The sequence below is a fragment of the Roseateles sp. GW821-FHT09H10 genome (genome assembly GCF_059415865.1).
On sequence record NZ_JBWKOB010000006.1, the window covers coordinates 273,761 to 329,409 of the forward strand.

General features: G+C 69.2%; 50 protein-coding genes and 1 riboswitch (2 of these 51 running past the window's edge). Of the genes, 26 read left to right on the forward strand and 24 right to left on the reverse strand.

Going from position 1 to position 55,649, the window contains the following annotated elements:
- On the forward strand, nucleotides 1–333 hold the 3' portion of the coding sequence (locus tag AC07OY_RS25105; protein ID WP_495045318.1) for a Smg family protein. 120 nt of this gene lie to the left of the window's left edge; the window shows 333 of its 453 coding nt (coding positions 121–453); its start codon lies off the left edge, out of view; it ends in the stop codon at nucleotides 331–333.
- 64 nt (nucleotides 334–397) lie between these two features.
- Here AC07OY_RS25105 and AC07OY_RS25110 read toward each other — a convergent pair whose 3' ends face one another.
- The 4 genes from AC07OY_RS25110 to yajC form a co-directional block, all read right to left on the reverse strand.
- Nucleotides 398–2,860, reverse strand: coding sequence for a DUF1631 family protein (locus tag AC07OY_RS25110; RefSeq protein WP_495045319.1), 2,463 nt, complete (start codon nucleotides 2,858–2,860; stop codon nucleotides 398–400).
- A 45-nt stretch (nucleotides 2,861–2,905) separates the two neighbouring features.
- Complete coding sequence (secF, locus tag AC07OY_RS25115) at nucleotides 2,906–3,940, reverse strand: protein translocase subunit SecF (RefSeq protein ID WP_495045320.1); 1,035 nt, start codon at nucleotides 3,938–3,940, stop codon at nucleotides 2,906–2,908.
- A gap of 12 nt (nucleotides 3,941–3,952) precedes the next feature.
- The gene (gene secD / locus AC07OY_RS25120) at nucleotides 3,953–5,848 is read right to left on the reverse strand and encodes a protein translocase subunit SecD (protein ID WP_495045321.1); all 1,896 of its coding nucleotides are present in this window, start codon (nucleotides 5,846–5,848) and stop codon (nucleotides 3,953–3,955) included.
- 79 nt (nucleotides 5,849–5,927) lie between these two features.
- Nucleotides 5,928–6,251, reverse strand: coding sequence for a preprotein translocase subunit YajC (gene yajC / locus AC07OY_RS25125; RefSeq protein WP_495045322.1), 324 nt, complete (start codon nucleotides 6,249–6,251; stop codon nucleotides 5,928–5,930).
- A 155-nt stretch (nucleotides 6,252–6,406) separates the two neighbouring features.
- On the opposite strand from yajC, the gene AC07OY_RS25130 reads away from it, so the two are divergent.
- The 5 genes from AC07OY_RS25130 (at nucleotide 6,407) to AC07OY_RS25150 (ending at nucleotide 12,450) form a co-directional block, all read left to right on the forward strand.
- The gene (locus tag AC07OY_RS25130; RefSeq protein WP_495045323.1) at nucleotides 6,407–8,167 is read left to right on the forward strand and encodes a diguanylate cyclase domain-containing protein; all 1,761 of its coding nucleotides are present in this window, start codon (nucleotides 6,407–6,409) and stop codon (nucleotides 8,165–8,167) included.
- Nucleotides 8,151–9,251 (forward strand): DNA glycosylase AlkZ-like family protein, encoded by a 1,101-nt coding sequence (locus AC07OY_RS25135; RefSeq protein WP_495045324.1) that lies wholly within the window; start codon nucleotides 8,151–8,153, stop codon nucleotides 9,249–9,251. The genes AC07OY_RS25130 and AC07OY_RS25135 overlap by 17 nt, the downstream gene beginning before the upstream one ends.
- Nucleotides 9,248–9,640: an Imm1 family immunity protein gene (locus AC07OY_RS25140; protein WP_495045325.1), complete on the forward strand. Its 393-nt coding sequence runs from the start codon at nucleotides 9,248–9,250 to the stop codon at nucleotides 9,638–9,640. Before AC07OY_RS25135 ends, AC07OY_RS25140 begins: the two co-directional genes overlap by 4 nt.
- Nucleotides 9,641–9,716: 76 nt before the next feature.
- Nucleotides 9,717–11,219 carry a hypothetical protein gene (locus AC07OY_RS25145; protein ID WP_495045326.1) on the forward strand — a complete coding sequence of 501 codons (1,503 nt, stop codon included), beginning with the start codon at nucleotides 9,717–9,719 and terminating at the stop codon, nucleotides 11,217–11,219.
- Nucleotides 11,220–11,223: 4 nt separating this feature from the next.
- Nucleotides 11,224–12,450 (forward strand): MFS transporter, encoded by a 1,227-nt coding sequence (locus tag AC07OY_RS25150; protein WP_495045327.1) that lies wholly within the window; start codon nucleotides 11,224–11,226, stop codon nucleotides 12,448–12,450.
- 7 nt (nucleotides 12,451–12,457) lie between these two features.
- Here AC07OY_RS25150 and AC07OY_RS25155 read toward each other — a convergent pair whose 3' ends face one another.
- Nucleotides 12,458–14,002: a winged helix-turn-helix domain-containing tetratricopeptide repeat protein gene (locus AC07OY_RS25155; protein ID WP_495045328.1), complete on the reverse strand. Its 1,545-nt coding sequence runs from the start codon at nucleotides 14,000–14,002 to the stop codon at nucleotides 12,458–12,460.
- A 154-nt stretch (nucleotides 14,003–14,156) separates the two neighbouring features.
- Between AC07OY_RS25155 and AC07OY_RS25160 the strand changes: the two genes are divergently transcribed.
- A complete protein-coding gene (locus tag AC07OY_RS25160) occupies nucleotides 14,157–14,519 on the forward strand; it encodes a group I truncated hemoglobin (protein ID WP_495045329.1) in 363 nt (120 codons plus the stop codon).
- On the opposite strand, the gene AC07OY_RS25165 is transcribed toward AC07OY_RS25160, so the two are convergent.
- On the reverse strand, nucleotides 14,516–15,526 hold the full coding sequence (locus tag AC07OY_RS25165; protein ID WP_495045330.1) for an aldo/keto reductase: 1,011 nt from the start codon (nucleotides 15,524–15,526) through the stop codon (nucleotides 14,516–14,518). The genes AC07OY_RS25160 and AC07OY_RS25165 overlap by 4 nt on opposite strands.
- A 68-nt stretch (nucleotides 15,527–15,594) precedes the next feature.
- Nucleotides 15,595–15,671: riboswitch (S-adenosyl-L-homocysteine riboswitch) on the forward strand.
- A 73-nt stretch (nucleotides 15,672–15,744) separates the two neighbouring features.
- Between AC07OY_RS25165 and ahcY the strand changes: the two genes are divergently transcribed.
- From ahcY to AC07OY_RS25190, 5 genes are all read left to right on the forward strand, one after another.
- Complete coding sequence (ahcY, locus tag AC07OY_RS25170) at nucleotides 15,745–17,157, forward strand: adenosylhomocysteinase (RefSeq protein ID WP_495045331.1); 1,413 nt, start codon at nucleotides 15,745–15,747, stop codon at nucleotides 17,155–17,157.
- A gap of 177 nt (nucleotides 17,158–17,334) precedes the next feature.
- On the forward strand, nucleotides 17,335–18,081 hold the full coding sequence (locus AC07OY_RS25175; protein ID WP_495045332.1) for a TlyA family RNA methyltransferase: 747 nt from the start codon (nucleotides 17,335–17,337) through the stop codon (nucleotides 18,079–18,081).
- Nucleotides 18,078–18,911, forward strand: coding sequence for a methylenetetrahydrofolate reductase [NAD(P)H] (metF, locus tag AC07OY_RS25180; protein WP_495045333.1), 834 nt, complete (start codon nucleotides 18,078–18,080; stop codon nucleotides 18,909–18,911). Before AC07OY_RS25175 ends, metF begins: the two co-directional genes overlap by 4 nt.
- A gap of 76 nt (nucleotides 18,912–18,987) precedes the next feature.
- Nucleotides 18,988–21,255 carry a TonB-dependent receptor plug domain-containing protein gene (locus tag AC07OY_RS25185; protein WP_495045334.1) on the forward strand — a complete coding sequence of 756 codons (2,268 nt, stop codon included), beginning with the start codon at nucleotides 18,988–18,990 and terminating at the stop codon, nucleotides 21,253–21,255.
- Between the two features lie 11 nt (nucleotides 21,256–21,266).
- Nucleotides 21,267–21,731 carry a low molecular weight protein-tyrosine-phosphatase gene (locus AC07OY_RS25190; RefSeq protein WP_495045335.1) on the forward strand — a complete coding sequence of 155 codons (465 nt, stop codon included), beginning with the start codon at nucleotides 21,267–21,269 and terminating at the stop codon, nucleotides 21,729–21,731.
- A 1-nt stretch (nucleotide 21,732) separates the two neighbouring features.
- Here the strand turns inward: AC07OY_RS25190 and AC07OY_RS25195 are convergent, their stop codons facing one another.
- Nucleotides 21,733–22,197, reverse strand: coding sequence for an ExbD/TolR family protein (locus tag AC07OY_RS25195; protein WP_495045336.1), 465 nt, complete (start codon nucleotides 22,195–22,197; stop codon nucleotides 21,733–21,735).
- Between the two features lie 150 nt (nucleotides 22,198–22,347).
- Here AC07OY_RS25195 and AC07OY_RS25200 point away from each other — a divergent pair, with 150 nt between their 5' ends.
- Nucleotides 22,348–24,597, forward strand: a complete 2,250-nt coding sequence (locus AC07OY_RS25200; protein ID WP_495045337.1) for a WD40/YVTN/BNR-like repeat-containing protein — start codon at nucleotides 22,348–22,350, stop codon at nucleotides 24,595–24,597.
- Here AC07OY_RS25200 and AC07OY_RS25205 read toward each other — a convergent pair.
- The 5 genes from AC07OY_RS25205 to AC07OY_RS25225 all read right to left on the reverse strand — a co-directional run bounded on the left by AC07OY_RS25205 (nucleotide 24,594) and on the right by AC07OY_RS25225 (nucleotide 28,900).
- On the reverse strand, nucleotides 24,594–25,640 hold the full coding sequence (locus AC07OY_RS25205; protein WP_495045338.1) for a hypothetical protein: 1,047 nt from the start codon (nucleotides 25,638–25,640) through the stop codon (nucleotides 24,594–24,596). The two genes, AC07OY_RS25200 and AC07OY_RS25205, sit on opposite strands and share 4 nt — an antisense overlap.
- Nucleotides 25,637–26,959 carry a Xaa-Pro dipeptidase gene (pepQ, locus tag AC07OY_RS25210; protein ID WP_495045339.1) on the reverse strand — a complete coding sequence of 441 codons (1,323 nt, stop codon included), beginning with the start codon at nucleotides 26,957–26,959 and terminating at the stop codon, nucleotides 25,637–25,639. Before pepQ ends, AC07OY_RS25205 begins: the two co-directional genes overlap by 4 nt.
- 10 nt (nucleotides 26,960–26,969) lie before the next feature.
- Nucleotides 26,970–27,203 carry a DUF1161 domain-containing protein gene (locus AC07OY_RS25215; protein WP_495045340.1) on the reverse strand — a complete coding sequence of 78 codons (234 nt, stop codon included), beginning with the start codon at nucleotides 27,201–27,203 and terminating at the stop codon, nucleotides 26,970–26,972.
- 627 nt (nucleotides 27,204–27,830) lie between these two features.
- Nucleotides 27,831–28,310, reverse strand: coding sequence for a hypothetical protein (locus AC07OY_RS25220; RefSeq protein WP_495045341.1), 480 nt, complete (start codon nucleotides 28,308–28,310; stop codon nucleotides 27,831–27,833).
- Nucleotides 28,311–28,330: 20 nt separating this feature from the next.
- Nucleotides 28,331–28,900 (reverse strand): 5-formyltetrahydrofolate cyclo-ligase, encoded by a 570-nt coding sequence (locus AC07OY_RS25225; RefSeq protein ID WP_495045342.1) that lies wholly within the window; start codon nucleotides 28,898–28,900, stop codon nucleotides 28,331–28,333.
- A 102-nt stretch (nucleotides 28,901–29,002) separates the two neighbouring features.
- Here AC07OY_RS25225 and AC07OY_RS25230 point away from each other — a divergent pair, with 102 nt between their 5' ends.
- Both AC07OY_RS25230 and AC07OY_RS25235 read left to right on the forward strand, forming a co-directional pair.
- Nucleotides 29,003–30,130, forward strand: a complete 1,128-nt coding sequence (locus AC07OY_RS25230) for a sterol desaturase family protein (RefSeq protein WP_495045343.1) — start codon at nucleotides 29,003–29,005, stop codon at nucleotides 30,128–30,130.
- A gap of 5 nt (nucleotides 30,131–30,135) precedes the next feature.
- Nucleotides 30,136–30,558, forward strand: a complete 423-nt coding sequence (locus AC07OY_RS25235) for a TfoX/Sxy family protein (protein ID WP_495045344.1) — start codon at nucleotides 30,136–30,138, stop codon at nucleotides 30,556–30,558.
- On the opposite strand, the gene AC07OY_RS25240 is transcribed toward AC07OY_RS25235, so the two are convergent.
- Nucleotides 30,508–30,804 (reverse strand): DUF2917 domain-containing protein, encoded by a 297-nt coding sequence (locus AC07OY_RS25240; protein WP_495045345.1) that lies wholly within the window; start codon nucleotides 30,802–30,804, stop codon nucleotides 30,508–30,510. The two genes, AC07OY_RS25235 and AC07OY_RS25240, sit on opposite strands and share 51 nt — an antisense overlap.
- Nucleotides 30,805–31,148: 344 nt before the next feature.
- On the opposite strand from AC07OY_RS25240, the gene AC07OY_RS25245 reads away from it, so the two are divergent.
- From AC07OY_RS25245 to AC07OY_RS25255, 3 genes are all read left to right on the forward strand, one after another.
- Nucleotides 31,149–32,099, forward strand: coding sequence for a LysR substrate-binding domain-containing protein (locus tag AC07OY_RS25245; RefSeq protein ID WP_495045346.1), 951 nt, complete (start codon nucleotides 31,149–31,151; stop codon nucleotides 32,097–32,099).
- 2 nt (nucleotides 32,100–32,101) lie between these two features.
- A complete protein-coding gene (locus AC07OY_RS25250; protein WP_495045347.1) occupies nucleotides 32,102–32,521 on the forward strand; it encodes a response regulator transcription factor in 420 nt (139 codons plus the stop codon).
- Between the two features lie 108 nt (nucleotides 32,522–32,629).
- Nucleotides 32,630–33,163, forward strand: a complete 534-nt coding sequence (locus tag AC07OY_RS25255) for a DUF4199 domain-containing protein (protein ID WP_495045348.1) — start codon at nucleotides 32,630–32,632, stop codon at nucleotides 33,161–33,163.
- Here the strand turns inward: AC07OY_RS25255 and AC07OY_RS25260 are convergent.
- Together AC07OY_RS25260 and AC07OY_RS25265 are read right to left on the reverse strand one after the other, a co-directional pair.
- Nucleotides 33,160–34,818 (reverse strand): cation:proton antiporter, encoded by a 1,659-nt coding sequence (locus AC07OY_RS25260; protein WP_495045349.1) that lies wholly within the window; start codon nucleotides 34,816–34,818, stop codon nucleotides 33,160–33,162. The two genes, AC07OY_RS25255 and AC07OY_RS25260, sit on opposite strands and share 4 nt — an antisense overlap.
- Nucleotides 34,819–34,834: 16 nt before the next feature.
- Nucleotides 34,835–35,377: a 5-formyltetrahydrofolate cyclo-ligase gene (locus AC07OY_RS25265; RefSeq protein WP_495045350.1), complete on the reverse strand. Its 543-nt coding sequence runs from the start codon at nucleotides 35,375–35,377 to the stop codon at nucleotides 34,835–34,837.
- 122 nt (nucleotides 35,378–35,499) lie between these two features.
- Here AC07OY_RS25265 and AC07OY_RS25270 point away from each other — a divergent pair, with 122 nt between their 5' ends.
- Nucleotides 35,500–37,137, forward strand: coding sequence for an esterase/lipase family protein (locus AC07OY_RS25270; RefSeq protein ID WP_495045351.1), 1,638 nt, complete (start codon nucleotides 35,500–35,502; stop codon nucleotides 37,135–37,137).
- Here AC07OY_RS25270 and AC07OY_RS25275 read toward each other — a convergent pair.
- Nucleotides 37,134–37,709 (reverse strand): DUF4114 domain-containing protein, encoded by a 576-nt coding sequence (locus AC07OY_RS25275; protein ID WP_495045353.1) that lies wholly within the window; start codon nucleotides 37,707–37,709, stop codon nucleotides 37,134–37,136. The two genes, AC07OY_RS25270 and AC07OY_RS25275, sit on opposite strands and share 4 nt — an antisense overlap.
- Nucleotides 37,710–37,948: 239 nt before the next feature.
- Between AC07OY_RS25275 and AC07OY_RS25280 the strand changes: the two genes are divergently transcribed.
- Nucleotides 37,949–39,928 carry a lytic transglycosylase domain-containing protein gene (locus tag AC07OY_RS25280; protein ID WP_495045354.1) on the forward strand — a complete coding sequence of 660 codons (1,980 nt, stop codon included), beginning with the start codon at nucleotides 37,949–37,951 and terminating at the stop codon, nucleotides 39,926–39,928.
- A 49-nt stretch (nucleotides 39,929–39,977) separates the two neighbouring features.
- Nucleotides 39,978–40,931 (forward strand): complex I NDUFA9 subunit family protein, encoded by a 954-nt coding sequence (locus tag AC07OY_RS25285; RefSeq protein WP_495045355.1) that lies wholly within the window; start codon nucleotides 39,978–39,980, stop codon nucleotides 40,929–40,931.
- A 13-nt stretch (nucleotides 40,932–40,944) separates the two neighbouring features.
- Here AC07OY_RS25285 and AC07OY_RS25290 read toward each other — a convergent pair whose 3' ends face one another.
- Nucleotides 40,945–41,577, reverse strand: coding sequence for a hypothetical protein (locus AC07OY_RS25290; protein WP_495045356.1), 633 nt, complete (start codon nucleotides 41,575–41,577; stop codon nucleotides 40,945–40,947).
- A gap of 150 nt (nucleotides 41,578–41,727) precedes the next feature.
- Here AC07OY_RS25290 and AC07OY_RS25295 point away from each other — a divergent pair, with 150 nt between their 5' ends.
- Together AC07OY_RS25295 and AC07OY_RS25300 are read left to right on the forward strand one after the other, a co-directional pair.
- Entirely contained in the window at nucleotides 41,728–42,408 is a 681-nt protein-coding gene (locus tag AC07OY_RS25295) for a glutathione S-transferase family protein (RefSeq protein ID WP_495045357.1), read from the forward strand.
- 2 nt (nucleotides 42,409–42,410) lie between these two features.
- The gene (locus AC07OY_RS25300; protein ID WP_495045358.1) at nucleotides 42,411–42,719 is read left to right on the forward strand and encodes a DUF1272 domain-containing protein; all 309 of its coding nucleotides are present in this window, start codon (nucleotides 42,411–42,413) and stop codon (nucleotides 42,717–42,719) included.
- Between the two features lie 91 nt (nucleotides 42,720–42,810).
- Here AC07OY_RS25300 and AC07OY_RS25305 read toward each other — a convergent pair whose 3' ends face one another.
- The 5 genes from AC07OY_RS25305 to AC07OY_RS25325 are packed head-to-tail and all read right to left on the reverse strand — an operon-like array spanning nucleotide 42,811 to nucleotide 49,979.
- Complete coding sequence (locus AC07OY_RS25305; RefSeq protein WP_495045511.1) at nucleotides 42,811–43,911, reverse strand: S-(hydroxymethyl)glutathione dehydrogenase/class III alcohol dehydrogenase; 1,101 nt, start codon at nucleotides 43,909–43,911, stop codon at nucleotides 42,811–42,813.
- A gap of 2 nt (nucleotides 43,912–43,913) precedes the next feature.
- On the reverse strand, nucleotides 43,914–46,040 hold the full coding sequence (locus AC07OY_RS25310; protein WP_495045359.1) for an FUSC family protein: 2,127 nt from the start codon (nucleotides 46,038–46,040) through the stop codon (nucleotides 43,914–43,916).
- A complete protein-coding gene (locus AC07OY_RS25315; RefSeq protein WP_495045360.1) occupies nucleotides 46,037–48,457 on the reverse strand; it encodes a tetratricopeptide repeat protein in 2,421 nt (806 codons plus the stop codon). The genes AC07OY_RS25310 and AC07OY_RS25315 overlap by 4 nt, the downstream gene beginning before the upstream one ends.
- A 29-nt stretch (nucleotides 48,458–48,486) precedes the next feature.
- Nucleotides 48,487–49,449: a Bug family tripartite tricarboxylate transporter substrate binding protein gene (locus AC07OY_RS25320; protein WP_495045361.1), complete on the reverse strand. Its 963-nt coding sequence runs from the start codon at nucleotides 49,447–49,449 to the stop codon at nucleotides 48,487–48,489.
- The gene (locus AC07OY_RS25325) at nucleotides 49,446–49,979 is read right to left on the reverse strand and encodes a MarR family winged helix-turn-helix transcriptional regulator (RefSeq protein ID WP_495045362.1); all 534 of its coding nucleotides are present in this window, start codon (nucleotides 49,977–49,979) and stop codon (nucleotides 49,446–49,448) included. Before AC07OY_RS25325 ends, AC07OY_RS25320 begins: the two co-directional genes overlap by 4 nt.
- A 54-nt stretch (nucleotides 49,980–50,033) precedes the next feature.
- On the opposite strand from AC07OY_RS25325, the gene AC07OY_RS25330 reads away from it, so the two are divergent.
- On the forward strand, nucleotides 50,034–51,254 hold the full coding sequence (locus AC07OY_RS25330) for a flavin-dependent oxidoreductase (protein ID WP_495045363.1): 1,221 nt from the start codon (nucleotides 50,034–50,036) through the stop codon (nucleotides 51,252–51,254).
- 9 nt (nucleotides 51,255–51,263) lie between these two features.
- Here AC07OY_RS25330 and AC07OY_RS25335 read toward each other — a convergent pair whose 3' ends face one another.
- On the reverse strand, nucleotides 51,264–51,557 hold the full coding sequence (locus tag AC07OY_RS25335) for a hypothetical protein (protein WP_495045364.1): 294 nt from the start codon (nucleotides 51,555–51,557) through the stop codon (nucleotides 51,264–51,266).
- A 105-nt stretch (nucleotides 51,558–51,662) separates the two neighbouring features.
- Between AC07OY_RS25335 and AC07OY_RS25340 the strand changes: the two genes are divergently transcribed.
- Nucleotides 51,663–53,588, forward strand: a complete 1,926-nt coding sequence (locus AC07OY_RS25340) for a hypothetical protein (protein ID WP_495045365.1) — start codon at nucleotides 51,663–51,665, stop codon at nucleotides 53,586–53,588.
- A gap of 59 nt (nucleotides 53,589–53,647) precedes the next feature.
- Complete coding sequence (locus tag AC07OY_RS25345; protein ID WP_495045366.1) at nucleotides 53,648–54,247, forward strand: hypothetical protein; 600 nt, start codon at nucleotides 53,648–53,650, stop codon at nucleotides 54,245–54,247.
- A gap of 10 nt (nucleotides 54,248–54,257) precedes the next feature.
- Here AC07OY_RS25345 and AC07OY_RS25350 read toward each other — a convergent pair whose 3' ends face one another.
- On the reverse strand, nucleotides 54,258–55,649 hold the 3' portion of the coding sequence (locus AC07OY_RS25350) for a DUF885 domain-containing protein (protein WP_495045367.1). 306 nt of this gene lie beyond the right edge of the window; 1,392 of the gene's 1,698 nt are visible here — the last part of the coding sequence; its start codon lies off the right edge, out of view; the stop codon is at nucleotides 54,258–54,260.

Here is a 55,649-nt window from a genome sequence, read left to right on the forward strand (position 1 = left end):
GCCCTCTCCTGGCTGGACGGTCTGGCCGCTTCCGGCGAGTCCTACCAGGGCGAGCAGAGCGCGCTCGCCATGCGCGTCTATTCACCGGCCGAGATGGAGCATCTGGGTGAGGCGTCCATCAGCTTCATCAGCTTCCTGGAATCCGCCGGCGTGCTGCCCGGCCCCATGCGCGAGATGGTCATCGACCGCGCCATGGCCATCTCCGGCAATCCCATGGACCTGGAAGACCTGAAGATCATCGTGCTGATGGTGTTCTGGAGCCTGGGCGAGGAGCCCGACGCGCTGATCCTGGACGAACTCTTCGTCGCGCCGGAAGAGCGCTTGATCCACTAGACCGCCAAGGTCTGCAATGAGAAACGGCGCCCTGGGCGCCGTTTTCATTTCTGGGTCTGCTCACTCACTTGAGCAGTTGCCCCGGGTCGGCATCCAGCTTGGCCAGCGCCTTGCGCGTCGCCTGCACGGTCAGGGCCTCGTCCTGGGCCGGCAGCAAGAGGCCAGCCTGCAGGAAGGCGGCCATGCGGTTCAGCGAGAACAGCACGCCGCGGCCCTTGGGCGTGACGAACAGGGCCAGTTGCTTGCGCAGGCCGCGCCAGGCCAGTTGCACCTGCTCGTTGCGGCCGCGGTAGTCCAGCATGAACCAGCCGCCCACCTGCAGCTCGCGGGCCCAGGCGACCATGGCCGGCGTCGGCGCCGAGCCGCCCTCGGCGACGACTTCCATGCCCTCGGATTCGTGGCCGGACAGGTCGCGCACCAGCATCTCGTCGACATGAGTGTCGCCGTCGACGTCCTCGGGCAGCATGGCCTCCAGCGTCTCGAGCTGGTCCATCAGCTCGTCCAGGCGCTCGCGCGGGATGGCCGCCGTCTTGGCCGTGAAGGCCGCGGCCAGCGCGTTGTTCAGGGAGCGCACATGCTCGTCCTGCTTGTCGGTGGGCAGGCCGGCATGGCTCATGCCGTCACGCAGGGTCTTGAGCAGCGGCGGCAGGCGGCGGATGACCTCGGCGCGCTCCTCGCGCGAGGCCTTGGCGCTGGCGCTCCAGATCAGGTCGGCCGCGGCGCGCTTCATGGCCTTGGTCACGTCGGACTGGGCGCCGGCGCGCACCGCCGTGACGGCCAGCACGTCGGCCCAGACGTGGAAGAGGAAGTCGCGCACGCCGTCCTGCACCGGCACCTCGGACAGCATCTTGCGCAGCTCGATGGTGTACTGGATGGCCAGGGTCTCGCGCTGCTCGACCTGCTGGGCCAGCGACACGCCGCGCTTGGAGGCCTGGTTCTCGTTCTCGAAATAGTGGTCGAGGAACTTCTCGAACTCGGTCAGCACGGTGGCGAAGACGCGCCGGCCGGTGTCCGGATAGGCCTCGACGACCTGCACGACGCGCTTGATCTCGCGCTCCAGCGCGTCGTTGCTGGCGCGCTCCGAACCGGGGCCGCTGACATGGGCGGTGTTGAAGCCCATCACGCAGGCGCCCATGCGGTCAATGAGACGACGCGCCGGGTGGTCGGCGGCGGCGAAGAAGTCGGGTTCGCTGACGGCGACGCGCAGCACCGGCATCTGCAGGCGGGCGAACCAGACCCGCACCGTGGCCGGGATGCGCTCCTCGGTCAGGATGTTCTGGAACATCATCGCGACGATCTCGATGGTCGCGCGCTCGGCCGGGTTGCTGGCCGCCTGCTTCAGGACTTGCTTGAAGGCCTGGTTGCGGGCGCCGATCTCCTCCAGCGCGCGCGGGGCGCTCGGGGTTGCGCCGGGCGCCGTGTCGGCGGCACCTGGCCGGCGCTGCAGGGATTCCTGGGCATGCTTGATCGCCCCCATCAGCCGCGGCGAGGCGGCCGCGACGGGCGGGGCATCGGCCAGCGAAGGCCTTGACCCCGCTGCCGGCGCATCAGCGGCCGACGCGCCGACCGCGCCGGTCAGGCTGCCGGGATGGCTGGGCGCGGCATCGGCCAGGCTGGGCTTGCCGCCACCCGGGCGGGCCGGCACCTGGCTCTTGGTGACGGGAAAGCCCGGCACATGGCGGGCCAGCACGCGCTGCAGCTGGGCCATGACCTCGTCGGCCTGGGTGCTGGCCTTGCTGCGCGCCGCCGGGCTGCCAGGCGCCATGGGCACCGGGCCGGAGGTGGAGCCGAGGCCGGCGCCGGGCGACGCCGGGGGCGGCGGCGGGGCCGGCACGCCGGAGGCGGCGGCCGTCGCTTCCCTGGCGGCCTGGGCGGTGCGGCGGATGAAGGGCCGCAAGTCGACCTCGGGCAGCACCTTCTGGGCAATCAGCCAGCGATTGGTCTCGTGATAGGCCTCGCTGATGAGCTGGGCGAATTCCTCGTGCAGCTCATGGTGCAGCAATTGCCAGATGTTGGCGTCCAGGCCGACCCGGCTCCAGGCGTCCAGCGCGACGCGGGCGACGACATGGGCGCGCAGCAGGTCCAGCGGCTCCAAGTCGTCGTGCGCCTCCAGGGCCTGCATGCGGGTGCGCAGGTCGGTGAACTCCCAGGTGGCGCGATCCATCATGACCAGGGCCAGGCGGGAGCTGGTGATCTCGCGCTCGATGGTCGAGTCGTCGACCAGGCTCATCTTCAGCGACTGCGCCGGCACGGTGGAATCGTGCTCGCGGGAGTTGTCGGACACGCCGTGAACGGCCGCATGGCGCAGGGCCGCGACGATGGCCATCTGCCAGTTGGGGCCCAGCTTCTGCCAGGCCTGCACCGCGTCGCGCCGCGCCATCATGATGGCGTGGGGAGCTGCCTGGAGCAGCAACTGGCTGGCTCCTTGGCCGACGGCCGCGACCAGCGGTGTCATGCCGCGCACCAGGGCTTCCAGATAGACGCGCCGCGCCTGGGTCGCCAGGGCCTGGTTACGAGCGGCGGTCATGGACGGGTGATGGCTGCGCGGCTGGAGTGAATGGTTGCGGTCACTCTACACGACGGCCCCGGAGTTCGGGTCGTTGGGGTCGTCACGATTCACGGCGGCCTTCACCAGGTCCTCCCGCTTGACGCCCAGCCACATCGCGATGGCAGCCGCCACGAAAACCGAGGAATAGATGCCGAACAGGATGCCGATGGTCAGGGCGACGGCGAAGTAGTGCAGCGTCGGGCCGCCGAACAGCAGCATGGACACCACCATCAGCTGGGTGCAGCCGTGGGTGATGATGGTGCGGCTCATCGTCGAGGTGATCGCGTGGTCGATGACCTCGTGGGTGTTCATCTTGCGGAACTTGCGGAAGGCCTCCCGCACCCGGTCGAAGATGACGACGGACTCGTTCACCGAGTAGCCCAGCACCGCCAGGATGGCCGCCAGCACCGCCAGCGAGAACTCCCACTGGAAGAAGGCGAAGAAGCCCAGGATGATGACCACGTCGTGCAGGTTGGCGATGATGCCGGCCAGCGCGAACTTCCATTCGAAGCGGATGGCCAGGTAGATCATGATGCCGATGACGGTCACGGTCAGCGCCTTGGCGGCGTCCAGAGCCAGCTCGGCACCGACGGCAGGGCCGACGACCTCGGAGCGCGACAGCTTGATGGGCTCGGCGCCATCGGGCTTCTTGCAGATCTGCTTGCTGACCTGCTCGCCCTGGGCCGTCACCTCCTGGTGCTCGCTGATCACGCCGGCCTCGGCCTTGCAGAGCTCGCTGAAGACCTTGCCGACGACCTCGGTCTGCTTCTCGCCGGGGCGCACCGGCAGGCGGATCATGACGTCACGCGAAGAACCGAAGTTCTGCACCTGGACTTCGCCATAGCCCATCTTCTCGATGGTGTGGCGGGTCTTCTCGATCTCGGCCACCTGCGGATAGGCCACTTCGACGACGGTGCCGCCGGTGAATTCAATCGAGAAATGCAGGCCGCGGGTGACCAGGAAGAACACGGCGGCCGCGAAGGTGAGGAAGGAGATGACGTTGAAGATCAACGCATGCTTCATCAGCGGCAGGTCGCGCTTGATGCGAAAGAGTTCCATGTTCCAGCTTCCTCAGACTTTCGCGGCGGCGTCGGTGGTCTCGGCCACGGCATCGGGCTCGGGCTTCCACACCTGGCCGATGGACACGCTCTTGAGCTTCTTCTTGCGGCCGTACCAGAGGTTCACGAGGCCGCGCGAGAACACGACGGACGAGAACATCGAGGTCAGGATGCCCAGGCAGTGCACGACGGCAAAGCCCTTGATGGGGCCGGAGCCGAACACCAGCAGCGCGATGCCCGCGATCAGCGTCGTCACGTTGGAGTCCAGGATGGTGGCCCAGGCGCGCTCGTAGCCGAGGTGGATGGCCTGCTGGGGCGAGGCGCCGCCGCGCAGTTCCTCGCGCACGCGCTCATTGATCAGCACGTTGGAGTCGATGGCCATGCCCAGCACCAGCGCGATGGCCGCGATGCCCGGCAGGCTCAGCGTGGCCTGCATCAGCGACAGCGCCGCCACCAGCAGCAGCAGGTTGAAGCCCAGGGCCAGCGACGAGAACATGCCGAACAGCAGGTAGTAGACGCACATGAAGGCGGCCACGGCGGCAAAGCCCCACTGAACGCTGGCGATGCCCTTCTCGATGTTTTCCTTGCCCAGGCTCGGGCCGATGGTGCGCGATTCGATGATTTCCATCGGCGCGGCCAGCGAGCCGGCGCGCAGCAGCAGGGCCGTGTCGTTGGCCTCGACCGTGGTCATGGCGCCCGAGATCTTGATGCGGCCGCCGCTCAGTTCGCTGCGGATGACCGGCGCCGTGACGACCTCGCCCTTGCCCTTCTCGAACAGGATGATGGCCATGCGCTTGCCGATGTTCTCGCGCGACAGGTCCTTCATGATGCGGGCGCCCTTGGCGTCCAGCGTCAGGTCGACCGAAGGCTGCTGGTTCTCGTCGAAGCCGGTCTGGGCGTCGACCAGGGCATCACCGGTCAGCACCACCTGGCGCTTGACGATGATGGGGCCGAAGCCGCGGTCGATGAAGCGCTCGGTGCCGAAGGGCACGGGGCCGTTGCCCTTCAGCGCTTCCAGCGCCTCGCTGCCGTCGTCCACCATGCGCAGCTCCAGCGTGGCGGTGCGGCCGATGATCTTCTCGGCGCGGGCGGAATCCTGCACGCCGGGCAGCTGCACGACGACACGGTCCAGGCCCTGCTGCTGGATGACGGGCTCGGACACGCCCAGCTCGTTGACGCGGTTGTGCAGCGTCGTGATGTTCTGCTTGACGGCCGCTTCCTGCACGGCGACCTGGGCCTTCGGCGCCAGCGCGCCGGTCAACTGCAGTTCACTGCCTTCGCCGCGGGCCGTCCAGGTGACGTCGGGCAGCTTGTCCTTCAGCACCTCGGTCGCCGCGGTGCGCTGTTCGGCGTCACGGAAGGCGATGACGACGGTATTGGCGTCGCGGGTGATGCCGGCATGGCGGATGTTCTTGTCGCGCAGCATGGTGCGCGCGTCGCCCGTCAGCGCCTCGGCCTTCTTGGTCAGGGCCGCCTTCATGTCGACCTGCATCAGGAAGTGCACGCCGCCGCGCAGGTCCAGGCCCAGGTACATGGGGTTGGCATGCAGGCTGGTCAGCCATTGCGGGGAGCGCGACAGCAGGTTCAGCGCGACGATGTAGTTCGGCTCGGCCGCATCCGGATTGAGCGCCTTGCTGATGACGTCCTTGGCCTTCAGCTGGGTGTCGGTGTCGCCGAAGCGGGCCTTGATCGACGTGCCGTCGAACTGGACGAAGTCCGCCTTGATGCCGGCCTGCTGCAGCGCCGCCTCGATGCGGGTACCCAGCCCGGCGTCGACCTTGACGGTGACCTTGGCACTGGACACCTGCACGGCCGGCGACTCGCCGAAGAGATTGGGCAGCGTGTAGAGCGTGCCGATCAGCAGCGCGACGAGCAGGATCGCGTACTTCCAGAGCGGATAGCGGTTCATGGGGGACTTCCTTGTCTTCGCCTGGGCGGCGTAGCCATCGCCCGGACGGGGCTGGCCCGGGAGATGGGCGCGGGGCCAGTTACTTCAAGCTGCCCTTAGGGAGAACCTGGGTGACGGCGCCACGCTGGATCTGGATTTCCACGCCATTGGCGACTTCCAGGTGGACGAAGTTGTCGCCCAGCTTGGCGATCTTGCCGATGACGCCGCCGGCGGTGACGACCTCGTCGCCCTTGGCCAGCGCCTCGATCATGGCCTTCGCCTCCTTCTGGCGCTTCATCTGCGGCCGGATCATGACGAAATAGAGCACGACGAACATCAGCACCAGGGGCAGCATGCCGAGCAGGCCGGATTCAGGGCTGGCGGCGGCCGGGGCGGCCTGGGCGTAGGCGTTGGAGATGAACACGTTGAATTCCTTGGATGGGCGGCTACGAGAAACCGCAGGGCAACCTTGAATTCTAGTGCGGCCCGCCGGACACCCCCGTGACGGGGCGCGAGGGGCTACGCCGCGACGCTCACCCCTGATAACCTGCCGCCGCCCACCCAACCGGAGTTCCCGCCTTGCCGATCAGGACGCTGACCGACCGACTGAGCCTGCGCAGCCTGCTGACGCTGCCCTATGTCGTGCTGGTGCTGGCTCTGGTGCTGCTGGTGGGCGCCCTGTCCTGGCGGGCCGGCCGCGACACGGTGGACGCCCTGTCCGGCCAGCTCCTCGTCGAGGCCGTGAGCCGCATCTCGGTGGCGCTGGAGCGCCACGTCGGCGGCGCCGACGCCGTGCTGGAGGCCGCCTTCCCCACCGGCCTGCCCGCCCCCGAGAACCTGCCCAAGGAGCTGGACACCCTGCGCACCCGCTTCTGGCTGGCCACCTCGGTGCACCGCGACCCCAACAACTACGTCTATTACGGCGACCGCCACGGCCATTTCCTCGGCCTGTGGCGCTTCTCCGAGCTGGAAGCCGAGCTCCGCACCCGCACCCAGAGCGAGGGCCCGCGCACCATCTACCGCTTGAGCGGCATCATGGGCGACCTGCGCTCGCCCGTCGTCGAGGACAAGGTCTTCGAGCCGCGCGAGCGCCCCTGGTACCAGGCCGCCCTGGCCAACCCGGCCTCGCTGAGCTGGACGCCGGTCTATATCGACTTCAAGACCCTGGACCTCGTCACGACCCGCACCAAGCGCGTCGGCAACGACGTCGGCGAGCCCGAGGGCGTCGCCGCGACCGACCTGCCGCTGAAACAGGTCAATGCCCTGCTGCAGCGGCTGGCCCTGACGCAGAACGCCGTCGCCATGGTCGTGGAGGCCGATGGCCAGCTCGTCGGCGTCTCGCGCGGCGCCCACATGAAGACGGTGTCCGTTGGCCAGCACGAGCGCCTGAACGCCGCCCAGAGCAGCGACGCCCTCGTGACGGCCGCCTTCGAAGCCGTGCGCCAGCGCACCGCGCCCGGCCCCGACGCCCTCGGCACGGCCGCGCGCACCACCAGCTTCACCGATGCCGACAGCCGCGTCGTGCAGCTCGGCTATGCCCGCGTCGAGCCAGCCCTGGGGCTGAACTGGCTCATCATCGTCGCCGTGCCGCGGGCCGACTTCCTGGCCGGCGTGCAGCGCAACTTCGTGCAGGCCGCCGCCCTGGCCGGCCTGGGCGTCGTCATCGCCCTGGGCCTGGGCTGGGCCGTGCTGGGCATCGTCACCCGCGAGCTGCGCGAACTGGCCGAGGCGGCCCGGCGCGTCGGCGACGGCGTGCTGGACGAGCCGCCCGAGGTGCACCGCACCGACGAACTCGGCGAGCTGGCGCGCAGCTTCGCCGACATGCAAAGGCGGCTGCTGACCGACCAGCTCACGGGGCTGTCCAACCGCAGCGCCATCCTGCGCCGCATCGAGGACCGCATCCTGCAGCAGCGCCGCCGCGGCGACCGCTGGCCCTTCGCCGTCATGTTCGTCGACCTCGAGCGCGTCAAGGACATCAACAAGCGCTTCGGCCATGGCGTCGGCGACGCCGTGCTGAAGGAAGTCGGCCAGCGCCTGCGCGCCGGCGTGCGCATCGGCGACATCGTGGCCCGCTATGCCGGCGACGAGTTCGTGCTGTTGCTGGACTCGGTCGAGAACCGCGCCGACGCCGAGGCGGCGCGCAACCACCTGGAAGCCGCCATGCAGGCGCCGCTGGAAGCCCTGGCTGGCCTGGCGCCGGCCGACTTCCAGATCGGTGCCAGCTTCGGCATCGCCCTCTATCCCGACGACGGCCAGGACACCGAGAGCCTGCTCAGGCATGCCGACGCCGACATGTTCTCCCGCAAGCCGCCGCCGCCCGCCGATGTCTCCAGGTTCTGAACTCGATCTCGCGGCCCTGCGCCGCCATGCCGTCGCCCGCAGCCTGTTCACGCCCACCACGCTGCCCAAAGCCGTCGAGAAGCTCGGCGGCTTCGTGCAGGCCGACCCGCTGCGCGCCCCCGCCCGCGCCCAGGACCTGACGCTGCGCCACCGCGTCAAGGGCTACCAGGCCGGCGACCTGGAGCGCCGCTATCCGCGCCTGAACCTGCAGGAAGACTTCTTCATCAACTACGGCTTCGTCACGCCCGAGCTGCGCGCGCTGATGCACCCACGCACCGCGCGCCGCGTCTGGGACGAGCCGCGCTGGAAGCTGGCCAACGCCGTGCTGGCCGAGGTCGAGCGCCTGGGCGAGGCTCACCCGGCCGAGGTCGACGCGGCCCTGGGCCATGGCCCGGTGAAGAACTGGTTCGGCGGCAACAGCCGCCTGTCCACGGAGCTGCTGGACGGCCTGCACTACCGCGGCCACCTCGACGTCGTGCGGCGCGACAGCGGCACGCGCGTCTACCGCCTGGCGCCGACCTGGGAAGCCCACCCCGACCCGCAGACCGCCATGGACGCGATGGCCGACGTGCTGGTGCAGAAGTACGCGCCGCTGCCGGCCGGCAGCCTGTCCACCTTGATCAGCATGCTGTTCAACGCCTCCCACCAATGGACCGAGCTGCGCAGGCCAACGTTTGCCCGCGCCAAGGAGAGGCTGGCGCATGCCAGGGTCGACGGCGTGGACTGGTACTGGCCGGCCGACGAGGATCCGAGGCGGGGCTGGCGCATTCCCTCGCAGGTGCGGCTGCTGGCACCCTTCGACCCCGTTGTCTGGGACCGCCGCCGCTTCGAGCTGCTGTGGGGCTGGGCCTACCGCTTCGAGGCCTACACGCCGGCGGCCAAGCGGGTGCGCGGGCATTACGCACTGCCGCTGCTGTGGCGCGACCAGGTCATTGGCTGGGCCAATGCCAGCGTCAAGGGCGGTGCGTTGAAGGTCGAGTGCGGCTATGTGGCCGGTAAGGCGCCACGGGATGCTGAGTTCAAGGCGGCGCTGGAGGAGGAGAAGGCGCGGCTCGCGGCCTTCCTGGGCGTGGAAGGGCCATGAACGCAGACACCATCATTCCGAACCACAGGCTGCAGATTCGCACCGAAGAGGAGCTTGAATCAGCCTTTGCCGAGTGGAGGCAAGACGTCTATGCCGCGTTCCATTTCTCCCACGACCTGCCTCACCCTTGGTTGTCCGTGCTGCTGAACGGTTCGGTGGCCTACATCCATTACTTCCCCGCGCCGGACCACCCGGGCTTCCAGTCCCTGAACCCGAATCCTGCGGCGGGCGATCACTGCACGCGCTTTCTCCAGGCAGGCGGCTGCGAAGCAGATGGCTTTGATCTGCCTGCGTACTCACTCATACCGGCCGAAACTGGCCTGGCTGCAGCGAGAGAGTTCCTGCAGTCGTCAGCTCGCCCGTCCTGCCTTGCCTGGTCAGAGCTGTAAGCCAGTTGCTGCCCGGCAAAACGCGCAGGCGCGCTCTAGGATCGCCAACGCCACAACCACCGCCTGAATCGCCGCCATGCGTTGTCTCGCCCTCCTGCTGCTCGCCCTGACCCTGAGCCCGCTCGCCCACGCCGACGAAGCCAGCACCGCCAAGGCCTTCCAGAAGCTGCGCACCAGTCCCTGGCTGCTGCGCCAGTTCATGGCCGAATTCCCCAAGGGCGGCGACCTGCACAACCACCTGGACGGCAGCATCTATGCCGAGAACATCATCCAGTGGGCGGCCGAGGACGGCAAATGCGTGGCTCTGGGCAACGGACAGATCAGCTATCCGCCCTGTGACGCTCAACGCCCGCCGATGAAGGACTACGCGGCCGACTCGGTCAACTACCGCCAGCTCGTCGACGCCTATTCGGTGCGCAACTACGAGCGCGGACCGAAGTCCGGCCATGACCAGGTCTTCGACACCTTCGGCCGCTTCATTCCCGGCACCCTGGGCCGCGAAGGCGACATGCTGCGCGAGGCCTTGAACCGCCGCGGCGCCGAGAACACCGTCTACCTGGAGCTGCTGCAGTCCTGGGGCATGGACAAGGCCCGCGCCATCGCCGCGGCCGAGGCCGGTGCCTTTCGCGCCGACCGGCCGGCGCGCGATTGGGCCAGTCACCCGGCCCTGCACAAGATCGTCGCCGACACGCGCATCGAGCTGGACCGCATCGAGAAGCGCTGGCGCGAGCTGTCGCATTGCGGCCAGGCCCAGGCCGAGCCGGGCTGCGGCGTCACGCTGCGCTATCTGGCGCAAGTCATCCGCACCTTCCCGCCCGAGCAGGTCAATGCCCAGATCGCACTGGCCTTTCTCCTCGTCAAGGCCGACCCTCGCTATGTCGGGCTCAACCTCGTCGCGCCGGAGGACGATCCCAGCACGCTGCGCCATTACAAGGAGCAGATGACGGTCATCGGGCACTTGAGCAAGCTCTACCCCGAGGTGCAGGTCAGCCTGCATGCCGGCGAGTTCGGCTTCGGCCTGGTGCCGCCCGAGGACTTCAAGGACCACATCCGCCAGGCCCTGGACATCGCCGGCGCCCGCCGCATCGGCCATGGCGAGGCCATCGGCCTGGAGGTCGGCGCCTTCGACACGCTGCGCGACATGGCCAAGCGCGGCATCGCCGTCGAGATCAACCTGACCAGCAATGCGATCGTCCACGACCTCAAGGGCGAGCAGCACCCGTGGCTGCTCTACCGCCAGTTCGGCGTACCGACCGCCCTGTCGGCCGACGACGAAGGCGTGTTCCGCATCGACCTGACGAACGAATACCAGCGCGCGGCAGCGACCTACCCCAAGCTGACCTACCGTGACTTCAAGCAACTGTCGCGCAATGCGCTCCACTACGGCTTTGTCGAGGGCCAGGCCCTGCTGGCCGACACCGCCAGCGGCCGCTTCGTGGCTGCCTGCACCGGCGAACGCCCCGGCCGCGGCGAAGCCAGGAGTGCCCGCTGCCGCGACTTCCTCGCCGCCCACACCAAGGCCCGCCTGCAATGGGACCTGGAAGCCCGCTTCAGCCGCTTCGAGGGCCAATCACGCTGATTGAATGTTTCTTGATATCGGGCCGCTGCGCCGCAACACCGCCTTTCGCCGCCTCTTCGCCAGCCAGTTCATCTCGGGCCTCGGCACCATGGTCAGCTATGTGGCCGTGCCCTGGCAGCTCTACGAACTGACGCACTCCAACGCCCAGGTCGGCCTGCTCGGCCTGGTGCAGCTGATCCCCGTCGTCGCCTGCGGCCTGCTCGGCGGCGCGGTGGCGGACCGCGTGGACCGCAAGCGATTGCTGATCGGCTCGGAAGCGCTGATGGCCCTGTGCCTGGCCGGCCTGCTGGCGAACGCACTGAGCGCCGCGCCCAGCGTGCTCGCCATCTATGCGCTGGTGGCCGTGCTGCAGGGCGCCAGCGGCTTCCATCGCCCGGCGCTGGAGGCCTTGACGCAGAAGTTCGCCCGCCCCGAGGAGTACGCGGCCGTGGCGGCCCTGTCGTCGGTGCGGGGCACCATCGGCATGGTGGCCGGTCCGGCGCTGGCCGGGCTGCTGCTGGCGAAATGGGGCGCCGTCGGCGCCTATATCTTCGACTTCGCGAGCTTCATCGTCGCGCTGTTCTTCATCGTCCGCATCCCGCGCGAGGCCATCGGCCAGGTCGACGCCCCCGAAGAGCGCCCGCATCTGCTGGCCGACCTGGCCGAGGGCCTGCGCTTCGCCTGGGCACGGCCGGCGTTGATGGGCACCTATATCGTCGACATCGTCGCCATGGCCTTTGCCTTCCCGGTCGCCCTGTTCCCGGCCATGGCGGCGGCCGACGGGCGCACCGAGTCGGTGGGCTGGCTGCTGTCGGCCATGTCGGTGGGCGCTTTGATCATCGGCCTGGTCAGCGGCTGGACCGGCAAGGTCAGCCGCCACGGCCGCGCCGTCGTCATCGCGGCGGCGGTGTGGGCGCTGGGCATCGTGGCGCTGGGCTTTGCGCCCAGCCTGATGCTGGGGCTGGTCTGCCTGGCCATCGCCGGCGCCGCCGACATGGTCAGCGGCGTCTTCCGCGGCACGATCTGGAACGAAACCATCCCCAACACGCTGCGCGGCCGCCTGGCCGGCATCGAGATGATCAGCTATTTGACGGGCCCGCTGATCGGCAACGCGCGGGCCGGCTTCATGGCCGATGCCTGGGGCGTGTCGGCCGCGATCTGGATGGGCGGCGCGATCTGCCTCGCCGGCGTCATCGCCACCGGCTTCCTGCTGCCGCGCTTCTGGGCCTATCGCAGCAGCAGCCGCCGCTGAGCCGGCCTCAATCCAGGCCGGCGCGGCGCAGGCCGTCGCGCATCAGCCGCGTCGCGGACGCCTCGAAGCGGAAAGCTGCCAGCAGGTCCGCCACGCCATAGCCCGGCCGCCGCTGGCGGACCTGCGCGATCTGCGCCCGGGCTTCCGGCAGCCGCCCCGCCAGGGCAAGGCCGCAGGCGGCGATGCCATGGATGTGCACATGCGCATTCGGCCGCGCGGCGGCCTGCAGGAACCAGTCGGCGGCCGCCTCGAAGTCGCCGAGGCGAAGCATCGCCAGGGCACGCGCGCCCATCATGCCGAACAGCAGCGGGTCGTGCGGGCTCAGGCGCCGCGACAGGTCGGCGGCGCCGATGGCGGCCCTGGGGTCGCCGGACTGCGCCTGCACAAAGGCGAGCGAGTAATGCGCCAGCGCAAAGCTCGGGCTCAGTGCTATGGCCTGCTGCAGGGACTGCACCGCCTCGTCCGAGCGCTCCAGCAGCCAGCAGGCACGCCCCAGGGCCAGGTGGGCGGCCGGCTGGCGCTCATCGGCCAGCAGCGCGGCCTCGGCGGCCTGCAGGGCCAGCCGCGACTGGCTGGCGGCATCGCCCCAGCCCTGGAAGGCGTCCTGGAAATGGGTGAAGGACAGGCCGGCATGGGCCGCCGAGAAGCCGGCATCCTGGCGCAGGGCCGCGCTGAAGAAGTCGCGGGCGCGCTGGTTGTCGTCGCGATCGAAGCGGTACATATGCCAGAGGCCGCGGTGGTAGGCCAGCCAGGCGTCCAGCGAATCGGCGGGCCGCCGCAAGGCGCGGGCGCGCTCTGCCGCCTCCACCTCGTTGGCCAGGCTGGAGGCGATGGCCTGACCGACGTCGTCCAGCACGTTCAGCAGCATCTGCTGGGCGGCGACGAAGGTGTCGGCCCAGACCGCATGGCCGCTGCGCACGTCGGCCAGTTCGACGTCTACCGCCAGGCCCCGCGGGTGGGGCCGCAACGCGCCGGTGACGACATAGTCGGCCTGCAGGCAGCGCGCCGCTTCCATCGCGCCGAGGCCGCGCGCCTGCAGTTCCAGCACGCTGCCGTGGGCGATCACCGCCGCGCTGCGCAGGCGCGCCAGGCAGGCGATGACGTCATGCGTCAGGCCGTAGGTGCGCACCGGCCCGACATTCCAGCCGAACTCGTCGCGCAGCGGCATCACGGCCACGCAGGCGCGCGGAGCCGGTGCCTGCAACTCGGCGAGGCCCGACCCGCAGGGCGCCGCGGGCTCGTCCAGCAGCCGCACGGGCGCCACGAAGCGGTAGCCGCGCCGCGGCAGCGTGGCGATGCAGGCCTGGTCGCGGCCATCGTCACCGACGGCCTTGCGCGCCGACTTGATGGCGGTGCTGAGGGCGCCGTCGGTCACCACCTTGCCGGGCCACAGCCGCTCCAGCAACTCGTCGCGCGTGACGGTGCGGTCACGGTGGGTGGCCAGGTGCAGCAGCAGGTCGAACACCAGCGGCTCGACCGCACAAACCTCGCCGCCGCGACTCAGCTGGTGGCGGTAGGTGTCCAGGGTGCAGTCGAGAAAGGCCAGCAGCAAACCGTGAGCCCTGCGGGGAGATGGCTGTCGACGATTGTGAGGGCCGCGCCCGCCTCAGCCAAACCTCAGCGTTTCCTCACGGTTCGCTCATGCGGCGCAGCGGCGTCCTTCCTAAGGTTCGGACACCGCCCTCGGGCACCCGAAAGGACTCGCCATGACAGCCTCCCTCTACGAACGCCTGGGCAAGGCCGACGGCATTGGCCGCCTGGTCGATGACGTCATGGCCGCCCATCTGGACAATCCGGTCGTCAAGCCGCGCTTCGCCGCCATCGCCGACCTCGACAAGGCCAAGCGCCTGGCGCGCGAATTCTTCTGCGTCGGCGCCGGCGGCCCCGAGACCTACACGGGTCGCGACATGCTGGCCGCCCACCGCGGCATGAACATCAGCGAGGAGGAATACCTCGCCGTCGTCGACGACATCATGGGAGCGCTGGGCAAGAACGACATCGATGGCCCGACGCGGACCGAGGTGCTGGGCATCCTGTATTCCCTCAAGGGCACCATCGTCCGCGTTTAGACGTTGAGCGAACCCATCTGCGCCGCCGGATAGCGCGTCCCCGCCACCGCGTGCGCCGCGAGCAGCGCCTGGATGCGCTCGCGCCGGCCGTCGTCGAGCTGGATGCGGGCGGCCAGCACGTTCTCGTCCAGCCGCGAGACGCTGCGCGTGCCGGGGATGGGAATGATGTCCTCGCCCTGGTCGAGCAGCCAGGCCAGGGCGAGCTGGGCGGGTGTGTAGCTCCATTCCTCGGCCAGGGCGCGCAGGGCGTCGGCCAGGGCGAGGTTGTGGTCGAGATTGCCGCCCTGGAAGCGCGGATGAACGCGTCGGCGGTCGTCGGCAGCCAGCTGATCGACGCCGCGGATCGCCCCCGTCAGGAAGCCCCGGCCCAACGGGCTGTAGGGCACCAGGGCGATGCCCAGCTCGCGGCAGGTCGGCAGGATCTCGGCCTCGACATCGCGAGTCCACAGCGAATACTCGGTCTGCACGGCCGCGATGGGGTGCACGGCGTGGGCGCGGCGGATGGTGGCGGCCGAGGCCTCGGACAAGCCCAGATGCCTGACCTTGCCAGCCTTGACCAGTTCGGCCATGGCGCCGACGGTCTCCTCGATGGGCACGGTCTTGTCGACGCGGTGCTGGTAGTAGAGGTCGATGTGGTCGACGCCCAGCCGTGAGAGGCTGGCGTCGCAGGCCTCGCGCACATAGGCCGGGCTGCCGTCGATGCGCAGCATGGCGCCGTCGGGGGCCCGCACATTGCCGAACTTGGTCGCGATGACGACCTCGTCACGACGCTCCGCCAGCAGCCGGGCCAGCAGCCTCTCGTTGGCGCCCACGCCATACATGTCGGCGGTGTCCAGGAAGTTGATGCCGATGTCCAGGGCGTGGTTCAGCACGGACAGCGACAGCGCGTCGTCGGCCGGGCCGTAGAAGTCGGACATGCCCATGCAGCCCAGGCCCAGGGCCGAGACTTCGGGGCCGGCGGCGCCCAGGCGGCGGCGCGGGATTGGGGCGGAAACGGCATTTGTCATCACGGATCTCCTGCGGGACATCATCGCCGCGTCGACAAAGCCCCTCACAACCGGCCTAGAATGCGCGTCTTTCCGAGGAGCGTTGCAACCTCAGCACCCTTGAGGCCAGGCTCGGAATTTCTACCTGCAACCGCGCTCACCCGCTGGCCGACCGTGCCTGGGTGATGCTTGATCCCCTTGTCCGACGCCAGCGGCTTCATTCACTTGAAGGAGCCCGCATGAGCACCGCCGACCATATCGTCAAAGACCTCTCGCTCGCCGACTGGGGCCGCAAGGAAATCAAGATCGCCGAGCACGAGATGCCGGCCCTGATGGCCATCCGCAAGGAATACGCCGCATCGCAGCCGCTGAAGGGCGCCCGCGTCACCGGCTCCCTGCACATGACCATCCAGACCGCCGTGCTGGTCGAGACCCTGCAAGCCCTGGGCGCCGAAGTGCGCTGGGCCAGCTGCAATATCTTCTCCACGCAGGACCACGCCGCCGCCGCCCTGGCTGCCGTCGGCACCCCCGTGTTCGCCTACAAGGGCGAGACGCTGGAAGACTACTGGGACTACACCCACCGCATCTTCGAATTCGCCGGCAAGGGCGAGGCGGGCGAAGGCCCCAACATGATCCTGGACGACGGCGGCGACGCGACGCTGCTGATGCACCTGGGCCAGAAGGCCGAGAAGGACCTGTCCGTGCTGGCCAACCCCGGCAGCGAGGAAGAGCGCATCCTGTTCGCGGCCATCAAGAAGAAGGTCGCCGAGGACGGCACCTGGTACACCCGCAAGAGCGCCGAGATCATCGGCGTGACCGAAGAGACGACCACGGGCGTGCACCGCCTGAAGGAAATGTCGGCCAAGGGCACGCTGCTGTTCCGCGCCATCAACGTCAACGACTCGGTCACCAAGAGCAAGTTCGACAACCTGTATGGCTGCCGCGAGTCCCTGGTGGACGGCATCAAGCGCGCCACCGACGTGATGGTCGCCGGCAAGATCGCCGTCGTGGCCGGCTACGGCGACGTGGGCAAGGGCTCGGCCCAGGCCCTGCGCGCGCTGTCGGCCCAGGTGTGGGTCACCGAGATCGACCCCATCTGCGCCCTGCAGGCCGCGATGGAAGGCTATCGCGTCGTGACCATGGAGTTCGCCCAGGACAAGGCCGACATCTTCGTGACGACGACGGGCAACAAGAACGTCATCCGCCACGAGCACATGGCCGCGATGAAGAACAACGCCATCGTCTGCAACATCGGCCACTTCGACAACGAGATCGAGGTCGCGGCCCTCGAGCAATACGAGTGGGAAGAGATCAAGCCCCAGGTCGACCACGTCATCTTCCCGGACGGCAAGCGCATCATCCTGCTGGCCAAGGGCCGCCTGGTGAACCTGGGCTGCGGCACGGGCCACCCGAGCTATGTGATGAGCTCGTCCTTCGCCAACCAGACCATCGCCCAGATCGAGCTGTACGCGCACAAGGACAACTACGCCATCGGCCAGGTCTATGTGCTGCCCAAGCACCTGGACGAGAAGGTCGCCCGCCTGCAGCTGACCACGCTGAATGCGCAGCTGACCGAGCTGACGGAAGAGCAAGCGGCTTACATCGGCGTCAACAAGGCCGGCCCGTACAAGCCCGACACGTACAGGTACTGATGAGCCCCTCGTCCACTCCCGCCCTGCTGAACGCAGGCGTGCCTGGCCGGTCCCCCGAGGGGACGGCGATGCTCGCGGCGTCGAGCCGCGAGCACATCGCCCACGGCGGGCCGGCTCGGGAGCGGCCCGGCGCTCGGCCCGCAGGTTTCGTGCGCTGCTCGCGCAGCGTTGGCGTCCATGAGAGCTGACCAGCTCCTCGTTGCCCAAGGCCTGGCACCGACCCGTTCGGTGGCCCAGCGCCTCATCAGCAACGGCGCCGCCGAGTGGGCCTCGCCCACCGGCTGGGCCGCGCTGAAGAAGGCCGGCGAGGACCTGCCCGAGACGGCGCAGCTGCGCGTCACCGACGACGCGGAGCTGCGCTATGTGTCGCGCGGCGGGCTCAAGCTGGAAGGCGCGCTGGCGCGCGTCGGCTTCGACGTGTCGACGCACACGGTGCTGGACGTCGGCCAGAGCACGGGCGGCTTCACCGACTGCCTGCTGGCCCATGGCGCGCGCCATGTCGTCGGCGTGGACGTCGGCCATGGCCAGCTGCACGCCAAGCTGCAGAGCGACCACCGCGTGACCGCGCTGGAGGGCGTGCATGTGCGCGAGCTGGACGTGCTGCGCCAGCACCAGCCGACGGGGGGCTTCACCCTCATCGTCGGAGACCTGAGTTTCATTTCCATGGTGGGCAGCCTCCCCGAGCTGCTGCCCTGGCTGGAGGTGCACGGCCATCTGCTCGTGCTCATCAAGCCGCAGTTCGAGCTGGGGCCACAAGCCCTGGGCAAGGGCGGTCTCGTCAAGGACGAGGCCGACTACCCGCGACTGGAAGCCCGCGTGCGCCTGGCCTGCACGGCCCTCGGCCTCAAGGTGCTGGACTATTTCGACAGCCCCATCACCGGCGGTGATGGCAACCGCGAATTCTTCTTGTGGGCGTCCCGATGACTACCGCTGTTTCGTTTGAATTTTTCCCGCCCAACACGCCGGTCGGCGTCGAAAAGCTCAAGACCGTCGTGCAGGACCTGGGCGCGCTGTCGCCCCAGTACTTCAGCGTCACCTACGGCGCCGGCGGCTCCACGCGCGACAAGACCCTGGGCGCCGTGATGGACATCGCCGCGGCCGGCTTCGAGGCCGCGCCGCATCTGAGCTGCGTGGGCTCCACGCGCGAGAACATCGCCGAGATCCTGGCCACCTACCGCGCCCAGAACATCCACCGCGTCGTCGCGCTGCGCGGCGACCTGCCCAGCGGCACGGCCACGGCGGGCGAGTTCCGCTATGCCTCGGAGCTGGTCAGCTTCATCCGCGAGACCCAAGGCAAGGACTGGCATATCGAGGTGGCCGCCTACCCCGAGGTGCACCCGCAGCAGCGCTATGCCGCGCGCGACCTGCAGCACTTCGTCGACAAGATGAAGGCCGGTGCCGACGGCGCCATCACGCAGTTCTTCTTCAACGCCGACGCCTATTTCCACTTCGTCGACGAGGCCCGCAAGCTCGGCGTCACCCAGCCCATCGTGCCGGGCATCATGCCCTTCCACAACTATGGCCGCATCGCCCAGTTCGCGCAGCGCGACGGCATCGACATCCCGCGCTGGGTGCAGCTGAAGATGGAAGGCTTCATGGACGACACGGCCAGCATCCGCGCCTTCGGCCTGGATGTGGTGACCCGACTCTGCGAACGCCTCATCGACGGCGGCGCGCCGGGCATCCACTTCTACACGCTGAACCAGAGCGCGCTGACGCTGGAGCTCTGCAAGCGCCTGGGATTGGGCAAGTAAGTCCATAACTTCCGCTCATGTAAATGAGCGCTTTACGTTCGCTGGCCCGAGCACCGCGCCGCCAGAATGCGCGGCCATGAGCCGCCTCCTCGTCACGCTGGCCCTGCTGTGTGCCAGCGCGCTGAGCGCGGCCCAGACGGCCAAGCCCACCCCTGCCCCGCCCGCGCCGGCCGCCAGCGCCGCGGGCAACAAGCTGGACCGCGTCGAGGTCACCAGCGGCCCCACGGCCAACAGCCGCCGGCGCAACAGCACGGCCAGCAAGATCGTCATCGAACGCGAGGACCTGGACCGCTATGGCGACACGGCCCTGGGCGACGTGCTGCGCCGCCTGCCCGGCGTCACCATCGGCGGCCGGCCGGGCCGCGGCGGCGACATCCGCATGCGCGGCCTCGGGAGCGGCTTCACGCAAATCCTCGTCGACGGGGAGCGCGCGCCGGCCGGCTTCGCCGTGGAAGACCTGCCGCCCGACCAGGTCGAGCGCATCGAGGTCTACCGCGCCCCCACCGCCGAAACGGGCGCCCGCGCGATTGCCGGCACCATCAACATCATCCTGCGCGAGCCGCTGCAGAAGTCCAACCACGAAGTGCGCCTCACCGCCGGCTGGGACCGCAACGAGCCGCAGGCCGACTTCAGCTGGACGCGCAACCTGAAGTGGGGCGGGCCCAACAACGACGAATTCGTCGGCGCCGTCTCCACCAACGGCGGCCTGCACCGACGCTTCAACAACATCGACACGCACAACCGCGTGACGGACAGCGAGACCGGACAGGTCATCGACGAGACCTCGCAGGTCGGCACCAGTGTGGGCAACAGCGCCAACCTGAATGGCAATGCCCGGCTGCGCTGGAAGTACAGCGACACGCTGAGCTTCAACCTCTCGCCCTTCTTCGCGCTGTCCCAGAACGAGGGCAGCAGCCAGAGCAATGCCGAGGGCACGCGCTTTCGCGACGTGCACGGCGAGTTCGACGGCCGCATGCACAACCTCCGGCTCAATCTGTCGGCCAACTACCGGCCCAAACCAGGTGAGAGCTGGGACCTGCGCCTGGGCCACGGCGGCTTCAAGAACACCAGCAACAGCCACCGCCGCGACACGCAGACCGCCGCCGGCATCACGACCGAACGCATCCAGGACGACCACAACGTCGTCGACGAGGACCAGACCAGCCTGGGCGGCAAATGGAGCCTGAAGACGGCCCAGGAGCACCAGTGGGTCAGCGGCGTCGAGGCTGAGCGCAGCCAGCGCACCCAGGTGCGCGACACCCTGGTCAACGGCGCCGTCATCCCCGGCCTCATCAAGTTCGGCAACACCCTGGGCTCGCGCAACGAGCGCTTTGCCGCCTACACCCAGGACGAGTGGAGCCCGAGCAAGCAATGGTCGGTCTATGCCGGCGTGCGCTACGAGCGCATCGAGACCCGCGCCGACGCCACCGGCGTGCTGGCTGGGACGCGCAATGTGTCCCAGGTCACCTCGCCCCTCTTCCATCTGCTGTGGAAGCCCGAGGCCTTCCCCAAGGACCAGGTGCGCCTGAGCCTGACGCGCAGCTACCGCTCGCCCAGTCTCAACGACCTGATCGCGCGGCCCAGCATCAATGCCACCTACCCCGAAGGCCCCAACTACCAGACCTACGCCGACCGCGCCGGCAACCCCGACCTCAAGCCCGAGCTGGCCACCGGCATCGACCTGAGCCTGGAGCACTGGCTGCCCACCGGCGGCATCGTGTCGGGCAGCGCCTTCGTGCGCGACATCAAGAGCCTGATCCGCAGCCAGGTCATGCTGGAGACGGTGAGCTGGGACGCCTCGCAGCGCTGGGTCAGCCGGCCGCGCAACATGGAAGGCGCGCGGACGATGGGCCTGGAACTCGAGGTCAAGGCCCGCATGGACGAGATCTGGGAAGACGCGCCGCCCGAACTGCAGCTGATGCTGCTGCGCTTCAACATCGCCGTCTTCGACAGCCGGGTCTTGGGCATCCCTGGCGCCAACAACCGCCTGGACCAGCAGCCGCGCGGCAGCATCAACTTCGGCATCGACCACCGCTGGAAGGCCCTGGGCCAGAATTTCGGCAGCGGCTTCAACGTCAACTACGTGCCCGGCACGAAGGTGCAGCAGACCGAGACCCTGCGCCGCGAGGAGAGCGACCGCCGCGTCTTCGACGCCTACCTCTCCTGGAGCAGCGGCTCGGTGCGCGACGGCATCAACTGGCGCTTGTCCATGGCCAATCTCGTACCGCGCGATTCGACGTCGTCGTCGGAAGGCGTGGACCTCGTCAACCATCGGCTGACCGAAAGCTGGTCGCGCAACCGCACTTTCCGCGTGGTCTCGCTGCGAGCGGACATGCGGTTCTAGACAATGCGGCCATGACACGCCGCATCCTCTTCTTCTGCATGGGCAATATCTGCCGCAGCCCGACGGCCGACGGCGTCATGCGCGCCAAGCTGAGGGCCGCCGGCCTGGACATCGAGGTCGACTCGGCCGGCACCCATGGCTATCACGTCGGCGCGCCGCCGGATGAGCGCAGCCAGGAGCATGCGCTCAAGCGCGGCTACGACCTGAGCCCGCTGCGGGCACGCAAGCTGGTGGCCGAGGACTTCAGCCGCTTCGACCTCGTGCTGGCCATGGATGGCGACAACCTCGCCCATGCGGAGCGGCTTTGCCCGCCGGGGCAGCGGCATCGGCTGAAGCTGCTGATGGACTATGCGCCGCAGGCTGGCAAACCGCATGTACCGGACCCGTATTACGGCGGGGAGGCGGGGTTCGAGGAAGTGCTGGATCTGGTGGAAGCGGCCTGCGACGGGCTGATCGCGACCCTGAGCAGGCGCTGAGCTATTCGCGGCAGACCAGGCAGCCCATGTTGGACATGAAGGACGCGTCCCCGATCACGCCCATCCTGACGACGCCGTTGCGCTGAGCCGCCGCCATCACGGCGACAACGGCGCGGTAGCTCGCCAGCTTGTGCGGCTTGATGTGCACATCGGCCTGGCGGGGTTTCTCCTCGGCGCCAACGGCTCGCAGCCTGGCGTCGAGTTCGGCGGGGCCCGCCAGGGTTTCGCCATCCCAGAAAAGGACGCCGTCGAAATCGACCACCACCGTGTGGACGACCGGGTCCGGTCCGATCGCGCCCGGACAGTTGCCGACAATGTCGATGGCGACGGCATGCGAGGGCGCCGGCAAGGCCATGATCCACAGCGCCGACAGCGACAGCAGCACCCCCGCGAGGGGCGCTGCGCTGGCTGTCAACAGGGACTGGGACTCTGCATGCCCCCAGTATTTCGGACTGCTGTCGCCCATGGTGGACCGCGTGCGGCCAAGGATGGCGGGAGGGTTCGATGATGCCAGGGCGGGCCGGAAACGCCGGGTTCCCACGGGTAAACCGTATTTGTTCGACAGACGAACAAACAGACGATGCCGGCAGTTGAACGAGAAGACGGTGCCGCAGACATGACCCCCTTCAAGCCCTGGCTGGGCGCACTCGCCCTGGCCGCCGCATCCGCCGCACTGGCTGCGCCGCCCGCCGATGCTCCCTACGCCTGGAAGCCCGTCGCCACCGTCGGCGGCGGCTTTGTGGATGGCATTGCCTTCCACCCCGCCGTGGCGGGCCTGGCCTATGCCCGCACCGACATGGGCGGCGCCTACCGCCGCGACACGGCCACCGGCCCCTGGCAGCCGCTGCTGGACTGGCTGCCGCTGAAGGACGTGAACCTGATGGGCGTCGAGAGCCTGGCCGTTGACCCCAACAATGCCGATGCGCTGTATCTGGCCTGCGGCACCTACACCAACCCGGCCGTGCCCAACGGCGCCGTGCTGCGCTCCAGCGACCGCGGCAAGAGCTTCCAGCGTACCGAATTGCCCTTCAAGCTCGGCGGCAACGAGGGCGGCCGCGGCAATGGCGAGCGGCTGGCGGTGGACCCGAACGATGGCCGCGTGATCTACCTGGCCAGCCGCCTCGCCGGCTTGTGGCGCAGTGGCGATGCGGCCCGGAGCTTCCAGCGCGTCGACGCCTTCCCCGATTCGGCCTGGCGCCGTGACGCCTCCGACGGCGCACCGCCCAGCTGGGGCGGCAGCGACGGCAAAGCGACGATCAATTTCATCTTCTTCGACCCCACCAGCGGCAAACGCGGCCAGGCGAGTCGCACGATCTATGCGGACGTGTCGGTCGTCGGCCGGCCCAGCCTCTGGCGCAGCCTGGACGCAGGTGTGAGCTGGCAGTCTGTGCCCGGCGCGCCGACCACCCACCGCCCGATGCGCGCCGCACTGGCGAGCGACGGCAAGCTCTACATCGCCTATGCCAGCGAGCCCGGCCCGCATCGCATGAAGGATGGCGCGGTCTGGCGCTACGACACCGCAAAGCAGGCCTGGGCCGACATCACCCCCGAGCGCCCCAGCGCCGCCGATCCCTTCGGCTACGCGGCCATCGCCGTCGATGCGGCCAACCCGCAGCGCCTGCTCGCCAGCACCGCCGGCCGCGGCAAGGGCGATGAACTGTTCCGCAGCACCGACGGCGGATCGACATGGAAGCCGCTATTCAAGGCCGCGAAGTTCGATGCCTCGGCCGCACCCTATGTGGCCGACACCCATCTGCACTGGCTCTACGACGTCAAGATAGCCCCCGCCAATCCCGACCACGCGATCTTCACGACAGGCTATGGCGGCTGGGAGACGCTGGACCTGACGCAGGCCGACAGCGCCCAGCCCACGCACTGGCGGGTCATGGCCAGCGGCATCGAGGAGACCGTCGCCCTGGCCCTGCACAGCCCGACGCAGGGCGTGCCGCTGGTGACGGCCATCGGCGACTACTCGGGCTTTGTCCACACCAATCTCGACCAGCCCGCCCCCGGCAACCCCAAGCCGCCCTTCTTCGGCAACACGCATGATGTGACGGGGGCCGAAGCCGCGCCCGAGGTCATGGTGCGCATCGGCAAGCCGCGCGACGGCCACAAGAACCTCGGCTATTCGCTGGACGGCGGCAAGACCTGGCGCGAGCCCGCCAGCGTGCCAGATGCCAAGTCCAGCGACGGCTTCATTGCCGTGTCCGCCGACGGCAAGGCCTGGGTGTGGACGCCCAAGGGAGGCATCCCCCACGTCAGCCATGACCGCGGCGACAGCTGGACGCCGGTGCAGGGCCTGCCCGCCGGCACCCGCGTCATCGCCGACCGCGTGAACCCCAGGCGCTTCCACGCGATGGCCCTGTTCAACCACCTGCTCTACGCCAGCGAAGACGGCGGCCGTACCTTCAGCTCCAGGCCCCTGGCCCTGCCCGATGGCCCCGTCCTGCGCGCCGCTGCCGGCAGCAACAACCACAGCAACCGCGGCGACGATCGCGGCGGCCAGGACCGCCTCTATGCGACGCCCGGCCGCGAGGGCGATCTCTGGCTGGCCGCCTTCCACGGCCTCTATCGTGGCAGCGACGGCCAGGCTTTCGAGCGCCTGCCCGGCGTCAGCGAGATCCACGCCTTCGGCTTCGGCCGCGCAGCACCTGGCGCCAACGACCCGGCCCTCTATGTGGTCGGCACCGTCTCGGGCCGCTACGGCATCTTCCGCTCGACGGACTCGGCAGCCAGCTGGCAGCGCATCAACGACGACGCCCACCAATGGGGCCTGATCCTGCAGGTCAGCGGCGACCCCAAGGTGTTCGGCCGCGTCTATGCCGGCACCCACGGCCGCGGCGTGCAGTACGGCGACCCGCGCTAGCGCTTCTGGGTCGGCAGCTCGAAGCGGCGCAGCGAGGTCTTCAGCAAACGGTCGTTGGCGTCGAAGAGGCTGACCAGTTCCAGCCGCACGGGAGGCGTCGCGGTCTTGAGCTCGCGCTGATGGCGCTGCAGCCGCCGGCCCGATTCGAAACGCGTGTCGTCGCTGGCCCGGCCGACCTGCTGCGCGACCTCGGCCGGCGTCATGTCGGGCCTGAGGGACAGGGCTCCCCGGACCCACTCGTCCTGGATCGCCTGCACCGCTGCGTCGACCGGCGCCGGCGGATCGTCCATGGCCTCGAAGACGACGCGCGTGTCGTCCGGCCAGCTGTCGTCGCCCATGGGCACCCGGAACATGCGCTCGCGCAGCGAATAGCCCCAGTCGTAGTCCGGCCCACCCTCATCGCGCAGGCCATGCAGCAGCCGGGCGCTCAGCGTCAGCCGCCGCTCGCCGTTCACCAGCGTCACCGCGAAGACGGGCCGGTCAGCGAAGTTGCTGGGGCTCCAGTCGCGGTCCGCGCAGTCGGCGGTGTCCAGGGCCAGAAAGCCGAACAGCAGCGTGCCGCGCGCCACGCCGCTGCCGAAACCGACGCGGCATTGCAGGCGCAGATCGCCGAGGCGACGCTCCCCCTCGGCCAGGCCCGGCGTGCGGATGTCGGGCCGCCAGGTCACGCGGCCGTCGGCCAGGCGGCTGCGCACCTCGGTGCGCTCGGGCAGCTGATGCCAGGCGGGGTCGATGACGAAACGGGCCTCGGCATCCAGCGTCACCGGCCGGCGGCCGCCGGGCGTCATCAGGCCCAGCTCCAGGCTGGGCGCGGCGTCGGCCTGGGTGCGTGCGTAGACCTTGAACTTCAGCTCGGCGCCAGGTGCCAGGGCCTGATGCTTCGCGAACAAGTCCTCGGCCTTGAAGAGCTGGCCCAGCGTCTTCTTCTCGCGTGCGGTGGCGGCCTGGCCCTGCAGTTCGACGCGGCCCAGCTGGGCGTCGCGTTGCGGCGCACTGGCAGGCAGCGCGAGCGCGCCCGCCAGCAGGACCGCAGCCAGGTTCATGACACGGCCGCGAAGGCGTCCCGCGTCAGGTTCTCGGGCGCCTCGCCCGCGCCGCGGCAGGCCACGTCGTCTTCGATGCGGATGCCGCCATAGCGCGACAGCCGATCCACGCAGGTCCAGTCGACGTTGCCCGCGTGAGGGGAGGCGCGCAGCTGGCGCAGCAGCGTCGGGATGAAGTACAGGCCGGGCTCGATGGTGACCACCATGCCGGCCTGCAGCGGCCGCGTCAGGCGCAGATAGCGGTGACCTTCGGGCTTGTCGGCCACGCCGCCCGTCTCGCTGGCCATGAAGCCGCCGACGTCATGCACCTGCAGGCCCAGCAGATGGCCGACACCGTGCGGGAAGAAGGGCTTGGTGACGCCCTCCTCCACCATGGCCTCGACGCTGAGGCCGTTGACGATGCCGGCGCGGCTCAGCACGCCGGCAATGCGGCGGTGGGTGCTCAAGTGGATGTCGCGGTAGTCGACGCCTTCGCGCACCTCGTCGACGAGGCCGAGCTGCTCGACCTCCATCGCCGCCACCAGTGCCGCAAACTCGTCGTGGCCGGGCGCTACCCAGGTGCGCGTGATGTCGCTGGCATAGCCGTTGACCTGGGCGCCGGCGTCGATGAGGAAGCTGCGCATCTCGGCCGGCGCGCTCTCGTCCTGGTACTGGTAGTGCAGCACCGCGGCGTGCTCGTTGAGGCCGACGATGTTGGTGTAGGGCAGGTCGCGGTCGTTGTGGCCGGTGGCGAGCAGATAGGCGCGATGGATGCCAGCCTCGCTCTCGCCGCGCAGGAAGGCCGCGCGGGCGGCGTTGTGGCCCGGCACGGCGCGGCGCTGGGCGGCGCGCATCTGCTCCAGCTCATAGGGGCTCTTGGCGCCGCGCGCCCAGTGCAGCAGGTTGAGCAGGGCCTCGGGGTTGTTGGGCGTGAGGCCGGGCAGGGCCGCATCGGCCTCGGCGACGATGGCCGTGCGCGGCGTGACGAGGTCGGCCAGGGCCTTGGAAGCTTCCTCGGGTTCACGGATGACGACCAGTTCGACCGCATCCACCCATTCGCCGCTGGGTGCGCTCGGCGGCACATGCCAGTAGTCGTCGGGCTGGTAATAGACGACGCGCGGCTTCTTGCCCGGCCGCACGGCCAGCCAGGAGTGCGGGTGATTCGTCAGCGGCAGCCAGTGCTTGAAGTGCGGGTTGCCCTGGAAGAGATAGGGCCGGTCGTCGAGGAAGGCGTATTTCTCGATGCCGGAGGCGATCAGCAGCGTGTCGAAGCCGGTGCGCTCCAGCGCACTTTCGGCATGCTGCTGCAGCGCGGCGAGGTGGTCGGTGTAGAGGCTCATGCGGCCACCCTTACTTGCGGACGTAGGTCAGCTTCTTGGTGCCGCCATCGCAGCTGCCGATGACCTTGGCGTCGCCGACCTTGTCGCTGTCGACGGCCGCGATCTCATAGCCCTTGACGCCCTTCTCGTCGAGCTTGGCGGCGATCTCGGCCTTGAGTTCATCGCAGGGCTTGGCGGCGGCATGGGCGGTCTGGGCCAGCAGCAGGGTGGTGGCAGCGAGGATCAGCAGGGTGGGCTTGGTCATGGCGTTATTTGCTTGCTTGTGGCAACGGGGAGATTGGATTGTGGGACAGACGGCTTGATTTTTTGCTTTTGCGAAGAGCCTTCCCACTCGGTGCAGTGCCGCGGGAATCCGCCCCGCGAGGGCGGGTAACTTTTCTCTGACGCGCCAGAGAAAAGTCACCAAAAGAGGAGCGCTAACGCAATCCGCACTCGAGCGGGACGAGGCGCTCGCGTTGCTCGAACTGGACCGTGCCCCGAAGCGAACCGCTGCGCTCTCGCACACGACTTGTGCCGAGCATCATCCATCGCTTCATTGCACCGCTTGACGCCGGCTGCACGCCGGGCTCATCAGCGAGGAAACCCAATGCAGCGTCGCCCGAGCGACGCGGCTGTTCGGTATTCCTTGATGAGCCCGGCGTGCAGCCGCGCGTCGAATGGGCAGCGGGTGCGATAGGGCGCTGCCTACACAAGTCGTGTGCGAGAGCGCAGCGGTTCGCTTCTTGTCGACACGACAGCGGTTGTTTTCGCGCGCCGTTCATGGCGGCATGGTGCTGGAGTGCGGTTCAGGGCCTCTTCTTTGGTGACTTTCTTCTGGCCCCGCAGAAGAAAGTTACCCGGCCGCCGGGACGGACTCCCGGCAATGCAGCGATCAGCAGCTCTCGCCGCAAAAGCGGCCTTCCATCAGCCCTGGCACGGCGTCCAGCCCTCGGAAAGCGACGACCCGCCGCCAACCCTGCGCATGAAGCGATGCCCATACGGCCGACCCGGCAACATCGGTGCCACCCTTGACGACGCTCGTGCCTTCAGGCCCAAGCGAGATCACATCCTCGGCGAAGGCATGGACGACGAACTCCGGCCGACTGCAGTTCTGTCCCAACTCCGGAAACGCATGCAGGTGGTGGAATAGCGAGCGGCCCGGCCCCAGCGTCGCTCCCCTCGCGAACCAGTCATCGCTTGCTGCGACCACCTGCCAGTCGCCAAAGGAAAGGTCCTCGACCGCACCCGTGCTGAGGGTCCGCGCGCCGATCAGCAGTTGCTCCTTCAGCTCACGCAGATTCGACGCTCCCTGGCCGAAGAAGAGCGCTGGACGCGTGCGAGCCCATACGCAGGCATCGTCGTGCAGAACCAAGACAGGGCCGCCCGCGGGGTTCACCCCTCCCGATCCCACACCACCCCCTCCTCCGTCAGCATCGCATCCAGCGGCACATCCAGCGCGCTCGGCTTCAACAAGGGCAGGAAGCCATGCGCATACCCGATACCCACCGCCGCCGGACGCGGCTGCATCTCGGCCAGGGTCTTGTCCATGAAGCCGCCGCCATAGCCCAGCCTCAACCCGCAGGGGCCAAAGCCCAGGCAAGGCACCAGCATCAACTGGGGGCGGAACTCCTCGGTGCCCTTGGGCTTGGGGATGTGGAAGGCGTCCTCCTCCATCGGGCAGCCGGGATACCAGACGTGAAAGCGCAGCGTGCGGTGTTCCTTGTCGACCACCGGCAGGCCAATGCGCCTTTCCGGATGGTCCTCCGCCCAGCGGTAGAGGGCTGGCAGCGGGTCGAACTCGCCCTTGATGGGCCAGTAGGCGCCGATGGTCGCCTCCTTGCGCCGCAGCAGCCAGACGCGCAGCACTTCCTGCAGGTCGGCGGCCAGGCCGAGGCGGTTGGGCAGGGCCAGGCGTTGTTCGATCAGCTTGTGCCGGATGGCGGCGCGGTCGTTGGCGTCCAAGGGTGAAGATTCCTGCCATGCCTGGGAATCTGGCCATTGTGGGCCAAGGGCCTGCATCACTAAAGTCGCGCCACGCAACTGTGATGCAGGGGAAAACAAGAAATGCTGGACAAGCTCAACCAACTCAGTGAATCGAGCGGGGCGCTCAAGCCGGGCCGCGGCATGGTCAGCGGCGTCATCGCGCTGGGCCTGGCCATCCTGTGCTTCCTCGGCGCGCTGGCCTTCCATTTCCCTGAGTACCTGACGACGCCGCAGCTGCGCAAGTCCTATGACGTCGAGGTCATGCGCCGCCTGCTGTACTGGAGCCTGGTGCTGTCGGGCGGCCTGGCGCTGTTCAACATCGTCTTCAGCCGCCAGCGCTGGCTGGCCCTGAGCACCTTCATCCTGCTGGGCATCACGCTCGCGCTGGGCGCCCACAAGGTCGAGGTGGACCCCAACTTCGCCGACAACACGCCCTATATCGGCCTGGACTGGTTCATCCTCGACCTGCTGGGCTCGACGCTGATCTTCGTCTTCATCGAGAAGCTGTTCGCGCTGCGGCGCGACCAGCCGGTGTTCCGCCCCGAGTGGCAGACCGACTTCCAGCATTTCATCGTCAACCACCTGGCGGTGGGCTTCGTGCTGCTGGCCACCAATCTGCTGGTGCACAAATTCTTCGGCTGGGCGGCCAAGGACGGCATCCAGGGCTGGGTGCAGGGCCTGCCCTTCCCGGTCGCCCTCTTCCTCATCATCCTGGTGGCCGACCTGGTGCAGTACTGGACGCACCGGGCCTATCACGAGGTGCCCATGCTGTGGCGGCTGCATGCCGTGCACCACAGCGTGAAGAGCATGGACTGGCTGGCCGGCTCGCGCCAGCACATCCTGGAGCTCATCATCACCCGCACCCTGGTGCTGGCGCCCATCTTCGTGCTGGGCTTCAGCAAGGAGGTCATCGACGCCTACATCGTCGTCGTCGGCTTCCAGGCCGTGTTCAACCACGCCAATGTCAGCGTGCGACTCGGGCCGCTGCGCTACATCATCGTGACGCCCAACTTCCACCACTGGCACCACTCGCAGGACAAGGAAGCGCTGGACAAGAACTACGCGGCCCATTTCGCCTTCCTGGACCATCTCTTCGGCACGGCGGTGCAGTCGGAACGCAAGTGGCCGGAGCGCTATGGGGTGCTGGGGGACTATGTGCCGGACGGCTTCTTCAAGCAGTTGCACTTTCCGTTCACCTGGAAAGGCTGAAGCCCTTGGACGCCTTCACCGAGCTCTGCGTGGAGCTGCTGTCGCCGCTGGGACCCGTGCGCGCCCGGGCGATGTTCGGCGGCCAAGGCCTCTACATCGACGACCTGTTCGCCGCGCTGATCGCAGGCGGTGAGCTCTATCTGAAGGTCGACGACACGACGCAGGCCCGCTTTGAGGCCGCCGGCTGCCAGCCTTTCACCTTCGAGATGAAGAATGGCCAGCAGACGTCGATGCGCTATTACCGGCCGCCCGAAGAGGCGATGGAATCGCCGCCGCTGATGCTGCCCTGGGCCCGGATGGCTTTCGAGGCGGCCTTGCGCGCGGCGAATGCCAAGGTCAAGAAGGCGGCGGTCAAGCGACCGGCCGCCCAAAAGACCTCAGCGAGTAAAAAACCGACGGCCAAGAAGACCGCGGCTGGCCGCAGCTGAAGTGGGCGGCACCAGCAGCTCGAAATCGGCAGCCGGCCAGCCTTCCAGCACGGCCGTCTGGCCCGGGGCCAGGGCCACGGCCTCGCCGGCTTCCAGCCACTGGTCTTCGGCCGGCTCGTCGGCCGTGCCGGACAGGGTCAGCCAGACGCGACCGTGGGCCACCGCCAGGCGGCGTGCCTCGGCTGCACCGGCCAGGGTCAGGGCCCGGCCACCGTCCAGATGCCATGTAGATTGCGCGTCGCTCATGATGAGACTCCTGGGTTGATGTCAGGGATTCTGCTTAGATTGCCCACGACGGTCCAATGACTCCGCGGCGCGGATTGATACCATTCACGCATGAATCAAAGGGGACTGCCGGCACGCCACAAGCCGGCGCGTTGCCACCCGAAAGTCCGCGGAAGGCCTTGATGCCAAGATGGGTTGCTACCCTGCAGACCGGCCGCGCGCGCGGACTTTCGAGTGACAACCCTTCGGGAGAAGGTCTGCGCGGGCGCATGGCGTTGTTGCAGGCCATGGCCGGGCAACCAGCCCGACCATGACCTGCTGTCTAGCCCTGCGCCCGCGCAGACCCTCTCGCACCGCCTTCTGCCATGCCGACAGCCCCCATCCGCCAAAGACCCCTCTCAGTCGGCCCTCTGCGCGCTTTCGAAGCCGTGGCCCGGCTGCTGAGCTTCCGCGCCGCGGCCGATGAGCTGAGCCTGACGCAGTCGGCCATCAGCCGCCAGATCCAGTCCCTGGAGGAGGAGATCGGCTGCACGCTGTTCCTGCGCGGCACGCGCAAGGTGGAGCTGTCCAGCGACGGCGCCCAGCTGCTGCCCACGGCTGTGGCGGTGCTGTCCAAGCTGGACCAGACCGTGCGCCAGATCCGCCGCTCGCGCGGCCGGCGCGTCGTCAACGTCAGCACCTTCGCCTCCTTCGCCTCGCTGTGGCTGATCCCGCGCATGGAGGCCTTCCAGCGCGAACACGAGGACATCGACATCCGCGTCTCGGCCTATGACCGCAAGGTCGACCTGGAGGACGGCGAGACCGACCTGGCCCTGCGCTACGACGACCGCCCCTCGGTGCCGCCGGATGCCGTGCAGCTGTTCGAGGAGATGCTGTCGCCCTGCGTCAGCCCCTGGTATCTGCAGAAACCGCCCGCGCCGCTGAAGAAGCCTGCCGACCTGGCCGGCCATGCGCTGGCCGAAGAGGACGACGCCCGCCCCAGCGCCGAGTTCCTGAGCTGGCGACGCTGGCTGACCGAGCAGGGCGAGCCGGAGCTGCAGCCGCGCCGCTGGCTGTACCTGAACTTCACCTACCAGCAGGTGCAGGCCGCGCTGACCGGCCAGGGCGTGGCTCTGGCCCGCCTGCCCCTGGTGCACGAGGCCGTACAGCGCGGTGAACTGGTGGAGCCCTTCGGCAAGGCCGGCCGCCTGGGCTGCCCTTTCAGCTACTGGATGATCCTGGGCACCACGGCCGCGCGCCGGCCCGAGGTGCAGCAGTTCGCCGACTGGGTGCGCGAGCAGGCCGCGCTCACCCGAGACGCGCTGGTAGGCGTCTAGCCATGTGGAAGCGCGTCCTCGTCTATGGCCTGGCCCTGGCGGCCGGCACGGGGCTGCTGCAATGGCTGGACTACCGCCACTTCGCCCGCGCCCAGTCCGAGACCTTCTACATCGCCATCGTCGCCCTCGCCTTCCTGGGCCTGGGCGCCTGGGCCGGCGTCAAGCTGCTCGGCCACCGCGCGCCGCCAGCGCCGCCCTTCGACGGCAACCCGCAGGCCCAGGCGACCCTGGGCATCAGCCCGCGCGAGCGCGAGGTGCTGGAGTTGCTGGCGGCGGGCCTCTCCAACAAGGAGATCGCCGACAAGCTGAATGTGTCGCCGCACACGGTCAAGACCCATGTGGCCAGGCTCTACGAAAAGCTGGACGCACGGCGGCGCACCGAGGCCGTATTGAAGGCACGCGAGCTGGGTTTGTTGCGCTGACGACAGGCAATAGGGGTGAATCCAGCGAAATCACCCATTTGTCCGATGGCCTTGGCGGCCCGAACATCGTTCCATGGCGGCACTTCCTTCAACCGCCATGAGGTCCCGATGCTGAAAACCGTCCTGTCCTTCGGCGCCGTCGCCGGCCTGGCTGCCGGCATCCCGCTGTTCGCCCTGCTGATCCTGAACCGGGGCGCGCCGCCGGATCACGGCATGCTCATCGGCTACACGCTGATGCTGGTGGCCCTGAGCCTGGTCTTCGTCGCCATCAAGCGCCGCCGCGACGACGAACTCGGCGGCGTCATCCGCTTCTGGCCGGCCTTCCTGCTGGGCCTGGCCATCAGCCTGGTCGCCGGCGTCGTCTACGCGGCCGCCTGGGAGGTCACGCTGGCCGTCACCAAGATGGACTTCGGCACCGAGTGGGCCAAGATGTATCTGGCCCAGAGCAAGGCCAAGGGCCTGCCCGAGGCCGAACTGGCCAAGCTGGCGGCCGAGATGGACGACTTCAAGCGCATGTACGCCAACCCGCTCTACCGCTTCCCGATGACCATGGGCGAGATCGTTCCCGTCGGCCTGCTGGTGTCGCTGGTGTCGGCGGCCCTGCTGCGCAATCCGCGGTTCATGGCAAGGCAGAAAGCCTAGGCCGCGACGACTTTCGCCAGCGCCTGCGCCATGGCCTGCTGCGAGCGCAGCACCTCGTTGACGCCCGCCTCCTTCAGCCATTGCGCCTCTTCACGCGTATGGGCGACGACGGCGCAGCGCAGCTCGGGATTGAGCTGGCGGGCCAGCGTCAGCATGGCCGGTACGCCGCGCACATCGGTGACGGCGACGACCAGCCAGGCGGCCTGGGCGATATGGGCCTGCACCAGGGTCATGGCTTCGGTCGCCTCGCCCAGCACGGCGGCCTGGCCGGCGGCGCGCAGCCTCTCGACGACGTCGCGGTCATGGTCAATGACGACCAGCGGCCGGGCGCCCAGCTCGTCATGCAGGGCCGTGCCCAGCGAGCCATGGCCGACCAGCACGACCTGGCCGGCCAGCGCGCTCTCGGGCGTGTCGGCCGGCAGCTCGGCCAGCGGATCGTCACGGGCTTCCAGCTTGCGTGCCCAGGCCGAGCGCTTCAGCACCCAGCTGCGCAAAGGCTCCACACCCGCGAACAGCACCGGGTTCAGCGCGATGGACACGATGGCACCGGCCACGATCAGGCTGGTCGCCTCGGGCGGCACGAGATTGAGGCTCTGGCCCAGGCCGAGCAGGATGAAGCTGAACTCGCCGATCTGCGCGAGGCTGACCGCCACCGTCAGCGCGGTGGACAGCGGGTAGCGCAACACCAGCACCAGCGCGCCGGCCGCGATGGTCTTGCCGACCAGGATGACGGCCACGGTCGCCAGCACGGCCAGCGGCTGGTCGATGAGGATGCGCGGGTCGAACAGCATGCCGACCGCGACGAAGAACAGCACGGCGAAGGCATCGCGCAGCGGCAGGCTCTCGTGGGCCGCGCGCTCGCTGAAGGCCGACTCGCGCAGCACCAGGCCGGCGAAGAAGGCACCCAGGGCCACACTGACGCCGAACAGCGCTGCGGCGCCCACGGCCAGGCCGACGGCGGCGGCCACGGTGGCCAGCGTGAACAGCTCACGCGAGCCCGTGCGATTCACCTGCCACAGCATCCACGGCAGCAGGCGCCGCCCGGCCACCAGCATCACGGCGACGAACACCGCGACGGCCAGCAGTGTCTTGCCAATGGTCAGCCACAGGGCGCTGCCGCTGGCGCCGCCCTCGCCGCCCAGCACCGGGATCAGCACGAGGGCCAGCACCATGGCCAGGTCCTCCACCACCAGCCAGCCCACCGCGATGCGGCCATTGCCGGTGTGCAGCAGTTCGCGCGACTCCAGGGCCCGCAGCAGCACCACCGTGCTGGCCACCGACAAGGCCAGGCCGAAGATCAGCGCCGCGGCCAGGTTCCAGCCCCACCACCAATGGGCCAGGCCGGCGCCCATGGCCGTGGCCGCGGCCATCTGCACCAGGGCACCCGGCAGGGCGATGCCCTTGACCGACATCAGGTCGCCCACCGAGAAATGCAGGCCGACGCCGAACATCAGCAGCATGACGCCCACCTCGGACAGCTGCTGGGCCAGATGCACGTCACCGACAAAACCCGGTGTATGCGGCCCGATCAGCACGCCGGCCAGCAGATAGCCCACCAGGGCCGGCAGCCGCGCCCATTGCGCGAGCAGGCCCAGCACCAGGGCCAGGCCAAAGGCCGCAGCCAGCGTCGAGATCAGCGTCATGCCGTCATGCATCGTGGGGGAGTTCCTTTCAGTCGGGAGCGATCACTTCACGCTCGGTGAGGATCAGGGTCAAGGCGCGGTCATGCGCCTCGACGGGGAAATGGGTCTCGGCCGCCGACCAGGCCAGGCCGATGGCCGTCACGCCGGGGTGCAAGGCCAGCCAGCGGTCGAAATAGCCGCCACCGTAACCCAGCCTGAAACCCTCGCGTGTGAAGCCCACACAGGGCACCAGCACGACGTCGGGCACGGCGACCGCGCCGGTGGACGTCGCGATGCCGCATTCGTCCTGGGCCGTGGCGGGCTTGCCGTCCCAGCGGCGAAAGACCATCTCGGCGGGATCGCGCTTCGCAAAAGGCAGCGCCCGCGCATAGGGCAGCTCGCCGGGATCGAACTCGCCCGCCAGCGGCCAATAGACGCCCAGCAGCTCGGGCTCCAGCTGATCCAGCAGTTCGCGCAGCGGCGCGGCCAGCGCGGCCTGGGCGGTCTGGAAGGCCGGACTGGCTGCGAATTCGCGGCGCGCGGCCAGCAGTTCGCGGCGCAGGCTGGGACGGTCGGGAGGGGCGGCGCTCATCGGGCTATTAAAACCCAGCATCGATGTCGTTCCTCAGCCCTGAGGACGCCGGCCCTGCGCAGGACGGTTGGACAGGCCTGCCTGGGACTATGGTCGGCCCGTCGCTACTGCGGGAAGCCGCCATGCCCACGCCCGACGCCCCCTTCCATCCCATCATCTATGTGCGCGGCTACGCGATGTCGCGCGGCGAGATCGACGAGACCACGGCCGACCCTTTCTGCGGCTTCAACCTCGGCTCGACCATGTACCGCGCCGTGCCGAAGAAGGACGAGAGACCGCGCAAATACGTCTTCGAGTCGCCCGTCGTGCGCCTGGCCTCGGAGTACGGCTACCAGGACGTCTACGAGGACGGCTACGACATCGTCGACCCCGAGTGGGAGTCCGACTCCCTGGGCAAGCCGACCGACAACAAGCTCGGCAGCCGCTGCATCGTCATCTACCGCTACTACGACGCCGCCTCCTCCTACCTCGGCAGCGGCAAGACGCCGGAGATCGAGGACTTCGCCCAGGGCCTGTCAAAGCTGGTGGCGCGGGTGCGGGACCTGGTCTGCAAGAACCCCGACAACAAGATCAAGCCCGCCGACTTCCGCTGCTATCTCGTCGCCCACTCCATGGGCGGCCTGGTCTGCCGCGCCTTCCTGCAGAACGCGGCCCTGGATACCGAGAAGGTCGCAAAGCTCGTCGACAAGTTCTTCACCTACGCGACGCCGCACAACGGCATCGACGTGCTGGGCCAGAACATCCCGTCCTGGCTGAGTGTCAACGACATCTCCAACTTCGACCGCGACAAGCGCATGCCGGCCTACCTCGACCTGGCCGCGGCCGCGAAGAAGCACAAGCGCGTCGACCTCATCCCCGAAGCCCGCTTCCCGTCGCGGCGCGTGTTCACGCTGATCGGCACCAACCGGCTCGACTATGAAGCCGCCGCCGGCATGTCGCGCAGCTTCGTCGGCCACGGCAGCGACGGCCTGGTCAAGATCGAGAACGCGACGCTGTGCGGCCTGGACGCCAAGGGCGGCATCACCGACCAATGTGCCAAGGCCTTCGTCTACCGCGCCCACTCGGGCTATTTCGGCATCGTCAACAGCGAGGAGGGCTTCCAGAACCTGGCGCGCTTCCTGTTCGGTGATGTGCGCGTGGACCTGTGGCTGGAGATCGAGGACATCCGCCTGCCCGACAAGGTGCAGGAGGAGGCCGACGCCGGCCGTGCCATCAATGCCCTCTACCAGATCGAGGTGCAGGCCTCGCCGCGCGGCAAGCTCTGGTATCTGACGCGGCGCACCACCGAGGAGGACTCCGTCGCCTGCGTGGCCCACGCCAACTGGAAGAAGGACGCGAGCCTCTACCTCAGCAGCGTCTTCCTCGCCAACCGGGCCAAGGTCAACCCGCGCCGCCGCTCGCTGGCCTATGGCATGACGCTGGGCGTGCGCGTGCCCGACTACGAGATCGAGAAGCGGCTGTGGCTCAACGAGCACTTCGAGGGCGGCTATCTGTTCCGCAACGCGCTGATTCTGGAGATGGTGCCGCCGGCCGCCGAGGGCGAGGCCTGGAAGGTCAAGTACGCCTGGCAGGACGCCGGCGTGTCCATGGCCGACACCGAGATCGCCGCCAAGCAGCTCAAGTCGGGCCGCATCGAGGTCAGCGTGCCCTTCGACAGCAGCACCATCGCCGCCAACGGCAAGATGAAGCCGACCAACCCCGGCATCCGCGGCCGGCTGCGCTTCGAGATCGAAGGCTGGAACCTGGACGCGGCGGACTAGGGCCTGCGGCGGCGCCAGGCCAGCAGGGCCATACCGCCCAGCAGCAGGGCCGCATTCGCCGGCTCCGGCACGGCCGCGATCTGGTAGACGAAGCTGTGGTCGCGGTAGTTGAAGTCGCCGCCGCCGGGCAGGTCCTCGAAGGCCAGGTTGGTGCCGGCCGGCACCTGGGCGTCGCCGGCAAAGGGCGCCGCCCAGACATGGTTGACGCCATCGCTGTTCAGGCTGACATCGCTGTAATAGCGCGCCGCGCCGCTGTTGGCATCGATGAAGAACACCAGCGTGTCGCCGGCCGTCACCTGCCCGAGCGCGAAGGTCTGTCCATAGGCGCTGGCATGGTTGTCCAGGCCGGGCGCGCCGTCCACGCCGTTGATGCGCACGCCGACCAGGTTGGTGAAGCCACCCGCCTCGCCCGTGTAGTAAGCCACCAGCGTCCCCGTGGCGCCCGCCGTGAAGCTGCTGGACGGGGCCTGGGTGCCGGGCGTCGGGTAGATGGCGGGGTTGGCCTGGGCGGCCAGGCTCAGCAGCAGGGCCGAAGCCCCCATCCACAGGCGTCGTGCGGCAGCGGTCTTCATCCACGGTCTCCTGGTCGACTGGCGGCCAAGATTAAGGAAGAGATAGCGCTATCTCCAGCCCCTAACTCGTGGGCAAGGCGTGCGCCTGCGTAAAGCGCGAAGCCACGGGTTTCCCTGGGTTAAATTCAGGACCAAGGCGCGGCGCTCGGCCAGCTGACCGGTGCGCACGCCAGGTGAAGCAGTTGCGGGGCATGAAGCGCATGAGTCAGATGGGTGGTCGAGTTCTTTTTCTTCAATGCATGAGCCGCGGGGCGCTGTCCCTGCTGCTGTCGGTGGCGTTGAGCGCCGATGCCGCCCCGGCCCCTTCTTCCGACAACGACCTGGCCGTGCAGGCCCGCGATGCCTGGGTCAAGCGCGACCGCAAGCGCCTGGCCGCCTATGCGGAAGCCGCGCGCAGCCAGAACCATGCACTGGCGGGCTGGGTCGAGTACTTCGACCTCAATGCCCGCCTGGCCGAGGTGCGCCAGCCGGAGATGGACGCCTTCTATGCCCGCTATCCCGGCAGCTATGTCGAGGACAGGCTGCGCAATGACTGGCTGCTGGAGCTGGGCCGCCGCCGCGACTGGCCGAATTTCCGGCGCGACCACGCGAGCTACCAGATGCGCGACGACCGCGAGGTCGCCTGCTACGCCATGCTGGCCGACCATGTCGCCGGCGGCAAGATCGATGTCGACGCCGCCCGCACGGCCTGGCTGGCCCAGAAGGACGGCGACGACGGCTGCCTGCAGCTCGCCGGCGCCCTGGTCGAGGCCGGCCACTTCAAGCCCGACACCCTGTGGGCCAAGGCCCGCCTGGCCACCGAGCAGAGCCGCCCCCGCGCCGCTCGCCAGGCCGTCGCACTGCTGGCGGCCAAGCCGCTGGATCAGAAGCTGGTCGCGCTGCAGGACAACGCCGGCCGCTATCTGACGCGACAGGCCCGCACCTCGCCCCGGCCCGAGGCCGAACTGACGGCCCTGGCCCTGGCCCGCGTCGCCGCCAACGATGCGGGTCAGGCCAGCGACCTGCTGCGCGACAAATGGAAGGCCCTGCCCGCCGACCTGCAGGCCTGGCTGTGGGTGCAGATCGGCCGCCAATCAGCCCTGCGCCTGCAGGATGATGCGCGCGCCGCCTTCGAGCGTGCCGACAAGCTCGCGCCCGACCTGCCCTGGAGCGACGACGCCGCCGCCTGGGCCGCCCGCGCCGCCTTGCGCGCCAAGCAGCCGGCCCTGGCCCTGCGCGCCATCGATCGCATGAGCGCCGGCGAGCAGCGCGACCCGGCCTGGGCCTACTGGAAGGCCCGCGCGACCCGCCAGCAGGGCGATGGCCACGCCGCGCGCGTGCAGCTGACGACGCTGGCGACCACGCCGCTGAACTACTTCGGCCGCCTCGCCGCCGAGGACCTCGGCCTGCCCACGCCGCTGCCGCCCGCGCCGGCGCCACTGACAGCCGAGGAGAGACGCGCGGCGCGCGGCCACGCGGGCCTCACGCGCGCGCTGCGCCTCATCGACCTGGGCCTGCGCAGCGAAGGCGTGCGCGAATGGAATTTCTCCTTGCGCGGCATGAATGACCGCGCCCTGCTCGCGGCCGCCCAGGAGGCCTGCGACCGCGAGGTCTGGGACCGCTGCATCAACACCAGCGAGCGCACCAAGGCCGAGATCGACATCGCCCAGCGCTACCCCATGCCTCACCGCGCCGAGCTGCAGCGCGAGGCCCAGGCCAGCGGCATCGACCCGGCCTATGTCTACGGCCTGATCCGCCAGGAATCGCGCTTCGTGCTGGATGCCCGCTCCCATGTCGGCGCCGCCGGCCTGATGCAGGTCATGCCGGCCACGGCCAAGTGGACGGCCAAGAAGGCCGGCCTGAACTACAGCGCCGAGCTCATGCACGACCGCGACTTCAATCTGCGCATCGGCACCCAGTACCTGAAGCTGGTGCTGGACCGCTTTGAAGGCGCCCAGGCCCTGGCCGCCGCGGCCTACAACGCCGGCCCCGGCCGGCCGGCGCGCTGGCGCGATGGCCCCGTCATCGACGCGGCCATCTGGGCCGAGAACATCCCCTTCAACGAGACGCGCGACTATGTCCGCAAGGTGCTGCTCGGCGGCGCCGTCTACGCCCAGGTCATGGGCCTGCCGGCCACCTCGCTGCGCGGCCGCCTGGGATCCAGCGTCGGCCCGGCGGGCGCTGCCGCGGCCGACGTCAGCGATGTGCCGCCGGCGGCCGTGGGGGATGGGAAGTCATGAGTCCCGCACGCCCGCCCGGCGTGGCGGCGCGCAGCGTGAAGGAGGCGTCATGAGCATGTCAGTGCTGGTTCTGGGCGGCAGCGGCTTTGTCGGCCGCGCGCTGTGCGAGCAACTGCTGAGGCGCTGCGGCGCCGATGTGCGCATCACCGTGCCCACGCGACGGCTGCCGCGCGGCCAGTCCGTGCAGAGCCTGCCGGGCGTCACCGTCGTGCAGGCCGATGTCTTCAAGGATCTGCCGCGCCTGCTGCCGGGCCATGACGCCGTCGTCAATCTCGTCGCCATCCTGCAGGGCAGCGCGGCGGCCTTCGAGCATGTGCATGTGGAGCTGCCCAAGCGCATCGCCCATGCGATGAACGATGCGGGCGTGCACCGCCTCGTGCATGTCAGCGCCCTCGGCGTGGCCGAGCATGCGCCATCGCGCTATCTGCGCAGCAAGGCTGCCGGCGAGGCGGCGCTGCAGGTTGCCGCCCAGACCCATCCGCTGGAGCTGACGCTGGTGCGCCCCTCGCTGGTCTTCGGTGCCGGTGACCACAGCGTCAACCTGTTTGCGCGGCTGCAGAGCCTGTTCCCGCTGATGCCCCTCGGTGGCTCTGGAGCGCGCCTGCAGCCCGTATGGGTGCAGGACCTGGCCAGCGCCCTGGTCGAGACCCTGCTGCGCCGCGAGGCCGTCGGCCAGACCTATGAGATCGCCGGGCCGCGCGAGCTGACACTGCAAGCCCTGGTGCGTCTGGCGGGCCGCATCTCCGGCCACGAACGGCCCGTGCTGCGCCTGCCGCATGCGCTGGCCACGCTGCAGGCCCTCGTCATGGAATGCCTGCCCGGCGAGCCGCTGCTGTCGCGTGACAACCTGGCTTCACTGAGCGTGCCCAATGTGCCGGGCGGCCAACTGCCCGGGCTGGCCGACCTGGGCATCGCGCCGAGTTCGCTGGAGGCGGTGCTGCCGACCTATCTGGCGCCCAGCGCGGGTGTCGCGCGGCTGGACGCCTGGCGGGCAAGGCGCTAGGGCTGCTGCCCACTCACCACAGCTTCCACCAGGGCTTTTTGGCCGCTGCCGCGGCTGCGATCTGGCGCTGCTGCTCGCTGTAGTCCGTACCGTCCACGACGGCCATGGCGATGATGTCGGCGGCAGGCGGCGCGCCCGTGAACGCGCGAAACCCGAAGCGCTGCTGCAGCGCCTCGGTCTCGTCCATGTAGTAGGCGCCGACGTCCACCCCGGCCTCTTCCGGCAAGGGCTCGCCCTGCAGGCGCACCTCGCCATCCACGTTGTCGATGCTGCGTTCGAGCTGCCCTTGGCGGAAGGCCGCGAAGCTCGCGCAGCCGCCCGCCGTCTCGATGACGAAGGACAGGCAGCGCCCGAAGCTTGTGCTCAACCGCGCCAAGGCCTCCGAGTCGGTGGTCAGCACGTGGCTGGTATCGAGCAGCAGCGCCCAGTCGCCGTCCTGCACAAAGCCGAGCACCTCCACGCCCGGTTTTTCTGGCGTCCAGTCCCGGGCGGCCACAAAGCGTTCGTGCTGGCGCTTCCAGTCGAACCAGGCGTCCAGCGACTGCAGCGTGGCCCTGTCCTTCACCTGGTAGCGGGGCCAGGTCGCGGCGAACTCACCCAGCAGCGCTTGCACGGTCGCGGGCACCGCGACGAATCCGTAGTGCATGCCCAAGAGGCCTCCCCGTCGTGGCTGTTGCGTGGCTCGCATGCTGCCATGCCGGGCCGCGACCGGCGCGCATCAATCTCTTGCGCATTGCTCATCCCACATGGGCCGTCAGCGCTCTAAGCTCCGCCCTTCCCCAACGTCGGCCCGCGCATGAAGCTCTATATCGGCAACAAGAACTACTCGTCCTGGTCCATGCGCGCTGGCGTGCTGCTGACCGCCTTCGGCATTCCCTTCGAGGAGGTGCTGCTGCGCTTCGACTTCAGCGAGGGCTCGGAGTGGAGCCGCGCCATCGGGGCCATCACGCCCACCAAGCGCGTGCCCGTCATCGTCGAGGACGACGGCTTCACGGTCTGGGACACCCTGGCCATCGCCGAATACATCGCCGATCGCCACCCCGAACACGCCGTCTGGCCGCGCGACCTCAAGGCCCGCGCCCGCGCGCGCAGCCTGTGCGCCGAGATGCATGCCGGCTTCACGCGGCTGCGCACCGTCTGCCCGATGAATATCGAGGCCTTCTTCCCTGAAGTCGGCCAGAAGCTCTGGGACGAGGACGCGGCACTGCGCGCCGACGTGGCGCGCATGGATGCGGCCTGGAGCGATGCGCTGAAGGGCAGCGGCGGGCCCTTCCTGTTTGGCGAATTCAGCGCCGCGGACGCCTATTTCGCGCCGGTGGCCGTTCGGCTGAGCCGCTTCGGCCTGCCCCTGTCCGAGGCCGCCGCAGCCTATCGCGACGCCCTGCTGGCCCACCCCGCCGTCGAGGACTGGGTGGCCGACGCGCTGCGCGAGCAGGACTTCATCGTCGAAGACGAGCCTTATCGGAAGAGCCGCTGACCATGTTGGAACTTCGACCCAGCTGCGAACACTGCAACGTCGCCCTGCCGCCGGAATCGACGGCGGCGCGCATCTGCAGTTTTGAGTGCACCTTCTGTGTGGAATGCGCGGAGGGGCTGTTGAGCAATGTGTGCCCGAACTGCGGCGGCGGGTTTGTGCCGAGGCCGGTGAGGCCGGTGCGCAATTGGAAGGGTGGCAACTATCTGGGGGACTATCCGGCGAGGACGGTGCCCAAGCTGAGGCCGGTGGATCTGGAGGCGCATGCGCGGCTGGTGGAGAGCCTGGCCGGCCTACCGCCCGAGAAGCGGTAGCTATACGAAGAGCCGTGTGGACTCGGTGCATTGCCGGGAGTCCGTCCCGGCAATGCAACGATGAAGCTCCCGCTCCGCTAAACCAACCAGATCAGAACTCCACGACCGAACGAATCGATTCCCCCCGCCGCATCAACTCAAACCCTTCGTTGATCCTCTCCAGCGGCAGCTTGTGCGTGATCAGCTCGTCGATGCGCACCTTCCCGTCCATATACCAATCGACGATCTTGGGCACATCCGTCCGGCCCCTCGCCCCACCGAACGCCGACCCTTCCCAATGCCGACCGGTCACCAGCTGGAACGGCCGCGTCGCGATCTCGGCGCCGGCAGGTGCCACGCCGATGATGATGCTGCGCCCCCAACCCTTGTGGGTGCACTCCAGCGCCTGGCGCATCAGCTGCACATTGCCGACGCATTCAAACGAGTAGTCGGCCCCGCCATCGGTCAGTTGCACCAGATGGTCGACCACATTGCCAACGTCCTTCGGGTTCACGAAATCCGTCATGCCGAACTGCCGCGCCATCTTCTCGCGCGCCGGGTTGATGTCGACGCCGATGATCTTGTTGGCCCCCACCATCTTGGCGCCCTGGATCACGTTCAAGCCGATGCCTCCCAGGCCGAAGACGACGACGTTGGCGCCCGCCTCCACCTTGGCCGTGAACAGCACGGCACCCACGCCCGTCGTCACGCCGCAGCCGATGTAGCAGACCTTGTCGAAGGGCGCGTCGGGCCTGATCTTGGCCAGCGCGATGCCGGGCACGACGATGTGGTTGGAGAAAGTGCTCGTGCCCATGTAGTGAAAGATGGGCTCGCCGTTCAGCGAGAAGCGCGAGGTGCCGTTGGGCATCAGCCCCTTGCCCTGCGTCGAGCGGATCGCCTGGCAGAGATTGGTCTTGCGGCTCAGGCAGAACTTGCACTCGCGGCATTCCGGCGTGTAGAGCGGGATCACATGGTCGCCCGCCTTCAACCACGGCACCTTGCTCTCCAGCACGACGCCCGCGCCTTCATGGCCCAGCACGGCCGGGAACAGGCCTTCGGGGTCGGCGCCCGACAGCGTGAAGTCGTCGGTATGACAGATGCCGGTGGCCTTGACCTCCACCAGCACCTCGCCGTCCTTCGGGCCCTCCAGGTCCAGGGTCTCGATGGTCAGCGGCTGGCCGGCCTTCCAGGCGACGGCGGCGCGGGTTTGGATGCTCATGAGGCTTCTCCTGCAGAGGGTTGAAGTTGATTCAGCGCGGCGACGAGTTCGCGCGATTCGTGGCGGCACAGGCGCAAGCGCCTCAGCAGCCAGGGGGTCAGGTCCTGCTGGCCCAGATGTTCGGGCCAGGCGCCGGCATCGCCATCGGGGATCTCGGCGGGATCGGCGCCGGTGGCCGGCTCGCCCTGGAGGATATCGACGCAGGCCGTGCGCGCCAGCGGCAGCGCGGTCTCGGCCCTGGCGGCGTCCAGGCGGTCGGCGCGGCGCTGCACCTGGTGCTGCACCGCGCCCAGCAGGGCCATCAGCCGATAGCCATGGCTCAGGGCCGATTCGATCTCGGCCTCGGGCAGGCGCACGCTCTCGGGCTCGACGCGCGTGCGCTGGGCCGCGCCGGCCAGGGCCGCCAGCGCCGTGTAGGCCTGCTGGCGCGACAGGCGCTGGGCCAGCAGCGCGTCGGCGCTGGGCCGCCACTGCAGCATGTTGCCGGCATGGCGGGCCAGGGCGCCGCTCAGTTGCTCGCCCAGCCGCGGCAGGGCCGCACGCTCCCAGGACGGCAGCACGAAGCTGAACAGCCAGGCCAGGCCGGCGCCGATCAGCGTGTCGGCCAGGCGCTCGCCGATGAAGGGGTTGCTGCCCGGCGCCAGCATCAGCGGCTGCAACAGGGCCATCAGCGTGGCGGCCGTGGCAGCCACGCGGTAGCGGCGGTTCACATAGGCATGGGCCACGCCGACGGCCGCGATGAAGCACAGGCTCAACAGCGGCACCCAGTCCACATGGGCCAGCAACATGACGAGCAGGCAGCCCTGCACGGTGCCGATGATGCGTTCGTTGCGGCGCGACAGCGTCTGCTCGAGGTTGCCGCGCAGCACGACGGCGACGCTCAGCATCAGCCAGAAGGGATGAGCCGCCCAGGGCAGCAGGGCGCCGAGCCAGTAGGCCAGCGACAGGGCCAGGGCCGAGCGCAGCGCATGGCGCATGACGCTGGACTGCAGCGTCAGATGGGGCTTGAGGGCCGCCAGCGGCCAACCCTCGGGCGACACAAAGGGCGCCAGGCGCTCGGGCGTCCAGGGGCTGTCGGCGTCGTCGGCCGCGGCCTGGCGGGCCACCATGGCGCTGACATCGTCCAGCATGTGACCCACGCGCGACTGCAGGGCCGACACGAGGTGGCTGCGCGAGTCGCCGGCCGGCGCAGTGACGTCAGCCAGCCGCGCCGCGAGCTGGCGCCGCCAGGCCTCGGCGGACACCTCGGGCAGCGGCGCGCCATGAGCTACCGCGTTGGCCAGGGCCGCGAGCACATCGGCCAGATGGCGCAGTGCATCGGCCAGGGCCGCGCGCCACTGGCGGCCAGGGAAGTCCTGGCCCAGCAGCTCGGTGTCCAGACGACTGGCCAGCAGCAGGTCGCGCAGCTCGATGAGGCCGAGGACCAGATCGGTCTGGCGGCGGCTGCGCGGCGAGCGCTTCGCGGCGAAGACCTGGTCGCGGGCGGCCTGCAGCGCATCGGCCAGCACGACGTCGTCGGCGATGGAGGCGCGGATGCGGGCCTCGGCCCCGCCCACCGCGCCGGCAATGCGCCCGGCGCGCGAGCGCAGGCGCTTCTCGGTGGCACGCAGTGCCGCAGCCAGGGCCAGCTCGCGCAGGCGGTGGCGCAGCACGACGGCGCTGCCCCGCGCCCAGGCCGCATAGACGCAGCCGCCCAGCCCCACCCACAGCGCATGCTCCAGCGGCGAGGCGGCGCCGGCCGTGCGGTCCCAGGCCATGGCGAAGACCATGGCCAGCACCGGCGCGAAGGACAGCGGCCCGGCGCGCAGGCCCCAGGCCAGGGTCATCAGCGACAGGAAGGTGACGACGGCGACCAGGCCCACCGTCAGCGCCAGCGAACCGTCCGCCAGGCCGACCAGCCAGGTCACCAGGGCAGCGGCAAAGGCGGCCGGCAGCACGCGCGGCAGCACGCGCTGCGGCGGGTTGGGCAGGTCGGTCAGGCTTGCGCAGACGGCGCCGCCGACGGCCGCGAGGCCAGCCGTCTCGCCGAACAGCGCGCCGACGGCGAAGTGGGTCGTCGCGACGCCCAGGGCCACGCTGAGCCCGTTCAGGTGGGCGGCCTCCAGGCGCTTGAGGAACTTCACTTGACGAGCAGCTCCATCACCAGGCGCTCGCTGGCCGGCAGCTCATGCACCGAGAACCAGCCCGACTTCTCGGGCCGGTAGACATAGCGCGGCGCCGCATTCGAGGCCATGCGCTGCTTCAGCGGCGCGAGGGCCGCCTGGGCGGCATCGCGCTGCCCCTGGGCCTGCAGGGCCGCCGCCTGCACGATGAGGGCCAGGTCGCTCCAGGCTCCGAGGCGCAGCCCCTCCTCGGCATCGCGGCGCGCCGCCGCGGCGTCGCCGTCGACCAGGGCCAGCCAACCCTTCAGCGCCAGCGTGTCGGGGTCGGTCGGATCGAGCAGCAGCGTCGCCTTGACCTGGGCACGGGCGGCCTCGGTGCGGCCGGCGCGCAGCAGGTCCAGCGCATAGTCGCGGCGCAGGGGCACGAGGCCGGTGCGCAGGCGCAGCACGGCCTCGTACTGTTTGAAGGCCTCGTCCCACTGGCCGGCCAGGGCCAGCGTGGCGGCGCGGCCCCACAGCGCCTCGGGCTGGTCGCCCTGGTAGGCCAGCACGGCCTGGTAGGCGGCCTGTGCCTTCGCGACGTCGCCGAGGCGGCGGTGGTAGTCGGCCAGGGCCAGGTCGACACGGAAGCGGTCCTCGCCCTTCAAGGCCTCGACATCGCGGGCCAGGCCGGGCAGCACCTCGGCGGCCAGCGGGCGGCCGCCATGCCAGAGGGCATCGGCAATGCCGGTGCGCACGGCACCGCTGCGCGGGTGGGCGGCCAGGGCGCGCGTGGCCAGCTCGCCGACGGCGGCGCCATCGCCAGCGATCGCCAGGGCATAGAGCTCGGCCGTCAACGCGCGCTCGTCGGTCGGCGCGAGCTTGAGCGCGCGCCCGAACAGCGGCCGGGCCTCGGCCAGCTTGCCGTCCTCCAGCCGCTGGTAGCCGGCGTTGACCAGCGCGATGGGCAGGCTGGCGCGCGTGTCGCGCTGCGCATAGAAGCGCTGGATGGCGGCGCGCAGGGCCGGGTCCATGGCGATGAGGCGCTCGCGCACGATCTCGCGGCCGTCGTAGGCGTCACGCCGGGGCGAGGCCTCGGCATTGGCGCCCTCGGCGAAATACTCCCACACCGAGCCGCCGGCGTAGCGGGACAGGAACCCCCCCTTTGATTTGTCACGGGTCTTGGCATCCCGTGCCTTGGCCTGCTGGTAGAGGGCCTCGATGCTGCGCGACTGGTCGGCCGTCAGCACGCCGTGGACCTGGTGGGTCAGCTCGTGCAGCACGGTGTTGTAGCGGTCGAAGATGTTGCGCTCGACGTCCTCGATGCCGGTGACGGTGAAGTGGCCGCCCATGCCGCGCACGTCGTCCCACAGGCGCGAGTCGTAGTCGATGCGGGCATCCTTCAGCGCATGGGCTTGGGGCGTCTCGGAAAGACGCATCCACATCGGCTTGATGAAGTGGGTGGCGCCCCCCTCCACCAGCACCGGGATGAAGGCCTTCCACGGCGCGACGGACAGCGCCACGCGCTTCTGGTGGCGCGGCGACAGTTCCTGCCAGTTCAGCACATAGCGCTCGATGCCGGGGACCTGAGGCATGGGCATCGCGGCAAAGCGGCGCTCGTAGTCGGCGCGGTGCACATCGATGCGAAAGCGCTGCGACTCCAGGGCCCGCGCCACGATGGCATGGGCGCGGCCCAGCTGGGGGCAGCGCTGCAGGATGGCCAGGCCGGTCTGCACGGCGGCGTCGAAATCGCCCTTCTCGAAGGCGTCGGAGGCGCGCCGCACGTCGACGAGCAAGGGCGCGAATCCATCGCCTAGGCGCTCGCTGAGCTGGGTGTAGTTCTCGCGCACATAGCCATTGCCCAGCAGGTAGTGGGCGGCCTCGTGATGCGGGTTCAATGCGACGGCGCCCTCGGCCGCGGCGATGGCGTCCTCGGTGCGGCCGAGGCGGATCAGGGTGTCGGCCAGCGCGCTGAGGCCATCGGCCGTGCGCTCGGCGGCCAGGCCTTGCTCCAGCTTCTGCAGCGAGGCATCGAACTCGCGCAGCTGGTAGTGGCGCGCCCCCAGGCCGCGCAGGGCCTGGGCCTTGTCGACCGGCCGCGTCGCCCGCTCCAGCGCGCGCTCGAAGCAGGCCCTGGCGCGCTCGAAATCACGCCGCTCCAGGGCCAGGCGCCCGGCGGCGAGCAGGTCCACGGCCTCGACCTTGCCGTCCTTCAGCACGCCAAGGGTGCGGCGGTCGATGGCGGCGCCGTCGTCGCGCGCGAACAGCCACTGGTAGATGACTTCGCGCTCGGCGGCGTCCGGCTGCTTCGCGCGCAACAGCGTGTCGAGATCCGCACGCACCGCGCCGTACTGCTGCTGGGTCAGCAGGGTCTGCAGGCGGGCGGTGTCGGTTGCCGCCTGCGCGGCATTCAGGGTCAGGCAGACGGCCAGCGAGAGGGCCAGTTGGCGCCAGGGCATGGGGGCAGCTCCTTGGTGGAGCGCCGATGCTAATCGTCCGAAGAGAAGCCCGAGGCCTTGACCACCGGCCCCCAGTAATCGCGCTCGGCAGCCAGGCGCTTGGCGTAGTCGGCCGGGGCCAGTGACAGGGGCTCGAAGCCCAGCTTGCCCAGGGCTTCGACGACGCTGGGCTCGCGCACCGCGTTGCGGGCGACTTCGGCGAGCTTGTCGACCACGGCCTGGGGCGTCTTGGCCGGCACGAAGAGGCCATAGCTCTCGACGCCGACGATGCCCTTGAAGCCCTGCTCCTCGAAGGTGGGGACGTCGGGCGCGAAGCGCGAGCGCTGCTTGTCCGTCACGCCGAGCAGGCGCACGCGGCCGGAGGCCAGATGGGGCAGGAAGTCGCCGATGGAGAAGCAGCCCGAGGCAATCTGGCCGCCCATCAGGTCCTGCATGCCGGGCGCGGCGCCGCGGTAGGGCGCATGCGTCAGCTTGAGGCCGGCGGCGTGCTCGAATTGGTTGCCCAGGAAGTGGGGCATGGCACCCGCGGCCGGCGAGGCATAGGCGGCCTTGTCGGGGTTGGCCTTGAACCAGTCGGCCAGCTGGGCCAGGGTCTTGACCGTGGCCGGCACCTGGGGGCCGACACCAAAGCCGCAGGTCGACAGGGCCAGCGGCGCGACGGGGATGGCGTCGGTCGCTGGGTTGTAGGCCAGCTTGCGGTAGGCGTGCGGGTAGATGGTGAACATCGACGACGGGCTGAGCAGCAGCGTCTGGCCATCGGGTGCGGCGTCCTTCAGCCCGGCGATGGCGATGCGCCCACCGGCGCCGACCTTCTGCTCGACGAGAACGGTTTCGGCCAGCTTGCCGCGTGCAAACTCGGCAAAGCGGCGGGCCGTCGTGTCCACCGAGCCGCCGGCCGGGAAGCCGACGAGGATGCGCGGCGGCTGGGCCTGGGCGCGGGCAGCGAAGGGGGCGGCCGCAAGCGCGGCGAGAACGTGGCGTCGGTCCATCATGGTTTCTGTCTCCTGGGCTTGTGATCGGGGGCGGTGCTCTGTGCGGTGGCCACCCAGGCCAGGCGCTCCAGCCCGGCCTTGAGTGCGGCGCCCTGCTCGCCGAGGGCGGCGATCAGCGCGCGGTCGTGTTCGGCGACGGCGGCTTCCAGCTTGACGAGGCGGCGCTTGCCGGCGGGCGTCAGGTAGAGGCCCCAGGCGCGGGCGTCGTCGGGCGCGTCGCGGCGCTCGGCCCAACCCTGGGCGGTCAGCCAGTCGGTCAGGCGCAGGGCGCCGCTGCGGTGCAGGCCCATGGCCTGGCCGAGCAGGCCCTGGCGCAGGCCGGGATTGCGGGCGATCAGCACCAGGGCGGCATAGCGCTGCGGGCTGACGTCCCACTCGGCGGTGGCGCGGTAGAAGTCGAGATAGAGGGCGTTCTGGGCGCGGCGCAGCGCATAGCCCAGCAGGCCGTCCAGCGCGCCGTAGTCCACGCCGGGCACGGGCAGCATCAGGCCTTCGGGCGTGATGTCATGAAGGCTGTCGATCTTGGTCACGCAGCCAGATTAGTTTTAGTTGCGGTATGCAACCATCTCGCTTACCCTGAAGTCATGAAAGTTCTGATCGCAGGCGGTGGCATCGGCGGGCTGACGGCGGCGCTGGCGCTGAAGGCGCGCGGCCACGAGGTGACCGTGCTGGAGTCGGTTCGTGAACCCAAGCCCCTGGGCGTGGGCATCAATCTGCTGCCGCATGCCGTCGGCGTGCTCGATGGCCTGGGCCTGCTGCCCGCCTTGCGCGGCATGGCCGTCGAGACCTCGGCCCTGGTCTTCGCCAACAAGCATGGCCAGGCCATCCACCGCGACCCGCGCGGCGTCGAGGGAGGCTACAGCCACCCGCAGTTCAGCATTCACCGCGGCGAGCTGCAGATGATGCTGTGGCGCGAAGCCTCGGCCAAGGTCACGGTGCTGAGCGGCCAGCGCGTCGTCGGCGTGCGCGATGGCAGCGTCGCGCTGATCGAGACGGCCGACGGCCCGCGCGAGCTGGCGGCCGACCTCATCGTTGGCGCCGACGGCATCCACTCGGCGCTGCGCAAGCGTCTGGCGCCGGACGAAGGATCGCCCTGCTGGCGTGGCGTCATGATGTGGCGCGGCACCTCCTGGGCGCCGCCCTTCCTGGATGGCCGCACCATGGTGCAGGCTGGCCACAGCCAGGCCAAGTTCGTCGTCTATCCGATAGGCGCGCCGCGTGAAAGCGATGGCCTGCAGCTCATCAACTGGATCGCCGACCGCCGTGTGCAGGAAGCCACGCCGGGCCTGACCGCCCCCGACCGCGCCGACTGGAGCCGCGCCGGCAGGCTGGACGACCTGCTGCCGACCTTCGGCCGCTGGCGCTTCGACTGGCTGGACGTGCCCGCTCTGATCACGGGCGCCGAGCAGATGCTGGAATGGCCCATGGTGGACCGCGACCCGCTGCCACGCTGGCGCCTCGGGCCCTCGACGCTGCTGGGCGACGCGGCCCACCCGATGTACCCCATCGGCAGCAATGGCGCGACCCAGGCCATCATGGATGCCCGGGCCCTGGCCGACGCGCTGACGAATCACGCCGACCTCGACACGGCCCTGGCCGTCTACGAGGACGAGCGCCGCCCGCTGTGTGCCCGCATCGTCGAGATGAACCGCCGCGAGGGGCTGGACGCCATCCTGGATCGCGTCGAGGCGCTGGCACCCGAGGGCTTTGCGCGGCTGGAAGACGTCATCGACCCCGCCGAAGTCGCCGCCGAGATCAACGCCTACAAGGCGGCGGCGGGGCACCGCCTGCAGGAAAAGCGCTAGGCCGGCACGCTACTCCGGCGTGCTGGGATCGCCGTCGGCGCCGGGGTGCTCGAGGGCCTGGCGCGCCAGCTCCTCATCCGAGAGCGGCGGCGCGTGCTCCAGGGCGTCGATCTCTTCCAGCAGCTCCTGCGTGGGCTCCTCGCCATCGAGCACGTCATCGAGGGTCTGGTCCTTGCCGTATGGCGCCGGTTTCTGCGGCGCGGGTGGCGCCACGGCGGAGACGTCGTCGCGCGGAGCGCCGGACGCCTTGCGCTCGAGAAACGCAGCAAAGTCGCCGTCCTTCGGGGTGTCAGGGTGGGTCATGGCTAGCCTGGGGTGGGGTGCGAGGCTTGAGGAGGTTAGCGCGCCGCCGCCGATTTCCCAAGACCGATATTGACGCGGCGCCCCATGCGACGATCATCGCGACCCATGTCACGACCCAAGCTCGGCCGCGCCGTCCCGCCCCACGACCGCCATCCCGTCGCCTGGTACCAGCCCGATGTGCTGTGGACGGCCGCACGCCAGGTGCTGTCGTCCCTGGACCAGCTGCGCAACCGCGACGGCCGCGAGAGCCAGCCGCTGCCGATGAAGGTCGTCGACCGCAGCCAGCCCGAGACCGAAGGCGCCTTCCAGGGCGAATGCTGGTTCGACTTCATCGCCGACACCGGCGACGGCGGCAATGCCTGCTATACCGTCGCGACCGCCGCACTGGCGGACGAGATGCACCTTGACGGCGAGACGCTGCCCCGCGGCCAGCTGCTGCTGTTCGGCGGCGACCTGGCCTACCCCGCCGCCAGCACCCGGGACTACCGCTATCGCTTCGTCGAGATGTTCGAGGCCGTGCGCAACAGCCATGAGCCGACGCTGGTGCGCGGCCGGCGCCTGACGCTGGCCGCCATCCCGCAGAACCACGACTGGATGGACTCGGCCTCCACCTTCAGCCGCTACTTCACGCGCCGCAACGACTCGGCCCCCCTGCTGGGCGCCAGGATCCCGCAGCGCCAGACCTATTTCTGCATCAAGCTGCCCGGCAGCTGGTGGGCCCTGGGCCTGGACTTCGCCCTCGACCACGACATCGACCGCGACCAGTACGAGCAGTTCGAGGCCCTGCTCAGCGAACGCGGCCTCATCACGGAAGACGGCAACGAGTACCGCATCGAAGCCGAGGACCGCGTGCTGCTCATCTATCCGGAGCCCTACTGGACCCGCCCCATCGGCGATGGCGCCGAGGAGAGCCACCCCAAGCGCTACCAGCGCCTGGAAGGCCTGCTGCGCAGCCGCGTCAAGCTGCGCCTGGCCGGCGACCTGCACCACTACATGCGCTGGGACTCGGTGAACTGGGGCCGCCTCGTCACCTGCGGCACCGGCGGTGCCTTCACGCACCCGACCCACACCAAGCCGACGACGCGGCCGGTTCGGCTGCGCGAGTTCGACACGCGCGACTGCATCCCGCCCGAGCCCATCACCACCCACCCTTCCCTGGCCATCGGCCTGACCGAGGATGCCTATCCGAGCGGCGAGTTCGAGCGCCAGGAGCTGACGGCCTATCCCAACGCCATCGCATCACGGGCCGGCAGCAAAGGCAATCTGTGGGCACTGTTCCGCCAGGACGCCAGCGGCTGGGGCGGCAACTACAGCTTTGCGCTGCTGCTGGGACTGCTGTATTGCTTCAACGCCTATCTGAACTCCACGCCGTTCACGCGCTCCTTCGAGCGCGACCTGTTCCGGCCACTGTGGGAGTTCGACCTGCACGAATACGGCCTGGCCGCCGCCCTGTGGCTCAAGGCCATGGTGTTCAGTCCCTTGAGCCTGCTGATCAATGCGGCGATGGCCTTCTGCTGCATGGTCATGGGCAGCGAGGCCGTCGACGAGCTGCCGCCCGACGCCGGCAAGGCCTGGCGCTGGGGCGCCACCTGGGGCATAGGCTTCATCCACGCCGTCGTGCATGTGGCGGCCATCTTCACGCTGACCTTCGGCCTGCACCAGCTGGTGGGCGACTGGGACTGGATCCGCAACCGCGACAGCCTGCGCGGCCTCGTCACCCACGCCAGCCTGGTCGGCCTGGGCGTTTTCCTGTGCGGCGCCCCGCTGGGCGCGCTGATCTTCGGCAGCTACCTGGCGCTGATGTCAGGGCTGGGCCTGCTGACCAACAACGGCTATTCGGCGCTGGACGGGCAGGACCACAAGGGGTTCATGCGCTTTCGCATCGATGCGAGCGGGACGCTGACGGCGTGGTTCATCGCGCTGGACCGGGTGCCGCGGCGGTGGAGGCGCAATGAGGGGACCGGGCCGGTGTGGGTGGCGGATGACGCCCAGGCGTCGGCGCCGCGGGTGCATGACAGGTTCAGCTTGTGATCCGCCGGGCGGTTCACCGAATAATGCGCGGCATCGCATCAGCATTCAGAAGAAAACCGATGGATTCCCAGCACCGGCGCGCCTGGCTCCGTTTCACCCTGCTTGGCGTTGGCGCGCTCGCAGCCGGCATGCAGACTGCCGCGCAGAGCCGCCGCGAGCAGCTATTGGAAGCGCGCAATCAACCGGTGGGCTTTCGACTGGCGGCTCAACGCATCGAATGGGTTGAGAGCCCTGAGCTGAAGATCAGCATCTCGAGACGGGACTATGGCGTGGCACCGATCTCGGACCAGGATCGGCTGACGGCACAGGCCCGTGTAGGCGACATGCTGGTCTTCATGCGCAAAGGCGCCGAAAGCAAGGTGCGCGAGACCTTGGAATCGGTGAAAGCCACGGGCACCGACCATCTGCTGCGCCTGCGAGCGGTTGGCGGACACATTCACTTCAACCGAAGCCTGCTGGAGTGGGATGGCTCCGGCCTCAGCGTGGAGGTCGAGGTGCTGGATACCGCCGGGCAAAGCCTTTGGAAAGAAACCCTGCAGATCAGCTATGGCATCAGCGCATTCAGCAGACAGACCGCCGCCACGGCCGAAATCGTCGATGTGTTGAACGACCGCTTGCTGCGACGGATGCGGGAAGTCGACCTGGTTGCGTGGCGTTGAGCTCCGCGAACTAGCGGCTCATCTCCGCCGCGATGAGCCGCACCGGCGCATTGCCATAGCTCAGGAACTTCTCGTGGAAGGCCTTCAGGTTGAACCCCGGCTTGGCCTTCAGCACCTCACGCAGCGCAAAAATCTCGCTGTAGCCGCTGAAGTAGCTGGTCAGCTGCACGGAGGTCAGCTGCACGCGGCGCCATTTCTCCTTGGCCTCGCGTTCGGTCTGGAAGGCCTGGCGCACCAGCAGGTCCAAAGCGTCGGCTTCGTTCATGCCGAGCACATGGACGCTGTAGTCCAGCACGGTGTTGGTGACCGAGCGCAGATGCCATTTGCCGTACATCAGCAGCATCTCGGGCGAGGCGCCGTAGCCGCTCTCGATCATCATGCGCTCGCCGTAGACGGCCCAGCCTTCCACCATGGCGCCATTGCCGAACAGGGCCTTCACCTTGCTCGGCGCGCGGTTGGCGTGCACGAGCTGGGTGTAGTGGCCCGGGATGGCTTCGTGGATGTTGAGGATCTGCAGGATCCAGTGGTTGTACTCGCGCAGCGAGCTCTCGGCCTGTTCGGGCGTCAGGTCATCCAGCGGCGTGACGTTGTAGTAGGTGCGGTCCTGCGGCCGGTAGGCGCCGGGCGCCTCGATACTGGCGCCGGCCACGCCGCGCTGGTATTCGGGCGTCTCGCGCACGGCCAGGGGCTTGCTGGCATCCTGGCTCAGCAGGTCCTTGTCGCGCACCCAGGCTTCCAGCTGCGGGATCTGGGCGCGGATCTCGTCGACGAAGCGTTCGCGGGCCACATGGCGCTCGCTGAGCTTGGCGATGACGCGGCCGATCAGCACGAAGCGGTCGCTGGGCGGCGCCTCGCTGCCGATGACCGTCGGCCACAGCGCGGCAGCCTGGGTGTGCATGCTGGCCAGCACCTCCTCGCGGCGCGCCTGCGCCAGCTCATAGGTCTCCTTGCCGGTGCGGGCCGACTGGATGTCGTGGCCGAACTTGGGTTCGTAGAGCTCGGCGCCGAGGCGAAAGCCCCGTGCCGGCGTGAGCTTCTTCAGATGGGCCACATAGCCGTTCACGGCAGAGCGGGCCTGGGCCAGCGGTACCTTGAATGCCGCCGCCTGGCCGGCTTCGGCGGCGCGCTTGGCGATGTCGTCCAGCACGCCGAGCACGCCCGGCGCCTGCTGGATGGCCAGCTCGGTGTGCTCGCGGGCGACGCCCGACAGGCTGGCGGCCGCGGCGCGGTAGTAGGCCGGCAACTGCGCGACGCGCGGCTTGAGGGCCTTCAGCCGCGCCGGCAGGGCCGCGTAGTCGGTGTTCAGCAGCAGGTCCAGCGGCGCGGCCGGGTTGTGCTCGGCCGGGTTCCAGGACCATTCGCGCAGCGTGTCCAGGCGCCAGAGGTCACTCTTGATCTTGGC

Excerpts from the sequence above, each read along its gene's own strand:
- AC07OY_RS25110 (WP_495045319.1), bottom strand. The coding sequence starts at position 2,860 with ATGACCGCCGCTCGTAACCAGGCCCTGGCGACCCAGGCGCGGCGCGTC.
- secF (WP_495045320.1), bottom strand. The coding sequence starts at position 3,940 with ATGGAACTCTTTCGCATCAAGCGCGACCTGCCGCTGATGAAGCATGCG.
- secD (WP_495045321.1), bottom strand. The coding sequence starts at position 5,848 with ATGAACCGCTATCCGCTCTGGAAGTACGCGATCCTGCTCGTCGCGCTG.
- AC07OY_RS25135 (WP_495045324.1), top strand. The coding sequence starts at position 8,151 with ATGTCTCCAGGTTCTGAACTCGATCTCGCGGCCCTGCGCCGCCATGCC.
- AC07OY_RS25140 (WP_495045325.1), top strand. The coding sequence starts at position 9,248 with ATGAACGCAGACACCATCATTCCGAACCACAGGCTGCAGATTCGCACC.
- AC07OY_RS25145 (WP_495045326.1), top strand. The coding sequence starts at position 9,717 with ATGCGTTGTCTCGCCCTCCTGCTGCTCGCCCTGACCCTGAGCCCGCTC.
- AC07OY_RS25150 (WP_495045327.1), top strand. The coding sequence starts at position 11,224 with ATGTTTCTTGATATCGGGCCGCTGCGCCGCAACACCGCCTTTCGCCGC.
- AC07OY_RS25160 (WP_495045329.1), top strand. The coding sequence starts at position 14,157 with ATGACAGCCTCCCTCTACGAACGCCTGGGCAAGGCCGACGGCATTGGC.
- AC07OY_RS25165 (WP_495045330.1), bottom strand. The coding sequence starts at position 15,526 with ATGACAAATGCCGTTTCCGCCCCAATCCCGCGCCGCCGCCTGGGCGCC.
- ahcY (WP_495045331.1), top strand. The coding sequence starts at position 15,745 with ATGAGCACCGCCGACCATATCGTCAAAGACCTCTCGCTCGCCGACTGG.
- AC07OY_RS25175 (WP_495045332.1), top strand. The coding sequence starts at position 17,335 with ATGAGAGCTGACCAGCTCCTCGTTGCCCAAGGCCTGGCACCGACCCGT.
- metF (WP_495045333.1), top strand. The coding sequence starts at position 18,078 with ATGACTACCGCTGTTTCGTTTGAATTTTTCCCGCCCAACACGCCGGTC.
- AC07OY_RS25185 (WP_495045334.1), top strand. The coding sequence starts at position 18,988 with ATGAGCCGCCTCCTCGTCACGCTGGCCCTGCTGTGTGCCAGCGCGCTG.
- AC07OY_RS25190 (WP_495045335.1), top strand. The coding sequence starts at position 21,267 with ATGACACGCCGCATCCTCTTCTTCTGCATGGGCAATATCTGCCGCAGC.
- AC07OY_RS25195 (WP_495045336.1), bottom strand. The coding sequence starts at position 22,197 with ATGGGCGACAGCAGTCCGAAATACTGGGGGCATGCAGAGTCCCAGTCC.
- AC07OY_RS25200 (WP_495045337.1), top strand. The coding sequence starts at position 22,348 with ATGACCCCCTTCAAGCCCTGGCTGGGCGCACTCGCCCTGGCCGCCGCA.
- AC07OY_RS25205 (WP_495045338.1), bottom strand. The coding sequence starts at position 25,640 with ATGAACCTGGCTGCGGTCCTGCTGGCGGGCGCGCTCGCGCTGCCTGCC.
- pepQ (WP_495045339.1), bottom strand. The coding sequence starts at position 26,959 with ATGAGCCTCTACACCGACCACCTCGCCGCGCTGCAGCAGCATGCCGAA.
- AC07OY_RS25215 (WP_495045340.1), bottom strand. The coding sequence starts at position 27,203 with ATGACCAAGCCCACCCTGCTGATCCTCGCTGCCACCACCCTGCTGCTG.
- AC07OY_RS25230 (WP_495045343.1), top strand. The coding sequence starts at position 29,003 with ATGCTGGACAAGCTCAACCAACTCAGTGAATCGAGCGGGGCGCTCAAG.
- AC07OY_RS25240 (WP_495045345.1), bottom strand. The coding sequence starts at position 30,804 with ATGAGCGACGCGCAATCTACATGGCATCTGGACGGTGGCCGGGCCCTG.
- AC07OY_RS25245 (WP_495045346.1), top strand. The coding sequence starts at position 31,149 with ATGCCGACAGCCCCCATCCGCCAAAGACCCCTCTCAGTCGGCCCTCTG.
- AC07OY_RS25250 (WP_495045347.1), top strand. The coding sequence starts at position 32,102 with ATGTGGAAGCGCGTCCTCGTCTATGGCCTGGCCCTGGCGGCCGGCACG.
- AC07OY_RS25255 (WP_495045348.1), top strand. The coding sequence starts at position 32,630 with ATGCTGAAAACCGTCCTGTCCTTCGGCGCCGTCGCCGGCCTGGCTGCC.
- AC07OY_RS25260 (WP_495045349.1), bottom strand. The coding sequence starts at position 34,818 with ATGCATGACGGCATGACGCTGATCTCGACGCTGGCTGCGGCCTTTGGC.
- AC07OY_RS25265 (WP_495045350.1), bottom strand. The coding sequence starts at position 35,377 with ATGAGCGCCGCCCCTCCCGACCGTCCCAGCCTGCGCCGCGAACTGCTG.
- AC07OY_RS25270 (WP_495045351.1), top strand. The coding sequence starts at position 35,500 with ATGCCCACGCCCGACGCCCCCTTCCATCCCATCATCTATGTGCGCGGC.
- AC07OY_RS25275 (WP_495045353.1), bottom strand. The coding sequence starts at position 37,709 with ATGAAGACCGCTGCCGCACGACGCCTGTGGATGGGGGCTTCGGCCCTG.
- AC07OY_RS25280 (WP_495045354.1), top strand. The coding sequence starts at position 37,949 with ATGAGCCGCGGGGCGCTGTCCCTGCTGCTGTCGGTGGCGTTGAGCGCC.
- AC07OY_RS25285 (WP_495045355.1), top strand. The coding sequence starts at position 39,978 with ATGAGCATGTCAGTGCTGGTTCTGGGCGGCAGCGGCTTTGTCGGCCGC.
- AC07OY_RS25290 (WP_495045356.1), bottom strand. The coding sequence starts at position 41,577 with ATGCACTACGGATTCGTCGCGGTGCCCGCGACCGTGCAAGCGCTGCTG.
- AC07OY_RS25295 (WP_495045357.1), top strand. The coding sequence starts at position 41,728 with ATGAAGCTCTATATCGGCAACAAGAACTACTCGTCCTGGTCCATGCGC.
- AC07OY_RS25300 (WP_495045358.1), top strand. The coding sequence starts at position 42,411 with ATGTTGGAACTTCGACCCAGCTGCGAACACTGCAACGTCGCCCTGCCG.
- AC07OY_RS25315 (WP_495045360.1), bottom strand. The coding sequence starts at position 48,457 with ATGCCCTGGCGCCAACTGGCCCTCTCGCTGGCCGTCTGCCTGACCCTG.
- AC07OY_RS25320 (WP_495045361.1), bottom strand. The coding sequence starts at position 49,449 with ATGATGGACCGACGCCACGTTCTCGCCGCGCTTGCGGCCGCCCCCTTC.
- AC07OY_RS25330 (WP_495045363.1), top strand. The coding sequence starts at position 50,034 with ATGAAAGTTCTGATCGCAGGCGGTGGCATCGGCGGGCTGACGGCGGCG.
- AC07OY_RS25335 (WP_495045364.1), bottom strand. The coding sequence starts at position 51,557 with ATGACCCACCCTGACACCCCGAAGGACGGCGACTTTGCTGCGTTTCTC.
- AC07OY_RS25340 (WP_495045365.1), top strand. The coding sequence starts at position 51,663 with ATGTCACGACCCAAGCTCGGCCGCGCCGTCCCGCCCCACGACCGCCAT.
- AC07OY_RS25345 (WP_495045366.1), top strand. The coding sequence starts at position 53,648 with ATGGATTCCCAGCACCGGCGCGCCTGGCTCCGTTTCACCCTGCTTGGC.